The 57,671-nt window shown below is 39.6% G+C and carries 49 protein-coding genes, 1 tRNA gene and 1 pseudogene (1 of these 51 running past the window's edge); 24 read left to right on the top strand and 27 right to left on the bottom strand.

Features of this window, described 5'->3' with window-relative positions; all coding sequences use genetic code 11:
• On the bottom strand, positions 1 to 319 hold the beginning of the coding sequence (crp, locus tag FTV27_RS02385) for a cAMP-activated global transcriptional regulator CRP (protein ID WP_078191819.1). 392 nt of this gene lie to the left of the window's left edge; 319 of the gene's 711 nt are visible here — the first part of the coding sequence; the start codon lies at positions 317 to 319; its stop codon lies beyond the left edge, outside the window.
• Positions 320 to 467: 148 nt separating this feature from the next.
• On the opposite strand from crp, the gene FTV27_RS02380 reads away from it, so the two are divergent.
• The 6 genes from FTV27_RS02380 (at position 468) to FTV27_RS02355 (ending at position 6,952) form a co-directional block, all read left to right on the top strand.
• The gene (locus FTV27_RS02380) at positions 468 to 896 is read left to right on the top strand and encodes an OsmC family protein (RefSeq protein ID WP_078191820.1); all 429 of its coding nucleotides are present in this window, start codon (positions 468 to 470) and stop codon (positions 894 to 896) included.
• Positions 897 to 1,538: 642 nt separating this feature from the next.
• Positions 1,539 to 2,072, top strand: coding sequence for a fimbrial protein (locus FTV27_RS02375; protein ID WP_078189196.1), 534 nt, complete (start codon positions 1,539 to 1,541; stop codon positions 2,070 to 2,072).
• 75 nt (positions 2,073 to 2,147) lie between these two features.
• Complete coding sequence (locus tag FTV27_RS02370) at positions 2,148 to 2,879, top strand: molecular chaperone (RefSeq protein WP_078191821.1); 732 nt, start codon at positions 2,148 to 2,150, stop codon at positions 2,877 to 2,879.
• Between the two features lie 65 nt (positions 2,880 to 2,944).
• Entirely contained in the window at positions 2,945 to 5,524 is a 2,580-nt protein-coding gene (locus FTV27_RS02365) for a fimbria/pilus outer membrane usher protein (RefSeq protein ID WP_180076965.1), read from the top strand.
• Positions 5,521 to 6,543, top strand: a complete 1,023-nt coding sequence (locus FTV27_RS02360) for a fimbrial protein (RefSeq protein ID WP_180076964.1) — start codon at positions 5,521 to 5,523, stop codon at positions 6,541 to 6,543. The genes FTV27_RS02365 and FTV27_RS02360 overlap by 4 nt, the downstream gene beginning before the upstream one ends.
• 115 nt (positions 6,544 to 6,658) lie before the next feature.
• The gene (locus FTV27_RS02355; RefSeq protein WP_078191824.1) at positions 6,659 to 6,952 is read left to right on the top strand and encodes a hypothetical protein; all 294 of its coding nucleotides are present in this window, start codon (positions 6,659 to 6,661) and stop codon (positions 6,950 to 6,952) included.
• A 429-nt stretch (positions 6,953 to 7,381) separates the two neighbouring features.
• Here FTV27_RS02355 and FTV27_RS02350 read toward each other — a convergent pair whose 3' ends face one another.
• From FTV27_RS02350 to efp, 8 genes are all read right to left on the bottom strand, one after another.
• Entirely contained in the window at positions 7,382 to 8,347 is a 966-nt protein-coding gene (locus tag FTV27_RS02350) for a DUF3644 domain-containing protein (protein WP_078191825.1), read from the bottom strand.
• Between the two features lie 217 nt (positions 8,348 to 8,564).
• Positions 8,565 to 8,641, bottom strand: a tRNA-Val gene (locus tag FTV27_RS02345).
• Between the two features lie 31 nt (positions 8,642 to 8,672).
• Positions 8,673 to 10,685, bottom strand: coding sequence for a DUF3488 and transglutaminase-like domain-containing protein (locus tag FTV27_RS02340; RefSeq protein ID WP_180076963.1), 2,013 nt, complete (start codon positions 10,683 to 10,685; stop codon positions 8,673 to 8,675).
• Positions 10,686 to 10,688: 3 nt separating this feature from the next.
• Entirely contained in the window at positions 10,689 to 11,594 is a 906-nt protein-coding gene (locus FTV27_RS02335; RefSeq protein WP_180076962.1) for a DUF58 domain-containing protein, read from the bottom strand.
• Between the two features lie 12 nt (positions 11,595 to 11,606).
• Positions 11,607 to 12,563: a MoxR family ATPase gene (locus FTV27_RS02330; RefSeq protein WP_180076961.1), complete on the bottom strand. Its 957-nt coding sequence runs from the start codon at positions 12,561 to 12,563 to the stop codon at positions 11,607 to 11,609.
• Positions 12,564 to 12,791: 228 nt separating this feature from the next.
• Complete coding sequence (locus FTV27_RS02325) at positions 12,792 to 13,094, bottom strand: YbdD/YjiX family protein (RefSeq protein ID WP_078190160.1); 303 nt, start codon at positions 13,092 to 13,094, stop codon at positions 12,792 to 12,794.
• Between the two features lie 13 nt (positions 13,095 to 13,107).
• The gene (locus FTV27_RS02320) at positions 13,108 to 15,210 is read right to left on the bottom strand and encodes a carbon starvation CstA family protein (protein ID WP_180076960.1); all 2,103 of its coding nucleotides are present in this window, start codon (positions 15,208 to 15,210) and stop codon (positions 13,108 to 13,110) included.
• A 194-nt stretch (positions 15,211 to 15,404) separates the two neighbouring features.
• Complete coding sequence (gene efp, locus FTV27_RS02315; RefSeq protein WP_067762759.1) at positions 15,405 to 15,974, bottom strand: elongation factor P; 570 nt, start codon at positions 15,972 to 15,974, stop codon at positions 15,405 to 15,407.
• Positions 15,975 to 16,362: 388 nt separating this feature from the next.
• Here efp and epmB point away from each other — a divergent pair, with 388 nt between their 5' ends.
• Genes epmB through FTV27_RS02300 form a run of 3 tightly spaced genes read left to right on the top strand, consistent with a single transcriptional unit; the run spans position 16,363 to position 21,250 of the window.
• On the top strand, positions 16,363 to 17,379 hold the full coding sequence (epmB, locus tag FTV27_RS02310; protein ID WP_180076959.1) for an EF-P beta-lysylation protein EpmB: 1,017 nt from the start codon (positions 16,363 to 16,365) through the stop codon (positions 17,377 to 17,379).
• Between the two features lie 14 nt (positions 17,380 to 17,393).
• The gene (locus tag FTV27_RS02305; protein ID WP_180076958.1) at positions 17,394 to 19,139 is read left to right on the top strand and encodes a GTPase; all 1,746 of its coding nucleotides are present in this window, start codon (positions 17,394 to 17,396) and stop codon (positions 19,137 to 19,139) included.
• The gene (locus tag FTV27_RS02300; protein WP_180076957.1) at positions 19,121 to 21,250 is read left to right on the top strand and encodes an EAL domain-containing protein; all 2,130 of its coding nucleotides are present in this window, start codon (positions 19,121 to 19,123) and stop codon (positions 21,248 to 21,250) included. Before FTV27_RS02305 ends, FTV27_RS02300 begins: the two co-directional genes overlap by 19 nt.
• An 84-nt stretch (positions 21,251 to 21,334) precedes the next feature.
• On the opposite strand, the gene rpmE is transcribed toward FTV27_RS02300, so the two are convergent.
• The 5 genes from rpmE to FTV27_RS02275 form a co-directional block, all read right to left on the bottom strand.
• Entirely contained in the window at positions 21,335 to 21,559 is a 225-nt protein-coding gene (gene rpmE, locus FTV27_RS02295) for a 50S ribosomal protein L31 (RefSeq protein ID WP_078190165.1), read from the bottom strand.
• Between the two features lie 217 nt (positions 21,560 to 21,776).
• The gene (locus FTV27_RS02290; RefSeq protein WP_180076956.1) at positions 21,777 to 22,247 is read right to left on the bottom strand and encodes a hypothetical protein; all 471 of its coding nucleotides are present in this window, start codon (positions 22,245 to 22,247) and stop codon (positions 21,777 to 21,779) included.
• A 55-nt stretch (positions 22,248 to 22,302) separates the two neighbouring features.
• The gene (locus FTV27_RS02285; RefSeq protein WP_180076955.1) at positions 22,303 to 23,277 is read right to left on the bottom strand and encodes a bile acid:sodium symporter family protein; all 975 of its coding nucleotides are present in this window, start codon (positions 23,275 to 23,277) and stop codon (positions 22,303 to 22,305) included.
• A gap of 223 nt (positions 23,278 to 23,500) precedes the next feature.
• Positions 23,501 to 23,902: a lactoylglutathione lyase gene (gloA, locus tag FTV27_RS02280; protein WP_078191833.1), complete on the bottom strand. Its 402-nt coding sequence runs from the start codon at positions 23,900 to 23,902 to the stop codon at positions 23,501 to 23,503.
• Positions 23,903 to 24,099: 197 nt separating this feature from the next.
• Positions 24,100 to 26,244, bottom strand: a complete 2,145-nt coding sequence (locus FTV27_RS02275; protein ID WP_180076954.1) for an MFS transporter — start codon at positions 26,242 to 26,244, stop codon at positions 24,100 to 24,102.
• A gap of 184 nt (positions 26,245 to 26,428) precedes the next feature.
• On the opposite strand from FTV27_RS02275, the gene FTV27_RS02270 reads away from it, so the two are divergent.
• Positions 26,429 to 29,098 carry an ATP-binding protein gene (locus FTV27_RS02270; protein WP_180076953.1) on the top strand — a complete coding sequence of 890 codons (2,670 nt, stop codon included), beginning with the start codon at positions 26,429 to 26,431 and terminating at the stop codon, positions 29,096 to 29,098.
• 182 nt (positions 29,099 to 29,280) lie between these two features.
• On the opposite strand, the gene grxD is transcribed toward FTV27_RS02270, so the two are convergent.
• A complete protein-coding gene (gene grxD / locus FTV27_RS02265; RefSeq protein WP_067762767.1) occupies positions 29,281 to 29,622 on the bottom strand; it encodes a Grx4 family monothiol glutaredoxin in 342 nt (113 codons plus the stop codon).
• A gap of 198 nt (positions 29,623 to 29,820) precedes the next feature.
• Here grxD and FTV27_RS02260 point away from each other — a divergent pair, with 198 nt between their 5' ends.
• The gene (locus FTV27_RS02260) at positions 29,821 to 31,032 is read left to right on the top strand and encodes an aspartate aminotransferase family protein (RefSeq protein WP_180076952.1); all 1,212 of its coding nucleotides are present in this window, start codon (positions 29,821 to 29,823) and stop codon (positions 31,030 to 31,032) included.
• Between the two features lie 68 nt (positions 31,033 to 31,100).
• Here the strand turns inward: FTV27_RS02260 and FTV27_RS02255 are convergent, their stop codons facing one another.
• The 3 genes from FTV27_RS02255 to surE form a co-directional block, all read right to left on the bottom strand.
• Complete coding sequence (locus tag FTV27_RS02255; protein WP_180076951.1) at positions 31,101 to 32,030, bottom strand: LysR family transcriptional regulator; 930 nt, start codon at positions 32,028 to 32,030, stop codon at positions 31,101 to 31,103.
• A gap of 92 nt (positions 32,031 to 32,122) precedes the next feature.
• The gene (locus FTV27_RS02250) at positions 32,123 to 32,953 is read right to left on the bottom strand and encodes a peptidoglycan DD-metalloendopeptidase family protein (RefSeq protein ID WP_078191836.1); all 831 of its coding nucleotides are present in this window, start codon (positions 32,951 to 32,953) and stop codon (positions 32,123 to 32,125) included.
• A 114-nt stretch (positions 32,954 to 33,067) separates the two neighbouring features.
• Positions 33,068 to 33,841: a 5'/3'-nucleotidase SurE gene (gene surE / locus FTV27_RS02245; protein WP_111884223.1), complete on the bottom strand. Its 774-nt coding sequence runs from the start codon at positions 33,839 to 33,841 to the stop codon at positions 33,068 to 33,070.
• Positions 33,842 to 33,957: 116 nt separating this feature from the next.
• On the opposite strand from surE, the gene FTV27_RS02240 reads away from it, so the two are divergent.
• From FTV27_RS02240 to purB, 10 genes are all read left to right on the top strand, one after another.
• Positions 33,958 to 34,332, top strand: a complete 375-nt coding sequence (locus FTV27_RS02240) for an MCR_0457 family protein (RefSeq protein ID WP_180076950.1) — start codon at positions 33,958 to 33,960, stop codon at positions 34,330 to 34,332.
• A 228-nt stretch (positions 34,333 to 34,560) separates the two neighbouring features.
• Positions 34,561 to 34,947 carry an MCR_0457 family protein gene (locus FTV27_RS02235; RefSeq protein ID WP_180076949.1) on the top strand — a complete coding sequence of 129 codons (387 nt, stop codon included), beginning with the start codon at positions 34,561 to 34,563 and terminating at the stop codon, positions 34,945 to 34,947.
• Positions 34,948 to 35,065: 118 nt separating this feature from the next.
• Entirely contained in the window at positions 35,066 to 36,214 is a 1,149-nt protein-coding gene (gene dacC / locus FTV27_RS02230) for a D-alanyl-D-alanine carboxypeptidase PBP5/6 (RefSeq protein ID WP_078191838.1), read from the top strand.
• A 103-nt stretch (positions 36,215 to 36,317) separates the two neighbouring features.
• The gene (locus FTV27_RS02225) at positions 36,318 to 36,848 is read left to right on the top strand and encodes a gamma carbonic anhydrase family protein (RefSeq protein ID WP_180076948.1); all 531 of its coding nucleotides are present in this window, start codon (positions 36,318 to 36,320) and stop codon (positions 36,846 to 36,848) included.
• A gap of 96 nt (positions 36,849 to 36,944) precedes the next feature.
• The gene (locus FTV27_RS02220) at positions 36,945 to 37,217 is read left to right on the top strand and encodes a transposase family protein (RefSeq protein ID WP_180077057.1); all 273 of its coding nucleotides are present in this window, start codon (positions 36,945 to 36,947) and stop codon (positions 37,215 to 37,217) included.
• A 110-nt stretch (positions 37,218 to 37,327) separates the two neighbouring features.
• Positions 37,328 to 37,657: a hypothetical protein gene (locus FTV27_RS02215; RefSeq protein WP_180076947.1), complete on the top strand. Its 330-nt coding sequence runs from the start codon at positions 37,328 to 37,330 to the stop codon at positions 37,655 to 37,657.
• 438 nt (positions 37,658 to 38,095) lie between these two features.
• Positions 38,096 to 38,581, top strand: coding sequence for an NUDIX hydrolase (locus FTV27_RS02210; RefSeq protein ID WP_180076946.1), 486 nt, complete (start codon positions 38,096 to 38,098; stop codon positions 38,579 to 38,581).
• A 4-nt stretch (positions 38,582 to 38,585) separates the two neighbouring features.
• Positions 38,586 to 39,722 (top strand): tRNA 2-thiouridine(34) synthase MnmA, encoded by a 1,137-nt coding sequence (gene mnmA / locus FTV27_RS02205; protein WP_180076945.1) that lies wholly within the window; start codon positions 38,586 to 38,588, stop codon positions 39,720 to 39,722.
• A gap of 12 nt (positions 39,723 to 39,734) precedes the next feature.
• A complete protein-coding gene (gene hflD / locus FTV27_RS02200; protein ID WP_218949500.1) occupies positions 39,735 to 40,466 on the top strand; it encodes a high frequency lysogenization protein HflD in 732 nt (243 codons plus the stop codon).
• 56 nt (positions 40,467 to 40,522) lie between these two features.
• Entirely contained in the window at positions 40,523 to 41,911 is a 1,389-nt protein-coding gene (gene purB / locus FTV27_RS02195; RefSeq protein WP_180076943.1) for an adenylosuccinate lyase, read from the top strand.
• A 134-nt stretch (positions 41,912 to 42,045) separates the two neighbouring features.
• Here purB and FTV27_RS02190 read toward each other — a convergent pair whose 3' ends face one another.
• Positions 42,046 to 42,285, bottom strand: a complete 240-nt coding sequence (locus FTV27_RS02190) for a hypothetical protein (protein ID WP_180060146.1) — start codon at positions 42,283 to 42,285, stop codon at positions 42,046 to 42,048.
• 212 nt (positions 42,286 to 42,497) lie between these two features.
• On the opposite strand from FTV27_RS02190, the gene FTV27_RS02185 reads away from it, so the two are divergent.
• Positions 42,498 to 43,127 (top strand): DUF2238 domain-containing protein, encoded by a 630-nt coding sequence (locus FTV27_RS02185; RefSeq protein ID WP_180076942.1) that lies wholly within the window; start codon positions 42,498 to 42,500, stop codon positions 43,125 to 43,127.
• 55 nt (positions 43,128 to 43,182) lie between these two features.
• On the opposite strand, the gene FTV27_RS02180 is transcribed toward FTV27_RS02185, so the two are convergent.
• The 6 genes from FTV27_RS02180 to FTV27_RS02155 all read right to left on the bottom strand — a co-directional run bounded on the left by FTV27_RS02180 (position 43,183) and on the right by FTV27_RS02155 (position 51,718).
• On the bottom strand, positions 43,183 to 45,390 hold the full coding sequence (locus FTV27_RS02180; RefSeq protein WP_180076941.1) for an Ig-like domain-containing protein: 2,208 nt from the start codon (positions 45,388 to 45,390) through the stop codon (positions 43,183 to 43,185).
• Positions 45,391 to 45,730: 340 nt separating this feature from the next.
• The gene (gene sohB / locus FTV27_RS02175) at positions 45,731 to 46,693 is read right to left on the bottom strand and encodes a protease SohB (protein ID WP_078190186.1); all 963 of its coding nucleotides are present in this window, start codon (positions 46,691 to 46,693) and stop codon (positions 45,731 to 45,733) included.
• Between the two features lie 191 nt (positions 46,694 to 46,884).
• Positions 46,885 to 47,808 carry a phosphate ABC transporter ATP-binding protein PstB gene (pstB, locus tag FTV27_RS02170; RefSeq protein WP_218949498.1) on the bottom strand — a complete coding sequence of 308 codons (924 nt, stop codon included), beginning with the start codon at positions 47,806 to 47,808 and terminating at the stop codon, positions 46,885 to 46,887.
• Positions 47,809 to 47,821: 13 nt separating this feature from the next.
• Complete coding sequence (gene pstA / locus FTV27_RS02165) at positions 47,822 to 49,213, bottom strand: phosphate ABC transporter permease PstA (RefSeq protein ID WP_180076940.1); 1,392 nt, start codon at positions 49,211 to 49,213, stop codon at positions 47,822 to 47,824.
• The gene (gene pstC, locus FTV27_RS02160) at positions 49,210 to 50,589 is read right to left on the bottom strand and encodes a phosphate ABC transporter permease subunit PstC (RefSeq protein WP_180076939.1); all 1,380 of its coding nucleotides are present in this window, start codon (positions 50,587 to 50,589) and stop codon (positions 49,210 to 49,212) included. The genes pstA and pstC overlap by 4 nt, the downstream gene beginning before the upstream one ends.
• Positions 50,590 to 50,689: 100 nt before the next feature.
• Positions 50,690 to 51,718 carry a substrate-binding domain-containing protein gene (locus FTV27_RS02155; protein WP_180076938.1) on the bottom strand — a complete coding sequence of 343 codons (1,029 nt, stop codon included), beginning with the start codon at positions 51,716 to 51,718 and terminating at the stop codon, positions 50,690 to 50,692.
• A gap of 410 nt (positions 51,719 to 52,128) precedes the next feature.
• Here FTV27_RS02155 and FTV27_RS02150 point away from each other — a divergent pair.
• Positions 52,129 to 53,182 (top strand): annotated as a pseudogene (locus FTV27_RS02150) (Rieske 2Fe-2S domain-containing protein).
• 389 nt (positions 53,183 to 53,571) lie between these two features.
• Here the strand turns inward: FTV27_RS02150 and FTV27_RS02145 are convergent.
• Together FTV27_RS02145 and FTV27_RS02140 are read right to left on the bottom strand one after the other, a co-directional pair.
• Positions 53,572 to 55,104: an aspartate aminotransferase family protein gene (locus tag FTV27_RS02145; RefSeq protein ID WP_180076937.1), complete on the bottom strand. Its 1,533-nt coding sequence runs from the start codon at positions 55,102 to 55,104 to the stop codon at positions 53,572 to 53,574.
• Positions 55,105 to 55,107: 3 nt separating this feature from the next.
• Positions 55,108 to 56,481 carry a diaminobutyrate--2-oxoglutarate transaminase gene (locus FTV27_RS02140; protein ID WP_180035339.1) on the bottom strand — a complete coding sequence of 458 codons (1,374 nt, stop codon included), beginning with the start codon at positions 56,479 to 56,481 and terminating at the stop codon, positions 55,108 to 55,110.
• Between the two features lie 483 nt (positions 56,482 to 56,964).
• Between FTV27_RS02140 and FTV27_RS02135 the strand changes: the two genes are divergently transcribed.
• A complete protein-coding gene (locus tag FTV27_RS02135; protein ID WP_180076936.1) occupies positions 56,965 to 57,666 on the top strand; it encodes an SIMPL domain-containing protein in 702 nt (233 codons plus the stop codon).
• The last annotated feature ends 5 nt before the right edge of the window (positions 57,667 to 57,671 follow it).

The following is a 57,671-nucleotide window of genomic DNA, read 5'->3' as shown; positions in this document are numbered from 1 at the left end:
CAGCAATTTCACATACATCTCGCGTACGCACTTCTGCAGTACGCTGTGCATTTGCTTCGAATAGACCCATTTCCCCAAAAAAGTCACCCGCATTTAAGTACGCAACCACAATTTCACGCTCATCATCTTCGCGTAAAATGATAGATACTGAACCCTTAAGAATTAAATACAAAGATTTAGATTCTGAGCCCGCATCAATGATTGTTGTACGTTTTGGGTAACGATTAATATATGCACGTTTTAATAATGCCTTCACCGACTCAGGTAACTGCCCCGGAGATAGCGCATCTGTGCTAAGTTGTGAAAAGTTTGAAGTCATGCTAACAGTTTCCGAATATGGATAATTTATAGATCGCACAAGACCTAAAGTGAACTTGTCACACGTAAGAGTTGAAATTCCTTATCAACTCAATTTATGTTAGTGTACAGGTACTGCGTAAATTTATAGCTTTTTTTAGGGACTTGCAATGCAAACTAGTGTTCATTGGCTAGAGAATGTTGCTTTTGAAGCAAAAACTCAAAGTGGTCACACTGTTATGATGGATGGATCACAAGAATATGGCGGTGAAAACCGTGGTCCGCGCCCAATGGAACTGATTTTAACAGGACTTGGTGGTTGTGCATCTTTCGATATTGTGACGATTTTAAAGAAAGCACGCCAAGACATTACTGATGTTCGTTGTGAATTAAATGCAGAACGTGCCGACACTATTCCTGCTGTATTCACTAAAATTCATTTGCACTTTGTAGTCACTGGTCATGGCGTGAAGGAAAAGCAAGTTGCAAAAGCGGTTGAACTTTCTGCTGAAAAATACTGTTCTGCTAGTAAAATGCTGATGGATGGTGGTGTAGAAATTACTCATGACTTCGAAATTTTAGAAACTGAAGATGCATAATTTATTTGTTCAATTAAGAGCCGCATAGAATGCGGCTTTTTTGTTTCAAATAATCCGCTATAGCATACATTGTATAAAGCACTGCTATATAGTCATAAACGCAGAAATATGAGCCAAAGAAGTTTGGCTTAATCACTTAAACAATCAATATCCAAATTGATGTATTTGCACATAGATGCATTTACATCCAATTCCATCTCATGATGAATTTACGACTCTCCCCCTATGAGTCTATATTAGGCTAAATTACGATTGGAAACGATCGCGGTTAATACCTTTCATATAAGTAGATTTGATTCAACCATATTCTCGATAACACTTTAATTAATTAAAACTTTAATAAATCTGTCATCAATTTGTTGATTTGACCATTCACTCTGTAAATTTACAAAAATATTTAAATTACTTTTCACTTAATTAAACTCTTAATTTTTATTAAAAGGCTTCATAAGCATTTATTTTAAATAATAATAAATTATAAATTAACTAACTATACAACTGTAGTTTAATTCAACAATAAAAACACATAATTTAAATTTAATGTGACGTGGTTTACATTTTTAAAATCAGCGGTTAATCTTCTGTTACCAAAGCGGTACACCACCAATGACAAACAAAGCCTATTTTTTCGGGAAAAGTAAAATGAAAAAGATCGTTCTAATTGCTGCTACAACAATTCTAGGTATCAGCGCTGCAAATGCTGCTGATGGCACTATCACTATCAATGGTTTAGTTACAGATAAAACTTGTGACATCGTTACCCCTCAAGGTAAAGATTTCACTGTAACTTTACCTACTGTGTCTAAGCAAACTCTTGCTAAAGCAGGTGATGTTGCTGGCCGTACTCCGTTCACAATCAACTTAGCAAACTGTTCAGAAGGTAAAGTTGCTACTTATTTTGAACCAGGTGCAACTGTTGATTTTGCTTCAGGCCGCTTAAACAACCAAGATGCTGCTGGCGCGAAAAACGTTCAAGTACAACTTTTAGGTTCAAACAATCTATTCGTTCCAGTTCTTGCAGCTGGTGCTAATGGCGCGCAAACAAACTCACAATGGGTTGACGTTGCTGACCAAGGTTCTGCTGACTTGAACTACTATGCAGAATACTACGCAACTGACGCTTCTACTGCTGGTAAAGTAACAACTTCTGTTCAATACACCATTATTTACCAATAATCGTTATTGCAACTGAGAGCCGATGCAGTTCGCTGCATCAGCTCACTCATTAAATACCCTTTGTGAGAATAAGTTATGCGCTTTAAGCCTTCCCTTTTCAAAACTGCACTTTTAGCTGGGCTGTTCCCTTTTACTGCTGCAAATGCCGAAATTATTATTCACGGCACACGTGTCATTTACCCTTCAGATGCGCGTGAAATTACTTTGCAAGTGAGTAACAATGGCAACAAACCGTCGCTAGTACAGGCTTGGATTGATGAAGGAAATGCTTCAAGTACCCCTGACCAATCACAAGCTCCTTTTATGATTACTCCACCTATTTCACGGGTAGATAGTCAAAAAGGGCAAACTTTACGTATTTCTGCCTTACCTAAAGCAGGCAGCTTAAGTAAAACCCAAGAAACTTTATATTGGTTGAATATTTTAGATATTCCACCAAAACCGACTGCAAAAAATGTAAATGATGTACCAGAAAACTTTTTACAACTGGCAATCCGTTCACGTATCAAGTTCTTTTACCGTCCGAGTGAGCTAAAAGATGATGTAAGCACTGCGCCATCTAAGCTTCAATGGTCTGTACAAGGTAATCAGCTAAATGTGAAAAATCCGACACCATTTCATATTACGCTGACCTCAATTAATCAAGACAATGCAGGTAAACGTATTGACTTAATTAATGAAGGCTTGATGCTTAAACCTTTTTCTGAAGACCATGTAGCACTAAAAACAGCGAATACTTCAAAAATGGTTTTCACCAGTATTAATGACTACGGTGGACGTGTGGAATTACCAATTAAAGTGCAATAGCTTCAAATAAACAAAAGTAAATTCATTTAAAAGCACCTATTTCCAATGAATAGGCGGACAGTTTCATGCAAAAAAAACAACAAAGTCTAAAATGGGTTAAACGTCACATCAGCTATTATATTGCTTGCGGCGTTATTACACTCAGCATGCCTGCTCTTGTTCATGCAGCTGAAACCGAAGTAAAGCCAACTGTTGCTGAAGAAGCAGAGTTTGACTCAGCTTTTTTAATTGGCGACGCAAAAAAAATCGATGTTGAGCGTTTTAAATTTGGCAATCCAATTTTGCCTGGCGAATATAATCTTGATGTCTATGTCAATGGAAACTGGTTTGGCAAGCATCGTATCGTATTTAAAGCCTTAGATAATAAAGAAAATGCCTTTACCTGTTTCTCTGAAAATAGCCTGATTCAATATGGCGTAAAGCCTGATGCTTTAAAAAAAACAGCTGATGCACTTCCGAATGTAGCGCCATGTCAAAAAATTGAGCAATGGATTGATGATGCCTATTATGAATATGACAGTTCTCGCCTGCGTATTGATATTTCAATTCCACAAATTGCCATGCAAAAAAATGCGCAAGGTTATGTAGATCCAAGTGTATGGGATCGTGGAATCAATGCTGCTTTTCTTTCATACAATGCCAGCGCTTACAAAACATTTGACCGCATGCAAGGCCGTCAAGAACGCACAAATGCGTTTACCTCTATAAATGCAGGCGCCAATCTTGCAGGTTGGCAATTTCGACATAACGGACAATGGCAATGGCAGGATGGCGACCAAAGTAACAATGAAAATCCATCCGAAAGCCAAAGCAGTTATGATGCTGTCAGCACTTATGTACAGCGCGCATTTCCTAAATATAGAGCCGTACTGACTTTAGGTGACAGCTATACCGATGGCGAAATTTTCGATTCATTCGGTTATCGCGGTGTAGATATCTCCAGTGATGACCGTATGCTGCCAAACAGCATGATTGGCTATGCACCGCGTATTCGAGGCAATGCAAAAACCAATGCAAAAGTGGAAGTACGCCAGCAAGGTCAGCTGATTTACCAAACAACTGTAGCGCCGGGCAACTTTGAAATTAATTACCTCTACCCTACAGGTTTTGGCGGTGAACTTGAAGTTGCTATCTTGGAAGCTAGCGGTGAAATTCAGCGTTTTAACGTTCCTTATGCATCTGTTGTACAAATGCTGCGCCCGGGCATGAGCCGTTATTCGATCACTGCTGGTCAATTCCGTGATAAAGACATTGATCTTGATCCTTGGATTGTGCAGGCAAAATATCAGCGGGGTTTACACAACTACATTACGGCTTTTACTGGTGTACAAAGTGCAGAAGACTATACTGCTCTGACCTTGGGCAGTGCCTTCGCTACACCTGTTGGTGCAATATCACTGGACGTGACCCATTCTCAAGCTGATTTCAAAAAACGTGATAGCGAAAGTGGGCAAAGTTACCGTTTAAGTTACAGTAAACTTATTACGCCAACGAATACCAACTTAACTTTAGCCGCTTACCGCTACTCGACTGAAAACTTTTATAAACTGCGCGATGCTTTAATGATCCAAGATTTGGACGATAAAAGTATCAGTTCAAGTCATGTTGGTAAGCAGCGAAGTGAATTTCAAATTACTTTAAACCAAGGCTTGCCAGACAAATGGGGCAACGTTTATGCCACTGGCTCTTGGGTAGACTATTGGAACCGTCAGGAAACAACTCGCCAATACCAAATTGGCTACAGCAATACTTATAGCAGTTTAACTTATGGCTTATCTGCGATTAAACGTGTGGTCGAAGATACAGCAACTAAGCGCACCACCAATGATACAGAGTATATGTTGACGCTGTCCTTGCCTTGGACATTTAAGAAAAATTCAGTCAATTTCAACTCAATTACCACACAAGACAGCACAACTATTGGCATGAGCGGTACGGTCGGTGACAGATTCAATTACGGTACTTCTGTTTCAGATACTTATGGTAGTAATCCGAGCATGAACGTCAACGCTCAGTACCGCACTAACTTTGCTACTGTGGGTGGTTCATACAGTGTTTCTGATCAGTATCAGCAAGCAATGCTTTCTGCACGTGGTAATGTAGTTGCACATTCTAAAGGTGTACTGTTTGGCCCAGACCAAGGGCAAACCATGGTCTTGGTTTACGCACCTGAAGCAGCAGGTGCTAAAGTAAATAACGCAACAGGATTAAGTATCAATAAATCAGGCTATGCAGTTATTCCATATGTAACACCATACCGTTTAAATGACATTACGCTTGATCCACAAAATATGTCGACCAATGTAGAATTAGAAGAAACCAGCCAACGTATCGCGCCGTATGCTGGTGCAATTTCACAAGTTAGCTTTGCAACAAAATCCGGTAAAGCTATTTATATTCATGGTTTAACCTCAGAAGGTAAAACCCTACCATTTGCAGCTGAAGCATATAGCTCTCAAGGTGAAAATGTCGGCATGGTTGCACAAGGTAGCATGGTTTATTTGCGTACCAACCAAACAGCGGATACTGTCACCATCAAATGGGGCGATGAAGATACTGAGCAATGCCGCATTCAATACGATGTGACAAAACAAGCAGAAGATAAAAATCTCACCATGATCACGACTGAAGGTGTATGCCAATGAAAATGAAAATTGTTAATACCCTATTGCTGCTCGCTGGAACGGCTGGTCTGTCTGAAGCTTATGCTGCGTGTACACCACAATCTGGATTCAGATCGCAAGATGTCAGTATGTCTGTCGGCCGAGTTGTTGTTCGTCCAAGTGATGCGGTGGGTACAATATTAAGAAAAGCCACTTTTCCAATATCTTCAAATGGATCTACCATCCGATGTGATAGCGGTACTGCATCTACAATCAATGCTGTGTTAAGTCAGGGCTTTACACTCAGTCCATCTGGCAACTCTATTTACAATACTAATATTCCCGGCATTGGCATTCGGCTCTATCGTGAAGCTGAAGGTGCTTCAGGATTTTCAGGCTACTATCCGTATTCACGCGCTTTGTCTAGAAATACTACTTACAACTTAGCGAATGGCTATTTTGTGGTCGAAATTGTAAAAACTGCACCTACAACAGGTTCTGGCACATTAGTCCCTGGTCAATACAGCAGCTATTATGTAAATGGCTATGCGAACCAGCCACTACTGACCAGTACAGTTTATGGTAATGCGATTACCATTGCCTCTTCTTCATGTGAAATCCAAGGCAACATAAATAAAGTGGTCCAATTACCTACTGTTAATAAAGCAGACTTTAAAGGTGTAGGTTCTACTCAAGGTGAACAAGCATTTGATTTAAATATTCTGTGCAATGGCGGTAAAAACCCAACAGGATATGAAGAAAGCAATAAAATCAGTTTAAGCTTTGATTACAATGCTGCGGCAAATACCAATAATCAAGTCATTAATAATGATGCACCTGCAAATACCCGTGCACGCGGTGTCGGTACACAAATACTTTGGAATTATCAAAATCAAAACAAGGTCATTGCCAAAGGCAATAAACTAGCGCTTGGTACACTAAGTTCTAATCAAACGCTGCAATATAATGTGCCAATGAAGGCGCGCTATTATCAAACTGAGCCAACTGTTTCACCTGGAACAGTTCGAGGTATGGCAACCGTCACAATTGAATATGATTAATTTGATGCAAATCACTCTTTATAAGTTTTTTTTATGCATTGAATGAATTTTTCTTGTTATTAACAATATAGACGTGTATTTATTTAACTAAACATCTCAATAATGGGGAAAAGAGATGAAGTTAAATAAATATATAACTTTAATTGGTTCAATTGTATTTTGTGGCGTTGGGCCGCTTTGCCATGCTGAGCAAATCAATTTTAACGGAACAATTTCAGAATTTACCTGTGCACAGCAGTCGACAGAACAGGCTTGTTTAGATTTGAATAAAGCAATTATAAAACTGAAGATTCAACAAGATTCTAGTGCGAATTCTGCATTGAACAAACAAACATCCAAGACTGCGGATATTTCTATTGAGAACACAGAAAATCAAAACCGTAAAGTAATGGTTATTAATTATCATTGATCAGATTCAATTTAATTCGCAAAGTCTGAATAATTGATTTGGGCTTTGCAATATCTATTCCAATCTTTTGAATTAAAATAATTAACAATTTTATAATATATATAAAAATCACTTTAAATTTTATTTTTTCATTTTATAGTGCTCTGACATGTTAATTGGCTTAATTAATTTAATAAGATATATCATAAGTATTTAAGGCTATCTAACAAAAAAAATACTTAAACTCAGTATCCCCTTCTATTAGAACTAACGATAAATTTTAATATTTATTTAATGTGTAAAAAGCTTACAAACGTCTACTTTATTGTAAGAATTTGAATATACTTATAAATACGAGCAGACTCGAACTGCTGACCTCTACGATGTCAAAGTCAGATTTAACTGATTTATATCAATATTTTAATATCAATTTGACGCATACTTGTCGCATTATAGATTAGCACTTAACTCTGTTCGTACTAATTGAATCCATTTCTCATAATAATGCCAGTGCTTGTCAGCAACCATTGTACCAAAGCCATTTGCTGGGTTTTTTGCATCAAATTTTTTAACAAGCTGAGTATGGCTATGCATTGTGAAATTATCAAAACCTTCTTCTTTCATCTTACAGACCACTTGGCTGGGTAGAAACTTTGCCTTTTCTGTTTCTTTAATAACGGCATACTCTTTATTAAGACCAACTGCTAATGGAGAATCTGATTTAACGAATTCAATCACCTTATCGGCCTGACCACGACGATTCGCTGTTTTAGGAATAAAAAGTATCCTATATGCATATCTAGGATTCGCATACTCATCATCATTTAAAGATTTATCGAAATCCATAATATAAGAAGCAATATTTTTTGGTAGCCCATCTTGATCCATTAACATTTCTTTTTGCTCTGTATCAATTGATGAAAATTGCAAACTAAATGAAAGATGGTTTTCTATACCCAACTCTCTGCCAAAAAAGTCTTTAAGATATTCATTATAATTTAAACAACAAGCCTGAAATCTAGCACTAAGCAGATCATCAATTTTATTAGTCATTTGATGTTCAATTTCATGTCTCAATCCAATTAAGAACCTAAGGTTATTTGCTGTATCTTGATCGATTGGATTCTCGGTACAATTTAAGCATCTTTCCAACTCCCAGTATTTATAAGCGCCTTTATTGGTTCTATGAAATCTTTTTCTGCCCCTAGCATTATCAAAATAACGATATTCAATTTTATTGGCTCTGAAATATGCGTGTAATAAGTAAGTCCATGCAATATTCATTAACACTATGTAAGACTCTGCCTTAAAAGACATACTAGGATTATTGAATATTTGTACCGCGGCTAAAGCGGCTTCTCTTGATTTCTTAACTAATTCCCCTTTTACAGAGGCTATTTGTCTTAATCTTGTCATAACTCTCTAAATATTTAAAATTATTCAATCTTTCTAATTTAAACACTAGTTCAAAAACTAATCCAACAAATTGTTATTTTGACGTTTTTTTGACGCATTTCTTTGGGAAATTGGCGTTTTTGGAGGTTTTTCCCAATTTTAAGTTATAAGTTTAGTAAGAAACAGGCATAAAAAAAGACCTATAAGCATCTGATTTACTTATAAGTCCTTGATATCTTGGTAGGTATAAGCAGACTCGAACTGCTGACCTCTACGATGTCAACGTAGCGCTCTAACCAACTGAGCTATACACCTGAAGTCCAAGCATCATATTCATTTTTATTTTTTATGACAAGCCCTTTTCTGAGTTTTTTAAACTTTGCGTACAAGTTTTAAGCAAAGTCTTAAAACATTGAATATCTTGAGAACTTAGCGGAGTACCTACGTAAATTTCCTGCTCAAATAACTTGATGGATTGTTCAAATGAACGCCTTTCATGTTCAGGTACATTTTCAGCCAAACGTTGTAACCAATGCCTAAAACTTTCAGAAGTCAATTTTTGCTGGCTCAAGGGTAAATTCTTAGCAAACTTGGTAATTTCTCTTTCAAGAGGGCTTAAACTTTTTCTTTTTTTCCACAAAATCCATATAAAATATAATGCTACAATGCCACCAATACTCAAAATAAGAATTAAACCACCTGCATAAGCAGAATTTGTACCGAGCTTTTTAAACCATTGTTGTTGTGATTCAGCATTATAACCCACCACCTTGCTCTGCCATTGGTAACTCGCATAATCACTCCATACACGGACTTTTTTCAACATCGAAAATTGTTGATAGGCCCAAGTCGACTGCTGGCTCCCAAAAATTGTCCGATCTTGTTCCATATAATCCTGCATCCCCCCATCGATACGCTGCGGTGCGATCATGGCCGTCGGATCAATACGACGCCAATGTTGATTGACATAAACCTCTGTCCACGCATGTGCATCGAGCTGACGAACCTCCCAACTTTTTCCATCTGGTGCTAATTGACCACCTTGATATCCCACGACAATACGCGACGGTACGCCAACATAGCGCATCAACATTGCAAAACTTGAAGCAAAATGTTCGCAAAAGCCCTGTCTTGATCCAAATAAAAAATCATCTATCCGATTTTGCCCCAATACACCTGGGCTCAAGGTATATGCAAACCGATTTTGTTTATACCATTGCAAAACTTCGGTAATATACCGCTCAGGATTTTGACGACTTCTCTGCCATAAAGTTTGGGCCAATTGTTGTGATTGAACATCCAAGTTTTCAACATAGCGAGTGTTTAATTTTTCAAGTAAAGCTACATTTTTTATTTGTGGCGGCTCTGCACTTCCTAACCATTTCAGTTGAATCGGCTCTGTACGTGCTGTTAATCGGTAGGGTGTAATTCGACCATCTTGACCTAAAGCAAAACGTGCTTCATTGGGAACGGATTGCTCCAACGACATAATCCACATCACACTTGGATCGGCGGCCAAATATTGATAATTCAACGCCCGCTTGGTTTTTAACTCGGCTGGATTCAGCTGTATAACATTCTGGTTAAAAAAATGACTGGTCCATTTAGAACCATTATATTCATCTAAAGCCATCGCCCGCCAATACAGCTCTGTACGTGGTGGCAACGCTTGAATATCACCGATTATACGAAAAGCCAAACTACTCGACTGTGATAACTCAGCAATATCGCCCGGAGACATGCTGTCACTGATCCCTGTTGTGGCTTTATTTTCAGGAATAGGAATGTGCCATAGCGGTGGTAGGCGTGGAAAAAAGAGAAACAGTAAAATAAAAAATGGAACAGCTAAGGCAATAAATTTTCCCACATGCCCAATATCTTGTTTAATCGCTTGTACTTCACCGCCTGAGTTTTGGCTAAAACCAACGGTCTGTAAACGGTATAATCCAATAAAACAGCTCAACAGTGCCAATAAAATAACCAGTGCCATGGCGAAAGACTGGCTAAACAGAAAGCTACTGGCAATCACAAACATCGCAAAGTTAAATAAAATAATTACATCACGACGTGTTTTTGTTTCTAAAGATTTAGCAAATAAAAATGTACTGAGTACTACAACCCCTGCATCAACACCAATAAAGGTTTTATGGCTTAAGTAAATGCTGAATAAAGCAGTCAATGTCAGCACATAGGTTAAAATTTTAGAAAATGGTTTTTTACTGACGCGAGTATTGAGTAATAAAATAAGCCAAATGACTAAAAATACCAATGATGTCGCCACAGGGATATAAAGCATTTGTGCAATGAGCACCAAGGCTAAAGTGAGTAATATTGAGCGGCGTATTGTATTTTCAATCATCTCTTAAGCCTGCGCCAATAACCGTTTTGCTTCGGAAAAATGCAGTGTTCCAGTGCCTGATGCTAACTCAGCATTAGGTAAATACAGTGCATAGTGATCGTGATTTTGCTCAGCCTGCTCGACCAAACCCATCATAAGGCTAAGTTTTTCTTCATGACTTTGAGCTGGCATATAGTGATAATGAATCTCCAATTTCTTTAGATCTTCATATTGTTCAAAGACTTTCACATATAAGCCTTGTCCTCGTGCTGCTTGTTTCCAAGACACCGCATGAAGTGAATCCCCCGTCTGAAAACTCCGTAATTCGCGAAATTCATCAAGATCAGGTTCAAAGTTTTGCTGTTGTTGCTTATTTTCAACGGAATGCCAACTGGCTTGAGGTGCAACCCACGCTGGTTGCTGTACGTACAAATACGTCCAGGCCCGCACTAAACCAAAGGGATAGACACTATAAAGTTGTATGGGTGGAATCTGAAAAACACCGCGTTGGCTGGTTGTAAAATTTAATTGAAAGCAATGCTGTTGCGTATTGAACAATAATTTATGTAGCTGATTTTCAGTTTTAATCCACAAATATCTAGCCTGTTCAGCATCTTGTTTAAAGTAAATATCGACCGAAAGTAATTTACCTACTTGCGGGGTATCAACAACATTTATTTGAATCTGCAACGCATGAAGCTGTTTAAAAGTAATATAGAAACTAATACACAATACGGCGCTAATTAAAAAGCAAAAGCCTAAAATCAAGTTATTGGCATAATTCACGCCGGCAATAAAGGTGATGAAAATTAACACCAAATACAAGTAGCCTTGCTGATAGATAAAGATCAAGACATCTTTTTGAGTCAGCTGTTTATGCTGATCGATTTTAAATCGACGTTCAATCCATTGCTGCCACATTGAAGCCAAGGTTCAACTCCTTTATTGAATCGAAACTTGTTCTAAAAGCTTAAACGCTTCAAGATCTGACAACCCAATACGATGAGACACCACCGCAGCAAACACCGCTTGCACATCGTCAGGATTCACATAATTTCGCTGCTCAATCAGCGCATAGGCTTGCGCAGCTTTCTTTAAGGCTAAAACACCACGCGTAGAAAGACCATGTCTCCCTTTACGTGTTTCAGCAGCAAGATCCAAAATGTAATCCATCAAACGATCACTCAGATGTATCTGCTCGACAAAGCCTTGTAGTTGTAAAATTTCGGCTTCGTTAAAAATATGTGCTAATGCTGCAATCAGATCATGGCGTGAAGTTTGTTGGAGCAATAATTTCTCTGCCTGACGCGATGGATAACCTAAAGACAAACGCATTAAAAACCGGTCCAACTGGGACTCAGGTAAGGCATAAGTACCACTTTGAAATAAAGGGTTTTGTGTCGCAATCACCCAAAATGGTTGAGGCAAAGCATATCGTACACCATCGACCGTCACATAACCCTCTTCCATGGCTTCTAATAAAGCACTTTGGGTCTTAGGACTACAACGGTTGATTTCATCTGCCAATAATATTTGGGTAAAAATCGGCCCAGATTTAAATTCAAAATGATGTTCTTTTTGATTAAACATATTTACCCCAATCACATCGCTGGCCAACATGTCATTGGTAAATTGAATCCGTTGAAACTTTAATCCCGCCAAATGTGACAAGGCGCTAGATAATGTTGTTTTCCCTAAACCGGGTAAGTCTTCAAATAGCACATGCCCACCAGCCAATAGACAAGCTAAAGCCAATTTGGTTTGCTGGTTTTTATCCAAAATAATTTGGTTAATTTGTTCGAGGAAAGTATTTATTTTCGGGTAAAAAGGCGCAAGACTCTGCTCACTTAAAAGCGTTGATGTATTATTTTGTTGGCTTTTCTCTGATCCCCAAAACACCTTTTATTCCCCAATAAAAAAGTTAAATGAATGACTAAAATACAGTGTTTTATTTAAAAATACAGTGTTTATCTCCAAGCTATACCCAGTTCATTACTTTTAATAGATACGCTTGATATTTATTGAGTATACAAAAGGGTTGTTTTCGCTTCGACTGCTCACAAATCAGCAATAAAAAAGCGTCCCGAAGAACGCTTTTTTCTTAGATTTTTAGCTCGAGTCACTGCATTAACAAGGACACTTCTTCATGTCACCACCAGCTGATGGATAACGTGCATCTACACAGTGACGATAAAATGTTTTTGCATCCATCGCTTCCAAATCAGGATGATGTTTTGCCATATGTTCCAAATAATTTTGGTAATCTGGCACACCCACCATCAGGCGGAAACTTTGCTGTAAACGTTGCCACAAAGTCGCAATACGTGACCAATTTTTCGGGTTCAGAATTAAATCCTTCTGCGACATAATGGTCATTTTAATGATTTTATAAATCACCGTTTTTCCACTTTTTGCAAACTTCAGGTTCATTCATATTCCCCTATTAATGTGCTGAATTTGACGGATTAATTTCAGCTGGGTCACGGTAAATTGCTTCTGCTTCATTCACCGATGGATTTGGATTTGCCAAGGCACGACGCACCACACCAATTGCTGCAAATAACATCACAAATGCCACGATCATAAAGAATGCACAAAGACCAGCATTGATTTGATTCGACAATGCAACCGTATGCATTTCAGCCATGGTTTTTGCAGGTGCCAACAATTCATTTTTCGCAATTGCTGCATTAAAACGATCTGCCTGAGCCAAGAAACCAATCTTTGGATTTTCGTGGAAAATCTTCTGCCAACCAGCGGTCATAGAAGTGATAAACAAGAATACTGTTGGGATAATCGTCACCCAAACATACTTTTGTTTTTTCATCTTGAATAAAATCACTGTACCCAAGATCAATGCCATCGCAGCAAGAATTTGGTTACCAATACCAAACAGCGGCCATAAGCTATTAATACCGCCAAGTGGGTCAACCACACCTTGGTAAACGAAGAAGCCCCAACCTGCGACAGCCACCGCTGTACCCAACAGATTCCCGAAGAAATTATGAGAGTTTTTAACCACAGGAACCACGATACCCACTGTATCTTGCACCATGAAACGACATGCACGCGTACCCGCATCGACAGCTGTTAAAATGAAAAGTGCTTCAAATAAAATCGCGAAGTGATACCAGAACGCCATCATTGAACGGTTATTGAAAATTTCCGTAATAATGTGAGCCATACCAATTGCAAATGTTGGTGCGCCCCCTGTACGAGACAGAATCGAGTTTTCACCCACTTCTTGTGCAAGTAGGGTCAATGCTTCAGGTGTCACCACAAAACCTAATGTACGTACTGCTTCCGCAGCAGATTCAACTGTTGTACCAATCACCGCTGCTGGTGCATTAATTGCAAAATACACACCTGGATCAAGAATTGTTGCACAAACCAAAGCCATGATCGCAACAAAAGATTCCATCAACATGCCGCCATAACCGATCATGCGAATATCTTTTTCATTATTTACAAGTTTCGGTGTCGTTCCTGAAGAAACGAGTGCATGGAAACCTGAAATAGCACCACAGGCAATGGTAATAAATAAGAATGGGAACATTGAACCTGCAAATACAGGACCTGTACCATCAATAAAATGCGTTACTGCTGGCATTTTCATTTCAGGCAATGCAAACATAATCCCGATTGCTAAACCTGCAATAACACCAATTTTCAAGAAGGTAGATAGGTAATCACGTGGAGCAAGCAGCAACCAAACAGGTAATACTGATGCCACGAAACCATAACCAATCAACCACCAAGTTAGTTCAGTACCTGAAAGTGTAAAGAATGGCCCCCAGTACGGATGCTGTGCAATGTCACCACCATAGATAATCCCAGCCATCATCAGTACAAAACCAATGATCGACACTTCTGCAATTTTACCCGGACGGATAAATCGCATATATATACCCATGAAAATCGCAATCGGTACAGTGGCCGCGATACTGAAAACACCCCACGGACTGTTGGTCAACGCTTTTACAACTACCAATGCCAGCACCGCTAGAATGATGATCATCACGCCAAGTGCGCCAAGCATCACGATGATTCCGGCAAATGAGCCAAGTTCTTGTTTTGCCATTTCACCGAGTGAACGACCATCACGACGCGTCGAGATGAATAAGACTAAAAAGTCTTGAACCGCACCCGCAAGAACGACACCCACTAAGAGCCAAATTGTTCCCGGCAAATAACCCATTTGCGCAGCAAGAATCGGACCGACTAAAGGACCTGCGCCTGCAATCGCGGCAAAGTGGTGACCAAATAGAACGCTTTTATTGGTCGGCACATAATCCAAACCGTCAGCTAAGCGATGAGCAGGCGTTAAACGTCGCTCATTCAGTTCAAAGACTTTATTCGCAATAAATAAACTATAAAAACGATATGCAATGCTATACACACAGATTGCTGCAAGGATCAGCCAAACTGCATTGACATGCTCGCCTCGACTGAGTGCTAGTATGCCGAATGAAACGGCACCTAGAATGGCTACAAACAGCCAGATAATCTTTGAAGCCATTCCTGACTTCGGTTGAATGTTTTCCATCTCAATCCCTCATAAATGTTGAAATAAATCAGCTTGATTTTTCTTGTTCGAGGTACTGCTGTTTCTTCCCTTGAAACTCTACTCCTGTTATAGGTTTTTTCATCTAATACTTTGGAATAAAAATTTAAACCAATAGGTATAAAAAAAGGGATGAATCACTTCATCCCTTTCGATAATAGTCTATTTTTAAACCATTATGCACGTTCTAAATAGTCACCAGTACGAGTGTCTACACGAACGCTTTCTTCTTGCTGTACGAATAATGGAACACGTACAACTGCACCAGTTTCAAGCTTAGCCGGTTTACCGCCACCGCCTGAAGTATCACCACGTACACCTGGATCAGTTTCAACGATTTTTAATACAACGAAGTTTGGCGCGCTCACAGTTAAAGGAACACCGTTCCAAAGCATGATTGTGCAAAGTTCATTTGAGTCATCTTTCAACCATTTAGCCGCGTCGCCCATAGCAACTTTATCAGCAGCGATTTGTTCGAAAGATTCTGGGTCCATGAAGTTCCACATTTCACCGTCGTTATACAAGTAGTTCATTTCAACTTCTTGGATGTCAGCAGCTTCTAGTGAATCACCAGATTTGAAAGTTTTTTCTAAAACTTTACCAGTTTTAAGGTTACGTAATTTTACGCGGTTAAAAGCTTGGCCTTTACCTGGTTTTACGTATTCATTTTCCATGATTGAACATGGGTTACCGTCAAGCATGACCTTAAGGCCTGACTTGAAATCATTCGTAGAATAATAGGCCATGACTGGCTCACTCCAAACTTACTAACTTTAATCTATAGATGCTATGGGCTGTAACATGTCATTTAGCAAGTACTGACTGTAACATTGGCTGCCACATGCACATTAATGTGATATTGCGTATTCTAAATGACCAATGCACCATGTCGCAACGAAAAAATCCCCATTAAAGGGGTCAAGCTGCTTAACTTACACTCAGACATTAAAGAACTTTGTTTATACAATGCCCACAAACAGGTAAAATTGCTGTTTACTGAAACTTAATAAATGTTTCGTAGGCTTCATCCGTTGTGAGCTTTATCGGAATTATTTCAGCTTACACTTCAAAGTTCGACGCATTAATTTCAGCAATATTCCCTACTCACCTTTCTGCATTTTTTAAACAATCGGCATGATAAACTATTTATTTCAAGAGCAAAACTGGCAAACCCAATTGAGTGATTTGATAACAAATCCTCAAGAATTACTCGATGTATTAGAACTTTCGCATGATCAGTTATTATCGGGTGCTCAGTTCGCAGCAGATGAGTTTCGCCTACGTGTGCCGCGAGCTTTTGTTGAAAAAATGCAAAAAGGTAATCCGCTCGATCCGCTTTTACTGCAAGTCCTACCGCATCATTTGGAACTTGAAGAACACGCCGGTTTTGTCACCGACCCTTTAGGTGAAGAGCAGGCTAACCAACAGCCAGGCGTATTACATAAGTACAAGTCTCGTTTTTTACTGACTTTAACCGGTGCCTGCGCGGTCCATTGCCGTTATTGTTTCCGCCGCCATTTTCCATACCAAGAAAACCTGCCTAAAAATGACGATTGGCCAAACATTAAAGGATATATTGAACAACAACCCGATATTAATGAAGTGATTTTAAGTGGTGGAGACCCGCTCACACTATCAAATCGTAAACTTCAAGTGTGGATTGAACGTTTATCGACTTTGCCACAAATTAAATTTTTGAGAATTCATTCACGAGTTCCTATCGTAATCCCCAACCGTGTCGATGAAGAGCTGGTTTCTATTTTAAAAAACAGTAGGCTACGCATTATTCTAGTGGTACACTCAAATCATCCATCAGAGCTAGATGACTTCACGTGCAGCCAGCTTCAACAGCTTGTCAAACAAGGAATCACCGTGCTGAACCAAGCAGTCTTATTAAAAGGGGTTAATGATTCTGCAGAAGTATTGGTCGATTTGAGTTACCGCTTATTCGACGCAGGTGTAATGCCATATTATTTGCATGTTCTGGATAAAGTAAAAGGTGCTCATCATTTTGATACACCAGCTCAGGATATTGATTTAATTTATAAAAAAGTTTTAGAGAACCTACCTGGTTATTTGGTTCCTAAACTTGTACGGGAAATAGCGGGCGAAAAAAACAAGACACCGCTTTTTGGGGCTTCAACTTTTTGAGTTAAATAATAAAGATGACCACGCATACTTCAGATACGTTTTACAATCCGACTGAATTAAAGCTGGATAAACTGAGCTTTTGTCCGACCAATGCTAAAGGTCTGCAAGAGTGGTTAAACGGTATTTCAATTTTACAATTGGGTACCTCATCTAAAGCTTTATTCAATGCCTTACTTGAAATCTCCGAGCTGAAATGCCAAGAGATGTTACGTTTTGATTTGGTTCAAATTTTACATCCGACTATGGAAAGTGTGCTCACAAGCTTAGAAAAACACTTTACCAATCAAAGCCTCATTACCACGGATCGTAATGACCAAATCATTGAATTGGCGATGCTTTTACGCAGTCACTTTGCCAAAATCTATATTGATATTGCCAAACGATGTAATCAGCAGCTTAATCAACAAAAGTTTTCGATTTTTTCATTCGGCCATAAAAAAAGCTTACAAACCGCTCGAATTGCATCAATCTACTATGCGTTGCAACAACTGACACTGTTGTTGTATCAACAACATATGTTGTATGCCACACCGACTGCAGGTCAATGGATTGCGGCACATCAACTGATTGAATGTGCCATTGAACACAATTTCTATCAAAGTAATGTCAATCAGTTACTGGGTACTCAACATCAAATTGCAAATATTGCTCAAGCTTATGCACAATTAATCTTATTAGATATTTTCAATAATCATCAGATTCGCCCTGCTGAAATCCAAGGTTTGTATTTATGTAGCTTTGACTGGGCAAAATTGGTTCAAATCCTACCGAAAGAAACCACGCTTTCACGCTATGTTGTAGACACGAAAAAAGATCACCCACCGATTTATAACTCAAAACAAGATCGGTCTTATCAAGCCAATGTATACATTTCAACGCAAAACTTGCTCGATCATTTGACCGAAACGCAAACTAGAAATGCCAATTATTTATCTAAAAATGAAAAGTTATTTTTAACTCCAGCGCTATATTTCCATATTCATAATATTTTGACCAACAACACTGAACGTCGTCATGAACGTTATGAATATTCTGCGCAAATTAATATTTGCTTTAGCTTAATGGTGGCGCATTTCTATCTCTCTAAAGGTAAAAACTTCCACGAAACTTTAGATTTGGAAGGCAATTATCAATTCCACAATGAAGCCTCTTTTGTCAATTCGCATGATTCAAATATGCCAACAGGCATGACTAATGCGAAAGCGCTAGATCGTGAAGCAAAACAGATTCATACCGCTGACGTATTAGATATTAGTGTGAATGGTTATCGCATTAAATGGACTGGCCCTACCCCTGCTAATTTAAAAACCGGCGAATTTATTTTGATCCAAGAAAATGCTCAAAGCCAATGGCGTGGCGGTGTTGTTCGTTGGATCAAACAATCGACTGAAAAAAGTTTGGAATTGGGTCTCGAAGTACTGGCCCAAGATTTGTATCCATGTTCAGCCCATATCCGTACCGACCGCAATACAACAAATCATCAACCTGCTTTATTGGTACAGACCACACAACTTGATCAAGTGTCTACGACCTTAATTTTACCTGGGGCAAATCTCTTCCGAGAGAAACAAACGATCCACCTTCGCTTAGGCAAAGAAGACATCAAAGTCTATCTCACCAAAGCGCAGTTGGTGACGCAAAGCTTTATTCGCTTTGAATATGAATTATTGAATGAAGAGCAAGAAAATGTCGTTAAAGACTTTATTGCGAAACAGAGCAATGAGATCAAAAATAACGACTTATGGGAAGCATTAAAGTGAGAAATCCATTACTATCCAAAAAACTAAAACGTACGGAAACTCGATTACTCATTATTGATGATAATCAAATACGTTTTAACCAGATACGTGATTTATTGACAGACAGCGAACATCAAGTTCATGCCATATTACTTGATGATTTACAAAATTTCGAAAAACAGCTGAATCTCAATTGGGACTTGATCATTTTTGGACGTGCTTATGATTTAAAATATGAACAAGCTTTAAGTTTAGTTCAACTATCGAGCCAACCCAATTTACCGATTATTTTACTTAAACCTGAAGACTATCAAGCAGAACAATATGCAAGTTTAGTCAAAAAAGGGATTTATGACATTGTCGATATTGCTGAACCTGAGAGTTTCTATTTTGGTTTAATCCGTGCTTTATCCTTTAGTCGCCTACAACAATCGCAGCAACATTTAATGGAAGAGCTCGAAACAGCTCAAATCCAAACCCAGTCTTTAGTTGAAGATAGTCGTAAAGCGGTTGCCGTGATTCAAGAAGGCATTCATATTCAAGCCAATGCTGAATATCTCACTTTGTTTGGTCTAAAAAATGAAGATGATGTAATTGGTCTGCCTTTACTCGATCTATTACAACCTACTGACCTCAACGACTTTAAACAACGCTTTAAAAAAATTAGCCAAGGGCAGCTCGATTTAGGACGTTTTGATCTCGTTTCACAAAATATCGCAGTGGCTGGGCAAAACCCACTAAAACTCGAATTTATTGCCGCAGCTGAAGAAGATGCTTTACAGCTCGCAATTGAAATTGGCAGTCAAAGCAGCAATGCTGTAAGCAATGCTCAAGTTGAAGCTAGCCCACAAAAACCAAAAGCATTTCAACAACTCAACCGTACCATCGGCCAACAACCTGCCAATGTAAATGCATTAGTGCTATTTACGTTGGCTTCTTGCTCAGATGCGATTTTTCAAAAAGATTGGAATACCTATAAGAGCTATTTCACCAATATTAAAGACTTCTTGAAAGATCAGACTCATGCTCCATTATTTAGTTTAGATAATGGTGCAATCGTTGCCTTATTCCAAGCGGATAATCAGCTCAAACTTGATTCTAAGTTGATTGGTCTTAACACCCTGAGCAAACCTCAATTACTCAGTGTAAACAATGAAACTTATCCATTAAATTTACGCATAGGATACAGTGTTTTAGACAGCGATATTCGTGATGAAGCACATTTTGATACCTTTATTGCGAAAGCCTTTAATACTGCGCTACCAACCAACCAACAAGCACCTGAAATCGACTTAACTATTCCATTAGAAATTGATATTCCAAGTTTGGATTTTGGTACACCAGAAGCACAAATTGCGCCGATTGTCGTTAGTGATGAAGCTCCTGTTATCAAGGCCCTTCGCAACTGCTTAGAACGCGGTGAAATTCATCTTAAATATCAGCAACTGTATGATAAAGAAGATTCTCATCTTTATACTTATGAAGTAACCAGCGGCTTTATTTTTGAAAATAAATGGAAAGATATCGCCCAACTACGTGAGTTGGCTGAAGACTCTGAGCTTTCCATTAAATTGGATCGTTGGATCTTGGTTGAATCGTGTAAACAGCTACACAACTTTATTACTCAGTTCCCTGAAGCTAAATTAATCGTTAACCTGAACAAGGAAGTGCTATATAACGACCGCACCTTCCCTGAGTTTATTTCAAAACTCATTACGATTATTCGTAGTAAATTGAAGAATCCACTGATTTTACAATTTGCAGAAGAAGACATTCAGCTCAATATTGATGCCGCTCAAAAAGCATTTGTTGAACTTCGTAAAAATGGTGCCGAACTGGCTTTACGTAATTTTGGTCATTCGATGTTTAGTGAATCATTATTACGTCAAATGGATGTTCACTGCTTAACACTAGATTCAAGTTTGACCAAAATGCTTGCAAACGACAAGTCGTGCCAAGAGCTGCAAGAAAAAATTACCACTTATCATGAAATCAAAACTGTTGAAATCATGCTACGTGAATTAAATGACATGACCCTGTTTGCCAATGCTTGGAATGTTGAGGCTCGCTTTATTCAAGGCGATTATTTCCAGAAGAAACTCGACCATCTCATTGATGTTCAGGACCAATAAGGTTCTGAACATTGCCGATTTAAGGTTTATCTTTTTATCGGCACAAAAAAAACGGGCATAAAGCCCGTTTTTTCGTTTTGGATATTAACGTTTGATAGAACGTGACATACCAGCAAAACGTTGTTTGAATTTGTCGATACGACCGCCAGTGTCAACGCTTTTCTGTTTACCAGTGTAGAATGGGTGGCAAGCAGAACATACGTCTAGGTAAATAGTTTCTTTACCAAGAGCTGAACGAGTTTCAATTACGTTACCGCATGAACATGTAGCAACTAAAGTTTCATATTTTGGGTGAATATCGGCGCGCATCGTCGATTACTCCTAAGATTTAAGAAGGTTTAGCTGTCATCGCAATTGATCACTCTTGCATCACTACAAGGAAGGCTTAAAAAAGCAGACCAACACCATAACAGACCATTCTTTTGGCCCACCGAGACGGATACCGCCAGAGCTAAGCACAACAAGTTGGGGCAAATTATAGCTGATTTTTTATTGTTAATAAATAGATATTCAAGGCTGAATCACTCTACTCTTTAGGTTGAGCTTGCTCTAAATATTCCTGATATTGTAATTCGACTGTACGCTGAAATTGGGCTTGATCAAAATGTTTTAATTTTTCAATAAATGCAGGACAAAACGTCGCTGCATTTACTGGCTGTAATGATTTGCTCATGCCCTCTAACATGCCTTGAAGCTGCTGTTTAAATTGTGCATCGACTGGCAAATCAACATCTTTTGCTTTTAATGGCTCTACACCATTAAAACGGACAGCCTGAACCGCAGCAATTAATTTTAGCTTGGCAGCTTGATAAGCCTGATCTAATTCCGTATTCATCTGTGGTTGTCGATCACGACAAAAATCCAACATGGGCTGCAGGCTGATGAGCGGCATTTTTTCAATGACATCACGGTTACTATTTACGGATAAATCCTCTTGGGCATGAACGACTGTGTTCAGCCCCAAGAATAAAATGAAGAAGCTTGTTTTAATTTTCATGATTTTTTCTTTTCATCTATATAAGGTATTTTAAAAGGACCTATTCATCTCGCCCTTATTCTTGCCCACGGCTTTGTTTTGCCCAAAGGTTGGCAATCACACCACAGACCATCAACTGAATTTGGTGAAAGATCATAATCGGTAAAACTATCATCCCCATCGGCTGCCCAATAAATAAAATTTGTGCCATGGGCACGCCACTCGCCAAGGTTTTTTTAGAGCCACAAAAGAAAATCGTCTTTTGATCAGCTCGGCTAAACCCCAACCAACGTGGCACATATAACGCCAATAACATAATAATCGTTAACAGGACTGAGCACGCCACAATCAATAGGAATAAGGTCATACCACTCACTTGATGCCATAGCCCTGCCACCACTGCACTACTGAATGCACCATAAACCACCATCAAAATTGAGCCCTGATCAAATACCTTCACGATTTTTGGCATTTTCTTCATATAAGGAAACACCCAAGGACGAAGGAGCTGCCCTAAAATGAAGGGAATCAGTAATAACAGCGTAATTTGAATAATAGATGCTGTCGGATCGTAGTTATGTTGTGACTGACCGAGAATAAAATAGGCCACCATCACTGGGGTAATAAACATCCCAATAATATTTGAAAATGATGCACTACAGACTGCGCCAGCAACATTACCCTGTGCTACCGAAGTAAATGCAATAGAAGACTGTACTGTCGAGGGTAAAAAGCACATAAACAAAAAGCCCCAATACAACTCTTGCCCTAACATCGGCACGAGGATTGGTTTCGCCATTAAACCCAATAATGGAAATAATGCAAAGGTAAAAGCAAAAACTAAAGCATGTAACTTCCAATGCATTATGCCTTCAACCACAGCCTCACGAGATAACTTTGCACCATGTAGAAAAAATAAAATGGCAATTGCAGCCGTTGTAATATAGCCAAAAATTTCTGAAGCTTGACCACTGACAGGCAAAAAAGTCGCAAGTATGACCATTACAAAAAGTAGAATGGTAAAACGATCCAAAGCCAACATTTTTAGCATAACAACATCCTGTACAAATTTCCCTTTAAAGCTGATCGGCACAAAAATGCCCAATAAGCTAAATTTACCATTGAGTAAATTTCATCTTACTGGGCCATATAAATAAAGCCAGCTTTTCTCCGATATATTCATTATTTTAAACGTTGATAGTGAGCTCAACGCAAAAAAATTTGTAAATAAGAATATTCAGAATTACAGATGACTTTATATTAATGATTGCACATTAATTATTTCGTGCATTTGAGTCTTGTTGGATCAACTCAATTTTATAGCCATCGGGATCTTCAACAAAGGCAATGACGGTCACACCACCTTTCATTGGTCCTGCTTCACGTACCACGTTTCCGCCACGTGCTTTAATTTCTTCACAAGCCTTGTAGGCATCATCTACTGCAATAGCAATATGGCCATAAGCGTTACCCAATTCATAACTCTCCGTATCCCAGTTATGCGTTAACTCAAGTACAGTATGATTTTCTTCATCACCATAGCCCACAAATGCCAAAGTAAAACGACCTTCTTCATAATCACGCTTACGAAGCAAAGTCATACCGAGTACTTCAGTATAGAACGCCAATGAACGCTCTAAATTGCCTACACGTAACATGGTATGCAGCATGCGCATAATCGAGTTTCCTAAATCTATCATTATGTTTGAATACTATAGGGATTTAACATACAAAGTTCAATTTAACTCTAGAGCACATATACCCACTCATTTCAAATATCCACGCCCTAAATCATAGATTTGCTTAGGCTATTTACACGCTTAGAATAAAAAAGCCCATTCAAACTGAATAGGCTTTTTTAATTCAAATTGAATTATAAACTAGATTTCTGTTCATGCTTTTTCAATAGTTTAGCGACCCAAACTACTAAAATTAAAATCGGAATACCAATTAAAGTCGTCATCAAGAAAAATTTCGGATAACCGATATTGGTCACAATCGTACCAGAATAACCGCCTAAAATTTTAGGGGTTAAGGTCATTAATGAACTGAAGATAGCATATTGAACAGCTGTGAAAGAAACACTGGTTAAACTCGATAAAAATGCGATAAACGCCGCGCCTGCAAGTCCTGACGCCAAATTATCAACAATAATCGCGAAATATAACCACAGCGAACTATAAGGCTTAATGACCTTTCCTTTGATATCCACATTCTGTTCAGCACTTGCCAAATTAATCGGTTGAATATCAACACCAAGTACACCCGCCATATTGGCTGATGTATTCACTTGATATGTTAAATCGACACTCTTTTTCACTACATCATTTTCTAGCAGTTGAGCCGTTAATGTTTTTTGCTTTGCTGTTTCGAGCGCTTGCCCTGGAATTGCAGCACTAAAAACACCAGTTTTATCAAGCTTTGCGTCGAATGGTTTAGCATCCAAAATAATTTGAATTTTTTGATTTTCTTTTAACTCGCCTGCCAAGTATTGTCCACGGACCACGATACTATTTGCAGTCTCTTGAGCTGAAATCGTGTTATCTGAAGTCACTGGCAGCAACATCATTGCTGAGTTTGAAAAAGCATTATTCAAATACGGCAAACTCACCTGTACTGGATGTTGATTCTTAGACTGATAATCCGCACTGACTTTAATATTTTGATCTGCAGCCAAGACTGCTTTTGGAATTTGAACTGCCCAAGCACCCGTGTCATCCGGCGTCGCTGTATATTGCTGCCCTGCTACATTTACAGTGACATCGCTCAATGGCTGACCTGATTTGACCAGACCGATAAAAATCAAGTTTGTTGAACTTGCTAAAATCGCACCGACAAACATCAATTTCATAATGTTCATGCGCTGCGCTAGCAAACCACCAAGGAAGCCGCCAACCAAGCTAAAAATCACACCATAGACTTTTACAGCTTCAGCAATCTGCTCTTTGGTGAAGTTTAAATCTTGATAAAACACATTAGAAATGACGCCGGCGATAATATCGGAAATACGGTAAAAACCAATAAGTAACAACAGTACTAAAGCCAGTTTTAGACCATAACGCTTAAAGAAATCTGCAACTGGATTAACCCAAGTTTCAAATGCCATCTGCTTATTTACAGCACCTGATTTCACCAAAACTGAACCGATGCCAAAAGCAACCACCGCTGAACAAATAAAGCGCACAGCCTCTAAACAGAACAATGCAAATGAGTCCGAAATTTGCCACTGCTCTTTCAAGCTTTCAACCGCTACACCTGAATAGATATAACTCAAGACAAAGGCAACCACCGCAGCAAAGAATACCGCGACTAAACGATAATAGTCGGTCCGTTTATAATGCTTTTGTACACGGTCAACTTGCGGCTCACGTATCGATAAAGTTGTAATAATACCAATAACCATCACAGCAGCCATTGCAAGATAAGTATATTTCCAAGCTTCATAAATATAGTTACCTTTGGCCGTGCCTAAATATGCCGCCAAAAATAACGCCCCTGCACCTGCCACGATCATGCCGATACGATAACCTGCATTATAAGTCGAAGCTAAAACGGTCTGCATTTCAGTTTCTGCCAACTCAATACGATAAGCATCAATCACAATGTCTTGCGTTGCGGCAGAAAAACCTAGCAATACAGCGCCAGCGGCCATTTGGTAAATATAGCTTTGTCCTAAAGCAGGATCTGAAAATGCCATAATACAAATTGCACAGATAATGAAAACCTGAGCGATCAATAACCATGCACGGCGACGTCCAAGTTGTTTAGTTAAAAATGGCACAGGTAACTCATCAATTAATGGCGCCCAAACAAACTTAAACGAATAGCCAAGCGCTGCCCAACTAAAAAAAGTCACTGCACTTTTATCAATTCCTGCTTCACCTAACCAAAGCGATAAACTGGAAAAGATCAGTAAAATTGGGATGCCGGCCGAAAAGCCAAGAAAAAGCATAATCAGTGCACGTCGGTCTAAAAATGCAGTAAAAGCAGATTTCCATCCTGAAGCTTGTGTTGTCATGACTCAGTTATTTTTGTCAAAATCGAATGATGCTATTCAAGCGCTTAATGACAACGGTTTCAACAACATTTATGAAATCATTGTTTTATTTTATCGATATTTCGCAAGCTGTTGCTTGATCTTTGGCATTAAACCTGTATACCTTAATTACATATCTCTATTCTTTAGTTTTTTGGATTCAACAGTGACCCAGCGACTTGAACAAATTCACTCTTCTTTATCAACCACCATTAATGAAGCCAACACAAAAAACTTAGCAGAAACAGTAACGACACTAAAGAGCGCTTTTGATCAACCCGAAATACAGAATACTTTAACTAAAACCCAGTTGCAGCCACTTCAGCTGACGCATACACCTGAGCTAAAAAAAATACCAACGTCTACCAAGCGGATCAAACCACTTAATGACTTTTTAGGACAAGATCGTGCCCGAGCTTCGGTCGAGGCTGGCATTGCCTTACCTTACTCAGGCTATAACATTTTTGCTGTAGGCACCGCAGGCTTAGGTAAGCGCACCATGATTAAGCGCTTATTACAACAACACGCTAAAAATATGCCAACGCCTTCAGACTGGGTCTATGTCAATAATTTTAAATTTCCGCGTGAACCAATTGTGCTAAAACTTCCGTCTGGTCAAGCGACAAAGTTCCAAGCGTTATTACATCAAAGTTGGCAAACTATATTAAAACAGCTTGAACGTCGCTTCACCGCAGAAACCTATCACAATCGCATTGAAATGATTCGCCAACATGCTGGTGATGAACAACATCTTGCTTTAGTTGAATTAACCCGAGAAGGTGAAGAGCTCGATCTTAAACTGATTTCTCAGGATGATGATCATTGTTTCGTTCCGATGCATTTGGTCGATAACAAATACCAGGAAATGTCGAAAGAAGACATCAATGCTTTAAGCAGCAAACAACGTGCTGAAATTGCGTCAAACGTCCGTTATATGGATAAAAAACTTGAACGTCTTGGTCTACATCTTGGTGATCTTGAAGATGACGCACGCGATAAAGTTCAGGTTTTAAACCGTGAAATTGCTAAACAAGTCGTCATGCCGCGTATTGATGTAATTCAAAATAAATTCAGCATGGTTGAAGGCTTGGAAGATTATCTGAAGCAATATGCAGATGACATCATTCAAAATGTTGAGTTTGTGCTTGAGCAAGAAGAAGATGACTTTACACCTGGCCTATTTAACCGCGTGCCATCTCGCTACCAAGCTAACATTATCGCCACACACAAACCAAATGCTGGTGCGCCAGTTATTTTTGAAGATTTCCCAACCCATTACAATTTGCTAGGTCATGTCGAACAACTGACCCAAAATGGCACCATCACCACAGACTTTACGTTAATCCGTCCTGGTGCATTGCATAAGGCCAATGGTGGATTCCTCATCTTGGAAGCTGAACAACTTTTAGAGCAGCCTTATGCATGGCAAGGTCTAAAACGTGCATTAAAGTCAGGACATTTAAAGCTGTCTTCACTTGAACATATGCTTACATTGACAGGCAGTATTTCGATTGAACCTGAAGCTATTGATTTAAATATCAAAGTGATCCTACTTGCTGAACCTGATATTTATTACGATATTTTAGAACTCGAACCAGAACTGGGCAGTGTCTTTAAAATTCGTGCCGATTTTACTGATACATTACAACGTAATGACATTAATGAGCAGGCATATATGCAGCTAATTGCTGACTATGTGCAAACAGACAAACTTCTGCCGTTTGACCGTACAGCACTTGCTGCACTGTTAACTGATTCAAGTCGTCAAGCTGAAGATCAAAGCTCTTTGTCATTACATGCCCTCACCTTAGGTGATTTGATTCGTGAAGCACATCATCATGCAGCACTTGCTGGCGATAAAATGGTGACAGAAACACATATCAACACCGCTCTTGATCATCGTAAATACCGTCTAGGCTACTTACGTGAATTATATTGGCAAGATCTCACTCGCGGTACACAGTTAATCGAAACCAAAGGTCATCGATTCGGGCAGATTAACGCCCTCTCTGTGATTCAATATGCTGATGTTGAATTTGGTTTACCGTCACGTTTAACGGCTTCGGTTTATCAAGGTGGCGGCGATATTTTAGATATCGAGCGTAGTGTAGAACTCGGTGGTTCTTTACATGCCAAAGGCGTCCTGCTGATGTCGAGTTTCTTAAAGGCACACTTTGGTCGTGAACAAATTTTACATTTTTCTGCTGCCCTTGCCTTTGAGCAAAGCTATGGCCAAGTAGATGGCGACAGCGCAACTGTTGCAGAGCTTTCAGCTCTTATTTCCGCTATTAGCCAATTACCGATCGATCAATCATGGGCAATCACTGGCTCAATGAACCAATTGGGTCAAGTTCAACCGATTGGTGGTGTAAATGCCAAGATTGAAGGCTTCTATGATGCATGTAAATTACAAGGGCTAACAGGCAAGCAAGGTGTGATTATTCCACGCCAAAATATGCAGCACTTAATGTTACGTAAAGATGTGATTGAAGCTGTGCAAAAAGGTCAATTCCATATTCACGCCATAGATACCATTGACCAAGCATTAGAAATTTTGATGGCGCGTCCAGTAGGTACTCTTGATAAAAAAGGTCGTTATAGCAAAGGCTCAATCTACGCTGCTGTCATGGAGCAACTTGAGTACTGGCAAGCGATTGAAGATGGTGCTGAGTTTGAGGAAGAAGAGCCAAAGAAAAAGAAAAAAAAGAAGAAGTCAAAAAAGGACAAAGATAAAAAGGCAAAGAAGTCTGAAGCTCAAGACAGTACTGCTAAAAATGGGACTGCTGAAAACGAGCAACGTGTTGAAGAAAGTCCGACTGAAGACAATCCGTCATAAATGTTCGATTAGATTATTCATTTGTTGATTTTTCCACCATTCATTGCACTTTAAATGCCTTTGAAATGGTGGAAAAACGCATAACCCCAGACTTTTTAGATAATTAAGTCATAAAAAAAGCGCCTTAAAGGCGCTATTTTTTATCTGTATCCAATGATTAAAATCATCAAATACATATCCAATTAAGCTTCCGGAGCTGGGCTATATTGTTCAACTAAAGGTTGTAATTCACCTTTTTGGAACATATCAAGCATAATGTCGCTACCACCGATCAACTCACCATTGATCCATAATTGTGGGAAAGTCGGCCAGTTTGCAATTTGTGGAAGAGTTGCGCGAATATCTTGATTTTCAAGAATATTTACATAAGCAAACGGACGACCAATTTGACTGAGCGCTTCTACTGCACGCGCAGAGAAACCACACTGTGGAAACTGTGGAGTGCCTTTCATGTAAAGTAGAACTGCGTGTTTAGCAATTTGGTCACGAATTAACGCTTCTGTATCGCGTGCTTGTTCAGTCATTGATATATCCTCAATAAATCTGCTTCGCATTATACCCAAAACTGAGTAAAACAATATGACTAAAGCAATATTTCACGTTTTATTTACATTTCAGCTTTTCAAGTGGGTCATATTTTGCTTATATAGACCTCTTGATGCTCATATATATATGGCGTCTCCTCTATATTATTTCAATCACCTGACAAATTAGAGTTAGTCATGAATAACATTACCCTTGCCCCAGTACAAACTGATCAACCATCGCACTTGATGCCAGTATTTGGCCGCCAACCGATCAGCTTTGTCCGAGGTCAAGGTGCTCACCTGTATACCGCAGATGGCACAGAATACTTAGACGCACTGACAGGGATCGCTGTTTGTGGTTTAGGTCACTCACATCCTGCAATTACAGCTGCCATTGCTGAACAGGCAGCGACCCTCATTCATACCAGTAACTTATTTGAAGTGCCTTGGCAAACGGCTGCTGCGCAAAAATTAGCTGAAGTTGCGGGTATGGAAGAAGTTTTCTTCTCAAATAGTGGTGCAGAATCAAATGAAGGTGCAATCAAAATTGCACGTAAATTTGGTCATATGCAAGGTGTTGCAAGCCCTAAAATTATTGTTGCTGATCATTCATTCCATGGTCGTACGATGGCGACATTATCTGCAACAGGTAATAAAAAAGTTCAGGAAGGTTTTGGCCCACTAGTTGAAGGTTTCATTCGTGTGCCTTTCGGTGATATTGAAGCAATTGAAGAAGCGGCGATTCACCACCCAGACATCGTAGCGATTTTGGTTGAGCCGATCCAAGGCGAAGGTGGCGTCAACACGGCTCCTCAAGGTTTTAGCTACCTCGAAGAAATTCGTCGTATCTGTAACCAACACAACTGGTTAATGATGCTTGATGAAGTGCAAACAGGTAACGGCCGTACTGGTAAATACTTTGCATATCAACACACCAATATTATTCCTGACGTGCTAACTACAGCAAAAGGTCTAGGTAATGGCTTCCCTATCGGCGCAGTCATGACTCAAGGTCGTGGTGTTGGCGTTTTAACAGCGGGTAACCACGGTTCAACTTATAGCGGTACAGCATTAGGTTCACGTGTGGTTTATACCGTGATTGATACCATTCAAAAGGAAAACCTTGTTGAAAATGCTGCAAATATGGGTGCGTATCTTGTTGAGCAATTCACAGAGCAACTTGCAGAGCAAAACGTAACTGTTCGTGGTTTTGGTTTAATGGTCGGCATTGAATTACCTAAAGCATGTGGCGAACTTGTGAATATTGCACGTGATGAGCATCACTTGATTATTAACGTAACAGCAGGCTCTGTGATTCGTTTATTACCTACGCTGAACATCAATAAAAAACAAGCGGATATCTTAATTGAACGCATTGTTAAAATGGTGAAAAACTTTCTAGCGTAATTTGTGCCGAAAGTAAAAAAAGCCGCTGATTGCGGCTTTTTTTATATCTTTTTAAACCTTTTTTGTTTTTATGAGGCTTCTTGGTATACACGTCCGCCTGGTAATTGACTGAAATACAATTTTAATGCATCTAGGCAACGATGAATCTTGGTAGGCTGTTGATCACGTTTAGACATCACCGCATATAGAGTAAATGATGGTAAACGCCATTCTGGTAAAACTTCAACAAGAGAACCGTTTAATAAGTCTTTTTGCGTATCTAGATATAATATTCTTGCAATGCCATGTCCTTGTTGACACATTGCTTTTGCAGCAAATACATTATTTGTTGTAAATCGGGAGTGCACATCCAATGCAACCTGTTCTTTAGTCACTGCATTTTCAAATGCAAAATGCTGAAAGTTTCTAACCAAATTTATTTGAACTATATCATGATTTTGTAAATCTTCTGGTCGTGTAATTAAACTGGTTTGGTTGATATAGCTTGGTGCTGCAACGAGAACTTGTTCAACATGTGCCAATGGCACCACATGAAACTGTTGATCATCAATTTTTGAACTCATTCGTAGCGCAATATCAATGCGGCCATCAATTAAGTCGATATATTGATTATCTGCTTCTAGATGAACGGATAAACCGCGATGTGCCGACATCCAATGTGACAATGCAGGAATCACATGATTCGCACAAAGTTCTGGTGTTGATGCAATACGTAATTCACCGACTAAGTCGTCACGAAGTTCATTGATACGAATTTTGCCGCGCTCTGCGGCAGATAGCATCTCTTGGCAACTATGAAAAAAAGCTTGTCCAGCTTCTGTCAAACTTAACTTACGTGTTGAACGATGTAAAAGAATGACTTCCATATCCTGCTCTAGTGAGCGGATTTGCTGACTCACGGCACTCGTGGTAATACCTAACTCACGAGCAGCACCGCTAAACGAATTTTTTTCCACAACGCAAGCAAAGACACCCATTGCTCGAAGTTGATCTAACATAAATTTCCCTCATAAACTTATGAGAAGCTTCATCTTTCGATAAAAGCAACTCATTGTATTATACGGGGATATTTTGCTTTTGCATTATATATTTAATTATTTGGTAAAACTGAAGTTGGATTGATTGGTTTACCATCTAAACGCACTTGGAACTCAAGCATCGTGCGGTTGGTACCCGATGAACCCATCTCACCAATTTGCTGCCCTGCTTTCACAGTATCGCCACTTTTGACATTCATTTTACTGTTATGTGCATATGCAGTGATATAGCCATTAATATGCTTCACCAAAATTAAATTGCCGTACTCTTTAAGACCATCGGCGGCATAGACCACTTGACCATCAGCTGCTGCAAAAATAGGATCACCTGTATTACCTGCGTAACGTGTTCCTTTCACATTTGATGCTAAATTATAGCCTTGTAATACCGTAGGACGCGATACTGGACTCACCCAACGTAAACTTGAAGAACTGACCACCGGCGTTGGAACTGTAGTTCGCGTCACTGTCGATGGAGTGGTTGAAGCTTGAGTCACGGGCGCTGTTTGCGTTGGCATTGCAATCGTTTGGCGTTGAATTGGTGCCGCTTGAGTCATGGCTTGTGTAGACGTCGTACGACGAGAGCCACTATTTTTAAGGCGAATGGATTGTCCAACATAGATGCGATAAGGCTGGGCAATATCGTTCATTTCTGCGATGCTGACATAGCTCAAGCCATAGCGAGCTGCAATGCCACTTAAAGTATCTCCCGAACGAACTGTATAATAATCCGGAGCAGTCGCATAACGGGTCGCATTATTAATTTGTGGTTTTGACGCACAGCCAGTCATGACCAAAGTTGTAACCACAGCAGCAGATAAAACAAGGGTCTTAAATAATGCTGCAGGAGCGGTAATAACGCGATATTGTGACACCAGGGACATCATCTTCCTCACTAATAATTCAAATATAGTCATTATGAATGGGCTAAGATTAGCAAAAATCCACTCTAAAAAAGTTGCGGCATAACCATTTTCACAAAGTTATAACACTAATACTTAAATTTTAGATAACTCTGCGTGTAAGTTATTCAAAATCTCATAGTTTGTAGCATCCATTTGTATAGGCGTTACACTGACATAACCATTTGCCACGGCAAAGAAATCTGACTCGATATCGGTTAAGCCTTTCTTAGGCTCTGCCACTGCCTCGCCTGCCAATCCAATCCAATAGACTTGACGACCACGCGGGTCTACATGACTGGTAATCGGTTTGGACTGTAAACGTCTTCCTTGATAGGTCACTTTGGTGCCTTGAAGTTCAGCAACATCTGGAATATTAATATTAAAAATATGTCGTGCAGGTAGCGCGGGTAGTCCATTGGCAATAAAATCATGCACCCATTGCGCGGCGACTGCATAATCTTCTGGGTTATTATAACTACGCACATTTGGCCCAGCCAAAGACACGGCTAGCGCAGGTTGTTTCATTAAACGGCCTTCAAATGCCGCACCCACTGTCCCTGAATACAGCACATCATCACCCAGATTTGCGCCACTATTGATTCCACTCACCACCAGATCAAATTCAAAATCAAACAGACCATTCATTGATAAATACACACAGTCCGCAGGTGTACCATTTACCGCCCACATATTCGGTGCAATTTCGACAGGTCGTAATGGTCGATCTAAAGTTAAAGCACTTGAAAAACCGCTGCGTTCGCTTTCAGGCGCCACAATCACCACACGACCGAGAGGACGCAATGCATGTGCTAAAGCTTGGATACCGGGAGCAAAAACGCCATCATCATTGGCAATTAAAATATTCACAACTAAATTTCCATTACTAAAAAATTAAAAATGACTCGCAAGAACATTTTATTGAAATATATGAATAATTATATATATTTACATTTCAACATCCAGCATAAATGTGTGTGTACAAAATGAATAAAACCGTAGCACTTCGTGGTTTATTGAGCTTTGCTCTAGCAGCTTGCATGACTCAAACTGTGGTCGCAGACAATGACTTCACTCAAGAAGAAGTCAATACCATCGTAAAAGAAGATATTGCATCTGCACAAGTCATGTTAGAAGTATGCCCTGCGATTATTGGTCAAAATGCAAAATTTGATGCCAACATTCAAGCACTCACTAAAACATATCTTGCTGATTATTCTGATAAATCAATGACATTAGAAAAATTACAGTCTGATAGCGAATATAAATCAGTTCTTGAAGAAGCGCGTCAAGCTGCTAAAGAAACTGATAAAGCTGAGCAAAAATCAGTTTGTGATGACGTTTTAAGTTATGAAGGTTAATTGATCATTCAGCTTTGGACGTCCTCTAAATAGGTTAGTCCTTATTGCATCAAACCTGCCAAAAAAAGGATGACGCTTTATAGCCTCATCCTTTTTTCTTTCACAATGTATTGATTTTTAAACAGCTTCAATACAATTTTCTACTGATCTCTACCAGAAATACGATTAAGCTAAGCAAATAAATTTTAGCTATTTGATATCTTTTAGGTTATTTAACAGGTTATTTAAATGAAAAACTCCTTTGTAAAATCTCTTTGTGCCCTTAGCCTTTCTGCTTTTGCTTTCACTACCATGTCTGCACATGCCGCAGATGAAAAAATTGAAGTTACCCCTACACCTCAAGTGACCAGTCAAGAACTTGCAGCTATCTATGTACTATCTGAAATCTGCCCAAAATTGGTGAATGACAAAGATCAACCAAAGTTTGAAGCGGGTTATGCAAAATTAGCTAAAGAATATATGCCGAATGAAAAAAACCCAGTAAATGCTTTACAGCAACTCAGCAAACAAAAAAGTTTTAAAGATGCTTTAAAAGAAGCACAGTCTGATGCGAAGAAAGCTGGCGATAAGAAAAATGGTGCGATTTGCAAAGAATTGACTGCTTACAGCAAATAATACCAATTGGTTACAATACTTTTAAAATAAGCGCTTGCACCCCATAGCAGTCCGCCTAGCTTTGTCCTAAAATGCTAGGCTCTTTGTGCTTATACCTAAGTTATTGGAACCACCCAGAATGACCCGAAAAACCGCCCTTGCCGCATTACTACTTGCACCTAGTTTTTCATTCGCGGCAACTGTCCTTTCTGCACCACCTGAATTAAATAATAAATCTTATGTGCTGATGGACTATGAGACAGGGCAAATCCTTGCTTCTAAAAATGAAAACGAAAAATTAGCTCCTGCTTCAATGACAAAAATGATGACCAGTTACATCATTGAGCAAAAGTTATTAAGCGGTGAACTAACTGAAAATGAAAAAGTACGTATGAATGAGTCGGCTTGGTGTCGCGGCAGCAGCACTGAGTCATGTATGTACGTTCCGCTCAACGGTACTGCAACTGCATTAGAAATGTTACGTGGCATTATCATTCAGTCGGGTAACGATGCTTCTAAAGCTATGGCAGAACATATTGCTGGCAATGAAGGCACCTTTGCCCACATGATGAACCAAGAAGCGAAACGTATTGGCATGGTGAATACTCAATTCATCAATGCGACAGGTATGCCAGCTGAAGGTCATTTCTCGACTGCCAAAGATATGGCGACTCTTGCGCAACATATCATTCATGACAGTTCAAAATACTATCCGATCTATTCTGAAAAAGAATTTACGTTCAATGGCATTAAGCAAGGCAACCGTAATGCCCTGCTTTATACTGACCCAAGTGTAGATGGTTTAAAAACTGGCCATACTGAAGAAGCGGGCTACTGCTTAACGACTTCAGCTAAACGTGGTCCTTTACGTTTAATTTCAGTGATCTTTGGTGCGCCAAGCATGAACGAGCGTGCATCTCAAACACGTGAAATTTTAGCTTGGGGTTATGCAAACTTTGAAACTGTAAAAGTTCAACCTGCTAAACAAGTGCTTGCAAAAGCAAAAGTTTGGTACGGTAAAGACAATGAAGTTCAAGTAGGTCTAGCTGAAAACTTTAACGTGACGATGCCTAAAGGCGAAGCGAACGCCATTAAAACTCAATTGGTTGTTCAACCAAAATTAACTGCTCCTTTAAAACAAGGTCAAGTGGTCGGTAAATACGTTGCAACGCTTAATGGCAAAGTCATTGCTGAAAAACCACTTGTAGCTCTACAAAATGTTGAAGAAGCTGGTTTCTTTGCAAAAATGATTGATCACATCAAACAATTCTTTAGCAACTTATTCTAAGTTTGATGAAAACTCGATATTAAGACTAAAGTGAAAGCATCTAGATTTCGGTCTAGGTGCTTTTTTATTTTATACTGCCTAAAAACCTGTAGATGACTTTCCTATGAGCCAAAACATTCGCCCTTATTTAGACACTGCCCCACGTATTGATGACTCTTGCTATATCGATGAAATGTCCGTGGTGATTGGCGATGTTGTATTGGCTGAAAATGTCTCTGTTTGGCCATTTGCTGTGATTCGTGGTGATGTAAATCATATTCGTATTGGTAAAAACTCTAATGTGCAAGATCACTCAATGTTGCATGTGAGTCATAAAAAAGCCGATAAACCTGAAGGTTCTCCACTGATTATTGGTGAAGATGTGACGATTGGTCATCATGTGAAATTACACGGTTGTACCATTGGTAATCGTGTTTTGGTCGGTATTGGCACGATTATTTTGGATGATGTAATTGTTGAAGATGATGTGATGATTGGCGCGGGTTCACTTGTTCCACCTAATAAAGTTCTAGAAAGTGGTTATTTATATGTTGGTAGTCCCGTTAAGAAAGTTCGACCTTTAACAGATAAAGAAAAAGCGTTCTTGCCTTATTCAGCGCAGAATTATGTGAAGGTTTCGGGAAATTACAAATAAAACTCAATTTCGCATAAGAGATTTTATATAAATAGATTTGATCAGGTGTCTATCTCTATACATCATAATCTCAGCCTCCATTATAAAACTCAATAAATTCTTAGTTTATGCACGAGTCGTGGTGCCGTACATGATTTTGAACTATTCAAACGCCATTTAAATCAGATTCCTGCAGGGTGTTTTCTCCTTGTAGATAAGGGCTACCAAGTGATCTATACCGTGTATCCGAATAGTCTATTGCCATTAAAAGCAAAAAAGCACTTTAGACTAGAGCCTGAACTAAAACTTTATAACCAAGAAATCAATAAAAGAAGAATTGGAATTCAGCATGTATTCGGGACTTTGAAAACCTTCAAAATTCTTGCTTAGCGATATCGCAACCGTGGTAAAAGACTGGGATTAAGATTCAATTTAATTGCAGGAATCTATAATTGAAACTGAGTCAAAAATGACTTATGAAAGAGCTCTAATGGTGTTATATGGAATCTAATAAAGGTTATCCTCGTTTTTATATTTTTGCTTGTTTAACTCTAGTTCCTGTTGTGTATTTTGGTTATTTTGCCAAGGAGTATTTTCTTATGGAAAAAACAAGAGAATATAAAATAAAAAATAAATTAAATGTGGGATGTTTGTTTCTGGAGAAAAGATATAAAACTAAACATGGTATTGATAAATTTGAGGTAAATATTGATGGTAATAAATATTTGCTGAGCGATGTTGTTGTTAAAGGTTTTCCATTTAAAAAAAATATTATAATTTTCAAAAAGAAATTAGTAATGAAAAAGCATGTTATAGGGTTTCCTATGTAAAGGTTAAAATTCTATTTTTTAAACGGAGTTTTATTTATGATTTAGAATAGACCACTTAAATTGATTAAAATACAAACACAACTCAACTATATTTTATAAGGATTTAGTTAATAAAAAATTAGATAAAAGCCATACTTTCGCAAGAGGTCTAATAATTTGAATGTTAACTTACCCTAAATTAACATAATACACGTTACACGAAATGCTTTTAATTTCTTTTCTAAATCATAGCATTATGCTGGTATAAAAAGCTCAATCAGCACCGATTGAGCTTTTTTTGTGAAATTTTCATGTCCGACGCTCATTATTCAATCATTGTTCTACAAAAATTTCTTATCCAAACTCAAAAATCATCTCTCTCCAAAGAATTCACCTCCCATCATAGCCACCGCTCCCTAAATTTTGTAGAATAGCGTTTTTACCCCATGGTGCTTTTCTATGACCGCTTGGACTGCTCACGTCACTGTTGCGACAGTCGTTGAAAAAGACGGAAAATTCCTATTTGTTGAAGAACATACAGAAGGTGTTACCCATACTGTATTTAATCAACCTGCAGGTCATGTCGAAGCTGGCGAAACCATTATTGAAGCAGCCATTCGAGAAACCATGGAAGAAACAGGTCACAATGTAGAAATCACGAACCTTCTAGGCATGTATACTTATACTCCTCCGATGTTCCCTGATCGTACTTATTTCCGTTTCTGTTTCTTAGCTAAAGATATTCAGCACCATGCCGATGCACAATTAGACACAGGTATTGTCGGTGCAGTATGGATGACGCTTGATGAACTTATTGAGTCTGCCCGTGCGCGCAGTCCATTAGTCATCAAAGCTGTGCAAGATGCTCTTTCAGGTCAAAAATTTCCTTTATCGCTCATTTACGAGCACCAAAATTCTCCCTTAATTTCAAATTTGGATGCTTAATCCTATGCAACAACGTGTCATCGTCGGTATGTCTGGTGGTGTAGATTCTTCTGTATCTGCAGCACTTTTACTTCAACAAGGTTATCAAGTTGAAGGTCTTTTCATGAAAAACTGGGAAGAAGATGACGGCACGGAATACTGTACGGCAATGGAAGATCTTGCCGATGCTCAAGCCGTTTGTGACAAAATTGGTGTCAAACTTCATACTGCAAACTTTGCGATGGAATATTGGGACCGTGTCTTTGAGCATTTTTTAGAAGAATATGCCGCTGGTCGTACACCAAATCCAGATATTCTCTGCAATAAAGAAATTAAATTCCGTGCATTTCTTGACCATGCTGTGAACCTAGGTGCTGACTTTATTGCGACAGGCCATTATTGCCGCCGTGGTGAAACGCTAAAAAATTCACGTGGTGAAGAGTATGCACCTCTACTGCGTGGCGTAGATCAAAATAAAGACCAAACCTATTTCCTACATGCAGTGCATGGTCGTGAAATTAACAAGACTTTATTCCCTGTAGGTGAAATTGAAAAACCACAAGTGCGTAAAATCGCTGAAGAACTTGGTTTAGCCACTGCGAAGAAAAAAGACTCTACTGGCATCTGCTTTATTGGTGAACGTCGATTCAATGACTTCTTAAAGCAATATTTACCTGCTCAACCCGGAAAAATCGTCCTAGACACAGGTAAAGAGGTTGGTGAACATCACGGCTTAATGTACTATACGCTCGGCCAACGTGGTGGCATCGGTCTTGGTGGTCTAAAAGGTGCTGAAGAAGGCGCTTGGTTTGTACTGCATAAAGATATCGAAGGTAACCGCCTAGTCGTTGGTCAAGGTCATGAACATCCACTCATGCAAAGCACCATTTTATGGTCTGAAGCGATTGATTGGGTGGCTGGTGAACAAGAGATTCCTGAATCAGGTTTCCGCTGCACAGCGAAAACTCGTTATCGTCAGCCTGACCAAGACTGTACATTATTTAAAGACTCTACAGCGCCAAATGGTGTGCGTGTCGAATTCGATGAGCCACAACGTGCTGTTACACCGGGTCAAAGTGTGGTGTTCTACACCGGTGAAGTTTGTTTAGGGGGTGGTGTGATTCATCATACCAATGCGCCTAAACCGGATTTTATTGTATAAGGATTGTTTCGGATGACAGAGTTACCGTTTCAACAGCCTCAAACTCTGAATACTCGCCAAAATCGTGCATTGGCGTTAGCTGCTGTATTTCAAGCAACACAGTTGACCCACATGACTGCATTGACTGGGCAACAGAGTATCGGGGAAAGCGGTAACTTTTATTTTGAACATCTCATTAAAGCCAGTTTAAATATCCGTCCCAAGTCGAATCAGTCTAGTCAGACGCTCGATTTTTTTAGTGGTTTGGCGGATATTTCACTGGGTTTAAAGACCTTAGAAAGCAGCATTACCCAGCCATTTAACACTTCCCCAAAATCTAGATTGCCTAAACTTGCCAATACCAAGCTACCCATGACGTATGCGATGGCATTATTGCAGTTAGAAAAGAAAGTCTATAGCAATCCCAAGTTTGTTGAAATCATTGAACAATCCCAACAAAAAATTCTAAGACAGCTTTCTTTTTTCGATAATAATTATTTACATCCAAGTATCATTGCAAACCTTGCCCAAACCTATATTGAAACTGCGGGTTCGATCAATCCTCGCATTATGGTTCGAGGCAACGCTGAAGCATTTAAAGATACAGCACATACCAACCGCATTCGCGCGACATTATTCACAGGCTTACAAATGGCTCACTTGTGGCGTCAGCTCGGCGGTAGCTCGTGGGGTATGATTTTCAGCAAGCGTAAGCTGCTCCAAGATATTCAAGATCTCGCTCGTTTACAGTATCAGGTGGTTTAACTGATGCAGTACGGGCTTTTTGTTTTACGTTTAATTCCAAAATTTAAGGAATCGCTATGAACGCTTTAACCGCACTTTCTCCATTAGATGGACGTTACGCAAGCAAATGTGATGCTCTACGTCCCTTCCTCTCTGAGTTTGGTTTAATCCATGCTCGTGTGACTGTTGAAGTGCGTTGGTTACAAGCGCTTGCAAACCGTCCTGAAATCACTGAAGTTCCAGCGTTCAGTGCTGAAACTAACGCTGCGCTTGATGCAATTGTTGCGAACTTCTCTGAAGACAATGCAAACCGCATTAAAGAAATTGAACGTACAACAAACCATGACGTAAAAGCAGTTGAGTACTTCTTAAAAGAGCAAATCGCACATATTGATGAGCTTAAAAATGCTGGAGAATTCATTCACTTTGCATGTACATCAGAAGACATCAACAACTTGTCTCATGCTTTAATGCTTAAAAATGGCCGTGAAGTTTTAGTTGCAGCAATGCAGCAAATCATCGATTCAATTGTTGCTTTGGCTGAACAACACGCTGAACAACCAATGTTGTCTCGTACACATGGTCAAACTGCAAGCCCAACAACTTTGGGTAAAGAAATGGCGAACGTGGCTTACCGCCTTGCACGTCAAATCAAACAATTCAAACAAGTTGAACTTCTAGGTAAAATTAACGGTGCTGTAGGTAACTACAACGCTCATTACTCTGCTTACCCTGAAATTAACTGGCCTGCTCATTCTCAAGCTTTTGTAGAGTCTTTAGGTTTAACCTTCAATCCGTACACCACTCAAATCGAACCACATGACTACATGGCGGAACTTTTTGATGCGCTACGTCGTTTCAACACAATCTTAATCGACTTTAACCGTGACGTTTGGGGATACATCTCACTTGGTTTCTTCAAACAACGTTTGAAAGAAGGCGAAGTTGGTTCTTCAACAATGCCACATAAAGTTAATCCAATTGACTTCGAAAACTCTGAAGGTAACTTGGGTATTGCGAATGCGGTATTGGCTCACCTTGGTGAAAAACTTCCTGTATCTCGTTGGCAGCGTGACTTAACTGACTCAACTGTGCTTCGTAACATGGGTGTTGGTTTTGCACAAAGCTTGATTGCATTTGAAGCTTGCTCTAAAGGTATTGGCAAACTTGAGTTGAATGCTCAACGTATTCTAGAAGACCTCGACCATGCTCAAGAAGTTCTTGCTGAACCAATTCAAACTGTAATGCGTCGTTATGCAGTTGAAAAACCATACGAAAAACTTAAAGCGCTTACTCGTGGTCAAGCAATGACTCGCGAAATGATGGTTGATTTCGTAAATGGTAACGAGTTAGAAGCTGTTCCAGCTGCTGACCGTGCACGTCTTGCAGAAATGACACCTGCGACTTATACAGGTAATGCATCGACTCAAGCAAAACAAGTTGCTGATTTAATTTCTAAGATCTGATTTCTAAAATCTGATTTTAGATAGATCAAAAAAACGAGGCATCATGCCTCGTTTTTTGTTTCCACCTATATACTCCTACTCCCTTTGGGATGAAGAGCATGCTCCGCAAGGAGATAGAAAATTTAGACGTAATTTTATTCTGCAGGGCAATATTTCGCCCAATCATCTTTCATCCGTTGTAATTCACAGCCTGTTAAAACATCTGAGTAATAAACATAATATGTGGCATTGGGATACTGAATTTCATGGCGAAACATCATGCCGCGCAAAGATACAGAGAGCTCTTCTGGAAAATCATCTGTTAAATTAAGTTCTTCAAACTCATAATTAAAATAACAATTTTGAGTCGCAATAAATGCCTCAACAACGGCCATAGTTACTTCCAAATACATAAACTTCGATATACATCTGAGTTTAATACAATCTTTTTGAAAATACTTATCCCTAGTTGCTAGCTGATGACATTTGAAAAAATAATGCACAAATTCTAACGCCGTCGAACTAACACCTTTCATCGCATTATGGCTATACTTGCCGCGAATTATAAACATTGCACACCGATAAAAAATTTGAGCTTTGCCTTTTCATGATTGATTTCAAATTAAAACTTAAGCACATCTTAGCTTTTGCGTTATTAACTCTTGCCATTGTGATCGCCAGTATCCAACCTTTAGAAATGGAAGCATATATCCTCCATCAAATCGGCACAGCGTTTATGCTGATCGTGCTGCTCGTTTTCCTCTATAAAATAGGACTAACTTTCAGAACAGTTTGTCTGTATCTTGGCTTTTTACTGATTCATGTCATCGGTGCCCATTATTTATATTCTTATGTACCCTATTCTGAATGGACACAAGCTCTCCTCGGTTTCAACCTTGATCAAAGCATGGGATGGAGTCGGAACATGTATGATCGGCTTGTACATCTTGCCTATGGATTGCTGCTCTACCCGTTCTTTTATCGCATATTTCAAATCTGGCTACCGCAGTTAAAAGCCGGAACACTCTTTTTATTGGTCGTACAATTCGTCATGGCGACCAGTTTATTTTATGAATGGATCGAATGGCTGATTGCCATTGGCTTATCACCAGAGGACGCTGAAAATTACAATGGGCAACAAGGTGATATTTGGGATGCGCATAAAGATATGCTGCTTGCAACATTTGGTGCGATGATCACTGGCGGCCTTTTATATTTCAATCTGAAAAAATCTTAAATAAAAAAGCACTCATCCGAGTGCTTTTTTATCGCTATATTCATGAATGGATGTATTAATACAGTGGTAGCGCATTTAAGGTTTGATCTAATGGATCTAAAGCGCCCCATGCTGTTTGAAGCTCTGTATTTGAAACTGCTGTCCCACCCGATACAGGATTGATGGACGCATTTAAATAAGATGAATCATCTGATATTACATCAAGAGCATTGTTTGGTTCGTGATTGCTCAATAAGCTGTTCAAATTAATTTGATCATTAGGAATGAATGCGTTAGTTTCGTCTAAGCTAAAGCTCGACACACTGTGCTGCGCAAGTACATCAAATACATTATTATCATCTATTAACAGCGATGCTTGATCATGTAATTCATTCGAAGCCTGTTCTTCTGAGATCAAGAATAAACTCGCTTTAGCAACTGTCATCGCTTCAACTGTAAAATCAAATGCTGAGCTTTTGGCACTGGTATTTCCAGCTAGATCCGTTTGGGTAAAACTATAGCTATACTTACCTGCCGCTAAGTCAGATTCTGGTGTATACAACCATTTTCCACTGGTATCTGCTTTGACGGTTGCCACTGCGACTCCATTTTTATAAATGGTAATCGTGGCATTGGTCTCACCTTTGCCTTCAAAACTAGGTGTCGAATCTTGAGTGCTTTCACCCTGTTTAATGGTGAGCTTTGTAGTATCTCGATCATCATACACAGTCGTCAATGTCGGCGCGGATGGTGCAATAGTGTCCTTTGTCCCAATCACTTGCGTGCTCTTTGAGCTATTGCCAGCGGCATCTGTCGCAGTCACTTGGACAACATTATTATCTGTTACTGCGCTGCTTAATTTCACCGTATAGCGACCATCGTCACCTACAGTTGCGGTACCAAGCGTATTTCCTGTACTGTTTTTAATGGTAATTTTGGCACCAATTTCCGCACTTCCCGACACTTCTGTACCATCAATATTGATCGTCGCTGTTGGTGCCACTGGTGCTGTATTGTCTGTTCCAGCACTGATATTTAACGGTGTAGATTGATTCCCTACTGCATCAACCACAATAATGGTGGTCTTATTACTATCCGACAGTGCTGGGGACAATGTTAGTTTAAATTGACCATTGGCATCTACCGTAGTGGTAGCGATGACTTGTAAATTTGCATCTAATATTTGAATGGTGCTATTGGCTTCGGCAGTACCAACCAGTTCAGTTCCGGCTTTATTCACTTCAATCTTAGGTTGATCAGGTCGAAGCGTATCTTTGCCCATTTCAACCAACTGCACTTCAGATTTATTGCCAGCTTTATCTTCTACAATGACTTTAGCCGTCTCACCTGCTTGTAAAGTATTACTTAATGCAATGGAGAAATTGCCATCACTTGCCGCAGTCACAGGCCCACCTAAAAGCGTTGTGCCATCTGCAGTATAAACATAAACTTTTGCACCCGCTTCGGCAAAACCAGAGACAAACTTACCGCTTTCATCCACTTGTGCATTTGCCGCGTCCGGCGAAATTGTATCTTTATTACCCGTCAATATCGTCGATTGTGAACTATTTCCCGCCTTGTCTTTAGCGTACAAAATTACGCGATTGCCGTCTGTAATCGCGTCATCTAAAGTAATTTTATAGTTGCCATCGGCATCTACTTTAGATTGACCAATCGTATTGCCTTTCGCATCTACGATATAAACCGTTGCACCAGCTTCTGCCTTGCCGGACACGACTTTTCCATCACTATCAAAACTTCCAGTTGGCGTACTTGGCGCTGTTTTGTCATTGCTAGAAGATTTATCATCTTCTTTGTCAAAAGCCAGAAGATATACCGCTTCTGCACCTAAGATCGCCAATCCCGCCTTAAGTAGCGATGACGAACCATCATCTTCACTTGCAACTTCCGTAGCTTGAGCAGGTGTTGTCGCCTGATTTAACTGTGTCGATGCACCTAAAGGTTGCATAAATTCATTCACAGAGCGATAGCTCACCGTTTTGCCATCGACATCCATTTCAACCAATTCAAATTGCTCTGGCCCACTATGTAAAACCAAAGAATTATCAGAGCCAAAGTCATCTGTATAAAAATGATCAATCACGATTTTTTGACCATTTTTCAGGGTAATCACACATTGATTTCCGACTCGATGGATCGACTGAATATCGGCTGGCTTGAGTTCTAACTGAATAACGGACGGTTGAGATATTTGTATTTTTGTGGCCTGAGTTTCTTTTAAAATCGTTTGATCTTTCTTTGATATCACGACAATTTTTGTCATTTCGCCCTCAGTGTTATTATGTAATAAACATCTAATAAATAATTAGTTAAGTACCTTATCAAATTGGTGCTGAACAGACAAACCATTCTGGATGTAAATTCATCAGAATTATTTTTATTTAATTTTTCACCTTAAATTCTACGCCAATAACAGCGGTTTCTATGGTTCTATCCATTTTAATATTTTAAATTCAGCCAAGTTTGGATAATCAAAATTATCAAAGTATTTATAAATGATTGCTGTTTATTAGCCGCGCTTGCTGCAATTTTCAAAGTAGCGTCATTTAGAATAAAAAAAGCTCACCGAAGTGAGCTTTAAAGACATCATAACAAAAACGATTTTAGAGTTTAGGATCACGCAACTGCACGAGACTCGAATTGGCTTTGCTCAATGACTCCATCACTTTAGACATGACTGCAGGAACCAATGAATCCGCAATTTGTGCTGCTTGTAAGCCCAACTTCTCACCAAGTGTTGGCTTTTTGCGGGTTTCAATCATATATACATCATGTTGTGGCATGAGACTTAATAGATATTCATCTGACGTTTGCAATTTGTCGACTAGATTAAGATCAATGGCATCTTGCCCATACCAATGCTCACCTGTTGCAACTTTATCGACATTGAGCTGAGGACGGTATTTTTCAACAAAGTGTTTAAACAAGTTATGCGTTTGCTGTAACTCTTCTTCAAATTTAGCTTTACCTTCAGCCGTATTTTCACCAAACATCGTTACGGTACGTTTGAACTGACCCGCAGTATACAACTCAAAATCGATATGCTTTTCTTTCAATAAACGGTTAAAGTTCGGCACTTGTGCAACCACACCAATCGAACCTACTACGGCAAATGGTGCTGAAACAATTTCATTTGCAATGCAGGCCATCATATAGCCACCGCTTGCAGCAACTTTGTCCACACAAATGGTTAAGTTAAATCCAGCATCACGTAAACGTACCAATTGTGCTGCAGCCAGACCATAGCCATGCACCATCCCGCCTGGACTTTCTAAACGTAAAACTACGCGGTCGCGCCCAGCTTTTGCTGTCGCTAAGATTAGGGTAATTTCTTCACGAAGGCTTGTCACCGCCGATGCAGCGGTATCACCATTAAAATCGATCACATAAATTTTTTGGTTATTCTTTTTACGTGCGCGCGCTTCTTTTGATAATTGTTGGCTTAGTTGCAGTAGCTCAAGTTTAGATGCAGTGGTTTGCGCAATTTTTTTTCGTTGTTCATTAATACGTGCATTTAAGTGACTTACACGAATTTCCGCAGGCAACTTGGGATTATGAAATAGCATAAAATTGAAACTCATTTAATTCATATTTATGTTGTATAACATGTGGGTTGCATCACAAAAATTCAATCTATTTTTTGAAAATAATTCTCATTGAGCCAAATTGAGTATTTTATTTCTACTAAGCTTTTTCTACCTAATCATAAAGTCCATAAAAAAAAGAGCCTTTCGGCTCTATTTTTAAACCGATTAGATTAACCAAAACGCCCGGTAATATACGCTTCAGTCAACTGATGATCCGGTTGAGTAAAGACTTTTTCAGTGGAATTCACTTCAATCAAATCACCCAAATGGAAATATGCGGTACGGTCAGATACACGTGCTGCTTGTTGCATCGAGTGCGTCACAATCGCAATGGTATATTGCGCTGAAAGTTCAGTGATGAGTTCTTCTACTTTTGCAGTTGCAATCGGATCCAGTGCTGAACAGGGTTCATCCATCAAAATAACTTCAGGACTGACTGCAATGGTTCGCGCAATACAAAGACGTTGCTGCTGACCACCTGAAAGCCCCGTACCCGGTTGGCTCAAACGGTCTTTCACTTCATCCCAAAGCCCTGCTTTACATAGGCTATTTTCAACAATTTCTTCCATATCGTATTTGTCACGTGCCAAACCATGAAGTTTTGGACCATAAGCGACATTGTCAAAAATTGACTTTGGAAATGGGTTCGGCTTTTGGAAAACCATACCCACTTGGGCACGCAGTAACACCACATCAAGATTTGGATCATAGATGTCTTGATTATCCATGAGCACTTGTCCTGTCACACGACAAGAATCAATCGTGTCATTCATACGGTTGAGCGTACGCAGGAAAGTTGACTTACCACAACCAGACGGTCCAATAAAGGCGATCACTTCATTTTCATAAATGTTCAGATCAATGCCTTTGATCGCTTCAGATTCGCCATAGTACACATGCACATCATTTGTACTGATTTTCACATTGCTCGATTTCGCATCTTTTTTCGCGCTAGATTGCGTATCGAATTGTGACACAAACGCAGTATTGGTTTGTTTTTGGCTGCCCTGAGCAGAGGTAAATTGTGTTTGTTCTGGATTCACGGACTTATCCTGATATAAGGAATTCTTTTCAGTTGTAATGACGCTATTCATATAATGCCCTCAATTACCAGCGTACTTCAAATTTCTTACGTAACCAGATGGCTAAACTGTTTAAGCCGATCATGAGAGCAAGAAGTACAATGATTGCTACTGCGGTACGTCCTTCAAAGAAGTTACGTAGCTCATTACCTTGCCAAAGGAAAATTTGTACAGGTAATGCAGTGGATTGATCTAAAGGAGTGGCTGGTACACTTGCCACAAAGGCACTCATACCAATCAATAATAATGGAGCAGTTTCTCCTAGGGCTTGCGCAACACCAATAATGGCACCGGTTAAGATACCTGGTAATGCCAGTGGCAAGACGTGGTGAAATACAGTTTGTAAACGTGATGCACCCAAACCTAAAGCGGCTTGACGGATCGATGGAGGAACAGCTTTTAAAGATGCACGTGTTGTAATAATGACCGTTGGCAAAGTCATCAAACTTAAGACTAAACCACCAACCACAGGAGCCGAAAGCGGCATATGCATCCAACCAATAAAGATCGCTGCACCAAGCAAACCAAAGACAATCGAAGGAACCGCTGCTAGATTGTTAATGTTGACTTCGACAACATCGGTAATCCAGTTTTTAGGTGCAAACTCTTCTAAGTAAATTGCAGATGCTACACCAATTGGAATCGAAATAATGATCACGATCAGCATCATAAATAACGACCCCATAAACGCCCCTGCTAAACCTGAAGTTGCAGGTGAGCTACGAGAGTCTGGATTTTTAAATATTTCAGTATTAAATGAGTTAGTAATCACACCGTCAGCTTTAAGTTTATCTGCAAGTTGGCGTACTTCTGGGCTCAATTGTTGCTGTTCATCAGGCAAGCTGCGGTCAATATTACCAGCCAACCAGACATCGACATTAGCATCTGCAAGGATTTTAAAATCTTGTTTTTGACCAATCAATGACGGATCTGCCATTACCATGTCACGTAAGCGATAAGCTTCTGAACTTGTATATAAACTGTTGAGATCATCACGTTGTGAGGCAATCGCTGGATCTTTTGCTATGATGCCATTTACGATGAGCGCATCCCAATCCACCATGCCCATTTCAGTTTGCCAAGCAATAAAACGCTCTTGGAACTGTGCAGGAGATTCACCTTCTTTTTGAACCGGTTTTGCTCCTACATTGACGATACTTGGATCAAAAAACACAGGAACCGTCATCGAGCTTTGCCAGAATGCTGGTAAGCCTTTGGCTAAAATACTACCAAACAATAGCACGACGAAAAATAAACCAGTCACTACTGCACTAAAGCCCAAGACACGGAAGGTCTTTTCTTTACGATGTCTTTTCGCCAAAGAGTTTTCAATGATTTTCTTACGTTTTTCACGAAGCTCAGCGGCTGCATGTGAATCAAATTTTTGATCCATGTTTGATGTATTCGTCGTACTCATTCGTATTGCTCACGGTATTTACGCACAATGTACAGTGCAACAATATTCAGCCCTAAGGTAATCACAAACAGTGTTAAACCGAGTGCAAAAGCAACCAATGCTTGAGGACTCGCAAAGTCTGTATCACCTGTTAATTGGTTTACGATGGTAATGGTGACTGTAGACACTGCTTCGAGCGGATTAATGTGTAGTAAAGGACTGTTCCCTGCTGCAAGTACCACAATCATGGTTTCACCAATTGCACGAGATGCTGCCAATAAGAATGCACCGATAATGCCCGGCAAAGCAGCTGGAATCACTACTTGGCGAATGGTTTCTGATTTTGTAGCACCCAAACCGAGTGAACCGTCACGAAGCGCGCGAGGGACTTGGGTAATGATGTCATCAGATAATGATGAAACGAATGGGATAATCATAATCCCCATCACAAAGCCTGCTGTTAGAGCACTGGTTGCATTAATATCGAGTCCAATATATGCGCCAAGCTGTTTTGCAAAGGGTCCAATAATCATTAAGGCAAATACACCGTAAACGATGGTTGGAATACCTGCGAGAACTTCTATGGCAGGTTTTGCCCAAGCACGGAAACTTGGCTTTGCATATTCAGCCAAATAAATCGCAATCATCAGACCAACCGGAACAGCAACCAGTAGTGCAATACCACTAACCATGAGTGTGCCCCAAAGGAGTGGCAGCAAACCATAACTACCTTCGGCATTCCCTGATGTACTAAAACCTGGGTTCCATTCAGTGCCTAAGAAGAAATCGAGTGGACTGACAAAACTAAAGAAACGCATGGCTTCACTGAACATCGACATCACAATGCCAACTGTTGTCAGGATGGCGACCCCCGAACACAGTGCCAATGCGATATTAATAACTTTTTCGACTTGGTTACGTGCACGATATTTTTCTGCGATGCGGCGTTTAGCCATGACTAAACCAATCAATGCCGCACAAATCACAACGGCCAATTTTGCATATGAGCCGATGCCTTCAATTTTCTTTAACTGTTCTGCTGCTGCAAGTTCATATGCAGCTGGCGTATCACTTACTCCAAAACCAGAAGCAATCGCTTGAACGCGGTCAACCATTACGCTTGTGCTTGCAGGATCTAAACTTAAACGAATATTTTCAGGAACATTATTTAAAATAACATGTTGAAAAATACTCGGTTCAACCAAGTTCCAAACAATCAAGATTAAAAAAGCGGGAATCCCACACCATAAAGCGACCAAAACACCATAATAGCCCGGTCGAGAATGCAGCATTGCTGAGTTATTCCCTTTACCTGCAAGTTTACGACTCTTGGTTAAGCCAACTTGATAGGCAATGGCAATAATCGCCAGTAACACACCAATGAGGAGCAGATTCATGTAATCTCCACTGTTTCTTCAATGACACATTTTGAAAAAACTGTTTCTTTGCAAAAAAACCAATGGCAGGTCGACCCTGCCATTGGCTAATTCCATACTTTTATTTAACAGCCTTACCCGCTTTGAAGTTTGCAAGTACCGCAGCACGTTCTTTGTCAGACATTGAAATCAGACCTGCTTTTTCAAGCTTAGAACCTTTACCAGATACTTTTTTGCTTACAAAGAATTCTGTAAATTCTTTCAAGCCTTTGATTGATTTAAGATGCTCACCTTTCACGTAGAAGAACAATGGACGTGATACAGGGTAAGAACCATTCAGAATTGTTTTCTCAGATGGCGCAACATTGTTTACTGTCGCTACACGTAATTTGTCACGGTTTTGATCATAGAAACCTAAACCGAATACACCTACAGCGTTAGGTGAAGTTTTTAAGCGTGCCAATGTCTCTGTATAGTCACCAGCAATTTCAATTACACGGCCATCTTTACGGAATGTAGAACATGCCTTTTTCTTTGCATCTTTATCTAGCTTCGCAAATGCTTGGTAAGTTTCACAGCCAGCATCTACCATTTTCTCTTGGAATACTTCACGAGTACCGTGATTTGATGCAGGAATAACTAAAGTGATTGCTTCGTTTGGTAAAGTTGGGTCGATTTGATTCCAACGTGTGTATGGGTTTGGAACCAATTTACCTTTTGAAGGTAATTCAGCAGCAAGTGCAGCAAATACGTGCTGTGGGCGAAGTTTGAATGCGGCTTTTTTAGCGTTTGATGCAAACACGATACCGTCATAACCTACTTTAATCTCAAGAACTTGGTTTACACCTGCTTTTTTACAAGCAGCAAGCTCAGTGTCTTTAATTTTACGAGATGCATTAGCAATATCGATAGTGTTATCACCAACGCCATTACAGAATTGTTTCAAACCACCAGAAGTACCACCAGAACCTACAACAGGTGCTTTAAATTGTGGGAATGTATTACCAAACTCTTCTGCAACAATACTTGCGTAAGGCAAAACTGTAGAAGAACCAGCAATTTGGATCGTGTCACGAGCTGCATTTGCAGTTGTAGCGACTGTTGCCCCAGTAGTGAGTACCATAGCAAGTGCGATATGATTTAAGCGCATTCTCATCTCTCTTAATTGATGCATTTATTGGAGTACGCCACTTTTATTTTTAAAGTCTTGTACTTTTTCGATATCTGCATTTTGATTTTAGAGTATGACAGTTAGGTTACATCTTTATGACGCTTTTATGATAATTGATGATTGCACATTGATTTAAATATAATTCTTTATTTTTCAATACGTAATGAAATTTATCAAAGTATTGGTCTTATATATTTCTACTTTGATATTCGTAAGAATTCATATCACTGTCATATTTTGTCTTATTTTCTTTTTTCAAATTGTCCTCTTTTTCTGAATGATGCACATTTGCATGTTCGATTTTTTATTCCATGTTATTCCAATAATTAAAATTTCATTACATTTTTAGTTAGCTCAATATGCAACTTTACATAAAAACAGAGCCTAAAATGACCAGTAAAGCCATTGCGACATTTAATCCAGACTTGCCTGTGCATATGACTTTTGAAGAACATGACTGGCACTTACTTACGAAATATTGGTATCCGATTGCACTCACTCGAGACATTACAGAACAGCCTTATGGCACCATGCTTTTAGATATGCCGCTCGTCATTTATAAAATGGGAGATGAACTGATTGTAGCTAAAGATGCCTGCCCACACCGCTGCGTACCCCTAAGTTTAGGCAAGAATGATGGTCAAGGCGTGGTCTGCCGATATCATGGCTTACGCTTTGATGAACATGGTCATTGCAACCGTATTCCTGCATATCCAGAACAGAAAATTTCACCGCGCTTTAATTTACGCACCTATGCAGCGGTAGAGCGCTATGGTTTGATCTAGTGCAATCTGACGGCTCATTCTGAAGCTGAACCCAATATACCTAGCATGCCCAATTGGGAGAATACCGAATATCAACAATTGGTTTGTCCAACGGTAGATTTTCAATGTTTTGCAGGCCGGCAGCTTGAAGGTTTTATTGATGTTGCGCATTTTGCATGGGTACACCCTGATACCTTTGGCGATCCTGAAAATGTTGAAGTAGCCGACTATAAAACTATTGAGATAGTAACAGGTTATAATGCGGACTATTGGAGCAGTGTTGAACGTTACCCCCATTGGTTTAGATCAAAAAGGTCAAGAAGGTTTTCAATGGCTACGTTATTTCGAAATACATCTGCCTTTTACTGCAACACTGACTATCCATTTTCCCAACGACACCAAACAAGTGATTATGAATGCGGCATCCCCCATGACTGCTCGTTCTACCCGACTATTTGCGCCTATCTGCCGTAATTATGACAAAGACCTGCCTGTAGAAGATGCTTACGACTTTAACCTGAAAATATTTGAGGAAGACCGTCTCGTGTCGGAATCGCAAAAGCCTGAATATTTGCCTTTAGATTTAAGCATTGAAGCACATTTCCCAGCTGACCGTAGTTCGAGTATGTACCGCAAACTGCTGCGTAAGAAAGGTTTTAGTCCATTGTTTGCAGCATAACATCAATATCGTATTGCATTCACCTCACCCTAACCCTCTCCTACAAGGAGAGGGAAACTCCTTTACAAGCCTTATATTGGTTATAAATATTGTGGTATCTCATTCATCAAATGATAAATATTGTGGTATCTCATTCATCAAATGATAAACATCAATGACTATCGCGACTGGCGACAGGGATGTCGCTGTAAGGTAAAGGTCACATGGATGTACCTTTTGCCTGAGAAGGATTTTAGTTACTTTGATCCCTCAAAGTAACAATCTGCCTACGCAGTAAACTATCATCTCCCAATGAAAAATTGCGGCCATGTAAAAATTAAGCGCCTTTTCATTTAAAACAAAAAAAGGAGCTCTTACGAGCCCCTTCACCTACAGCTACAAAATGACAATTAGTCAATTGCAGGTGTATATGTACCGTCAGCGATTGGGCCTTTGATACGGTCAGCTTCTGCAAGCACCAGAGCAAGCAAATTCTTCACGTTGTCTAAAGTCGCTACTGGGCTTAAAGTCGTCATTTTCAAAGATTGAACCTGACCTACTTTAGTTACACCAATATTCGCTTCACCCCGAGCAAACAATTCGTCTGCCACGTTTTGGTTCAATGTATCTAACAATTCAGCTGGGTAACCTGCTGGTACTACACGGAACAATACCGATGCAAATTGAGGATCAACCAGCATTTCTAGACCGTCAGTGGCAGTAATATAGTCCGCAACATCACGTGTTAGACCTACACCATGATCAATCATCGAACCGTAAAGCTCTTCACCTAACGCTTCAACCGTCATCCACAATTTCAACGCGTCAAAACGGCGAGTTGTTTGTAGTGACTTAGATACTAAGTTAGGAACGCCATGCTCTTCATCATAAGCAGAGTTTAAATACTCAGCTTCATAATGCATGAAACGATAGTTCGCTTCATCTTTCAGCAAGAACGCACCACATGAAATCGTTTGGAAGTAATGCTTATGGAAATCAAGCGTTACCGAGTCAGACAGTTCAATACCGTCTAACATTGAACGATAGTCATTTGAAAGAATCAGTGCACCGCCCCAAGCCGCATCGATGTGCATCCACGCGCCATATTTATTGGTGATTGCACGTACTTCTTTCAATGGGTCAATTGCGCCTGCATCGGTTGTACCCGCAGTTGCAACTACACATGCGACGATTTTACCTTCAGCTTGAAGGTGAGCCATGGTTTTCTCAAGTGCGTCCATGTCCATGCGAGCATTCGCATCTACAGGAACAGTCACGACAGATTGGAAGCCCATGCCCATCATTGCCATGTTCTTTTGCACAGAGAAGTGCGCATTTTCAGAACAAATAACTTTGACGTTACGCATAGCATCAGATGGTACACCATCACGCTGAACAGACCACGGATTGCCGTTTTCGTCTTTCCAGTTTTTAGCAATACATGCATCACGTGCAAGCAAAACACCCATTAAGTTAGACTGCGTACCGCCAGAGGTGAATACACCTGCTTGACCTGCACCATAGCCAACTTTTTGGCGAAGCCAGTCAATTAACTGAACTTCCATCAATGAACCTGCAGGGCTTTGATCCCATGAATCCATCGATTGGTTTGTCGCGTTAATGAGCACTTCAGCGATTTGGCTTGTTACCATTGTTGGGCAATGCAAATGCGCTAAAGAATGTGGGTGATGTACTTTTAAGCTTTTGTTTAAGAACAGCTCAACCATACGGTCTAGTGATTTTTGTACACCCATACCTTCTTTAGAAGGATTGAATGCAATTGCACTACGAAGCTCTTTAATACTACCGCCGGTGTACATTTTGTCATTTTGCAACCATGCAGAAACGGCTTTTACCGCTTCGCCCATTGCTGACTGGTAGTCAGCAATAGATTGTGCATCATTGCAGAATAACGCTTTACGATGTTCTGCAAAATCTACCATGTCTTACGCGCCTCGAGTTGCAACTAGTGCTTCAGCAAGAGCTTTCTTGAAGCGAACAATCACTTCTTCACATTCAGCTTGGTTGATGATCAATGGGCAAAGTAAACGAATTACTGTACCGTTACGACCACCTTTTTCTAACAACAATTTGTTGTTGAAACATGCTGCTTGAATTGCTGCTGCCAATTGAGAATCACCTGGTAAAGAACCCATGTGATCTGCTTTTTGACGTTCATCAACGATTTCAACACCAATCATCAAACCACGGCCACGTACGTTACCGATACATGGGAATTCTACCGCTAATTTTTTAATTTCAGCTTGTAAGAAGTCGCCACGCTCTTGTGCGTTTTGAGCCAAGTTTTGTTCTTTGATGGTTTTGATAGTTGCAAGACCAGTACCCATAGCAAGTTGGTTACCACGGAATGTACCCGTGTGACCCGCTGGTTGCCATGCGTCAAACTTACGTTTAATGCCCAATACTGCAAGTGGTAAGCTACCACCTACCGCTTTAGACATTACAATGACGTCTGGCTCAATACCTGCATGTTCAAAGGCAAACATTTTACCTGAACGTGCAAAGCCCGCTTGTACTTCATCAAGAATCAACACGATGTTGTGCTTTTCAGTCACTTCGCGGATTTTCTTTAACCATTTTACAGGTGCAGTCACTACACCGCCTTCGCCTTGGATTGCTTCCAAGATTACAGCTGCAGGTTTCGTTACACCGCTTTCTACGTCTTCAATGAAGTTTTCGAAATAATACGTTAATGCGTCTACACCCGCTTCACCACCTATGCCTAATGGGCAACGGTATTCATGCGGATACGGCATAAATTGAACACCCGGCATTAAGCCGTTCACAGCATTTTTAGCAGACAAGTTACCTGTCATTGCTAAAGAACCGTGAGTCATACCATGGTAGCCACCTGAGAAGCTGATTACTGAACTACGACCTGTGTAAGTTTTTGCTAATTTAATTGCTGCTTCTGTACCATCTGCACCAGACGGGCCACAGAACTGTAGACAATACTCTTCTTTACCACCAGGTAATTGCTCAAGTAGTGCTTCAGTAAAAGCATCTTTTAAAGGCGTTGTTAAATCCAAAGTATGCAATGGGAGGCCACTTGCAAGTGTGTCTTGGATACTTTGAATTACCGCAGGATGATTATGGCCTAATGCCAATGTTCCTGCCCCAGCTAAACAATCGAGGTACTCTGTACCTTCAACATCAGTAACCCAACAACCTAAAGCTTTTGCTATCGCAAGTGGAAGTTTACGCGGATAGCTACGAACATTGGATTCCATCTGGCTTTGGCGAGTCAAATAGTATTCGTTAGTAGAATTAGTGGCAGGGTTTACAGAAGAAACGCTCATATCGAATTACCATCTCTGATATGGGTTAAAAGAAATAAGTCGGGTGACTTGCGGTCCTTTGACTCGGTGCTTTATGAGTTCCAGTTAGTTTTAAGAGCTCTCTATATAATGGCTAACTAGAGGGCGGATGATACAGACTTTTTCAAGAAAATAAATCACTTTTATGATCAAATAAAAAGATAATTTAGAGAAAAAACAGATCTATTCCATGGATATCTTGAATTATCATCTTACAGTGTGACGAAACAAAGAAAACCTTTTTATTTTATGCTTTTTTACAACTTATGAATGATTATTGTAATCTTCAATTATTGAAACAACTAAGTACTGATTATTTAAATAAATATTCATCAAGCACTACATTTATTTTTCTTGAAAGATTTACAATCCCACCACAGATTTTCCTTTAATCCATCATAATCCCCTTTTAAGATAACAGCATAAGCTAAATTAGTCATTCTGAAAGAAGAATAGGTCATAACAATGCGTAAAATTATCTTATCCACTGTTTTATTAGCATCCGGTCTAGGTTTGGCAGGAGCAACTCAAGCAGCTGACCCACTCAATTACAACATCGTGAATATTCAGGCGGATGCTACTCGCCAAGTGTCGAACGACCAAATGTATGCTGTTTTATATATTGAAAAATCAAATAAACAGCCGGCTGAACTTGCTACCCAAATCAACCAATTGATGACCCAAGCGGTGAACACAGCCCGTAAATACCCTGCGGTAAAAATCGAAACGGGATCTCAAAGCACCTACCCGATTTATGACAATGACAGTCGTAAATTGAAAGAATGGCGTGGTCGTGCCGAAGTACGTTTAGAAAGTACAGACTTTAAAGCAGCTAGCCAATTGGTGAGCGAGTTACAACAAAATTTCCAAACTCAATCCATCAGCTTTAGTGTGTCAGATGCACAGCGTAAAAAAGTTGAAAATGAACTGATGGTTGAAGCATCCAAAAACTTTCAACAACGTGCCCAAGCGCTCGCTCAGGCATGGAATAAATCAGGCTACAACTTAGTTAATATTAATTTAAATACCAGCAATTATGGTGGTCAGCCAGTACCGCGTATGGCCATGATGAAAGCTGCAAGTGCCGATGCTATTCCTGAACAAGAAATGGCAGGTGGTGAATCTAAAATCACGGTCAGTGCAAATGGCTCTATCCAGTTCAAATAATTAAA

Source organism: Acinetobacter sp. YH12251, assembly GCF_013417465.1.
Lineage (GTDB): Bacteria > Pseudomonadota > Gammaproteobacteria > Pseudomonadales > Moraxellaceae > Acinetobacter > Acinetobacter amyesii.
This window is presented reverse-complemented; position numbering and strand designations above follow the sequence as displayed.

Bases quoted from the DNA above. Each gene is read 5' to 3' on its own strand.
- pstC (WP_180076939.1), bottom strand. From the start codon at position 50,589: ATGAATCTGCTCCTCATTGGTGTGTTACTGGCGATTATTGCCATTGCC.
- FTV27_RS02180 (WP_180076941.1), bottom strand. From the start codon at position 45,390: ATGACAAAAATTGTCGTGATATCAAAGAAAGATCAAACGATTTTAAAA.
- FTV27_RS02235 (WP_180076949.1), top strand. From the start codon at position 34,561: ATGAAAAACTCCTTTGTAAAATCTCTTTGTGCCCTTAGCCTTTCTGCT.
- FTV27_RS02285 (WP_180076955.1), bottom strand. From the start codon at position 23,277: ATGCTAAAAATGTTGGCTTTGGATCGTTTTACCATTCTACTTTTTGTA.
- epmB (WP_180076959.1), top strand. From the start codon at position 16,363: ATGATAAACTATTTATTTCAAGAGCAAAACTGGCAAACCCAATTGAGT.
- pstB (WP_218949498.1), bottom strand. From the start codon at position 47,808: ATGAATAGCGTCATTACAACTGAAAAGAATTCCTTATATCAGGATAAG.
- FTV27_RS02325 (WP_078190160.1), bottom strand. From the start codon at position 13,094: ATGAACCTGAAGTTTGCAAAAAGTGGAAAAACGGTGATTTATAAAATC.
- FTV27_RS02155 (WP_180076938.1), bottom strand. From the start codon at position 51,718: ATGCGCTTAAATCATATCGCACTTGCTATGGTACTCACTACTGGGGCA.
- FTV27_RS02290 (WP_180076956.1), bottom strand. From the start codon at position 22,247: ATGAAAATTAAAACAAGCTTCTTCATTTTATTCTTGGGGCTGAACACA.
- FTV27_RS02360 (WP_180076964.1), top strand. From the start codon at position 5,521: ATGAAAATGAAAATTGTTAATACCCTATTGCTGCTCGCTGGAACGGCT.
- FTV27_RS02370 (WP_078191821.1), top strand. From the start codon at position 2,148: ATGCGCTTTAAGCCTTCCCTTTTCAAAACTGCACTTTTAGCTGGGCTG.
- FTV27_RS02135 (WP_180076936.1), top strand. From the start codon at position 56,965: ATGCGTAAAATTATCTTATCCACTGTTTTATTAGCATCCGGTCTAGGT.
- FTV27_RS02320 (WP_180076960.1), bottom strand. From the start codon at position 15,210: ATGGAAAACATTCAACCGAAGTCAGGAATGGCTTCAAAGATTATCTGG.
- FTV27_RS02255 (WP_180076951.1), bottom strand. From the start codon at position 32,030: ATGTTAGATCAACTTCGAGCAATGGGTGTCTTTGCTTGCGTTGTGGAA.
- FTV27_RS02185 (WP_180076942.1), top strand. From the start codon at position 42,498: ATGATTGATTTCAAATTAAAACTTAAGCACATCTTAGCTTTTGCGTTA.
- FTV27_RS02380 (WP_078191820.1), top strand. From the start codon at position 468: ATGCAAACTAGTGTTCATTGGCTAGAGAATGTTGCTTTTGAAGCAAAA.
- FTV27_RS02210 (WP_180076946.1), top strand. From the start codon at position 38,096: ATGACCGCTTGGACTGCTCACGTCACTGTTGCGACAGTCGTTGAAAAA.
- FTV27_RS02355 (WP_078191824.1), top strand. From the start codon at position 6,659: ATGAAGTTAAATAAATATATAACTTTAATTGGTTCAATTGTATTTTGT.
- FTV27_RS02260 (WP_180076952.1), top strand. From the start codon at position 29,821: ATGAATAACATTACCCTTGCCCCAGTACAAACTGATCAACCATCGCAC.
- FTV27_RS02300 (WP_180076957.1), top strand. From the start codon at position 19,121: ATGGGAAGCATTAAAGTGAGAAATCCATTACTATCCAAAAAACTAAAA.
- FTV27_RS02190 (WP_180060146.1), bottom strand. From the start codon at position 42,285: ATGGCCGTTGTTGAGGCATTTATTGCGACTCAAAATTGTTATTTTAAT.
- efp (WP_067762759.1), bottom strand. From the start codon at position 15,974: ATGGCCTATTATTCTACGAATGATTTCAAGTCAGGCCTTAAGGTCATG.
- FTV27_RS02140 (WP_180035339.1), bottom strand. From the start codon at position 56,481: ATGAGCGTTTCTTCTGTAAACCCTGCCACTAATTCTACTAACGAATAC.
- FTV27_RS02350 (WP_078191825.1), bottom strand. From the start codon at position 8,347: ATGACAAGATTAAGACAAATAGCCTCTGTAAAAGGGGAATTAGTTAAG.
- mnmA (WP_180076945.1), top strand. From the start codon at position 38,586: ATGCAACAACGTGTCATCGTCGGTATGTCTGGTGGTGTAGATTCTTCT.
- FTV27_RS02365 (WP_180076965.1), top strand. From the start codon at position 2,945: ATGCAAAAAAAACAACAAAGTCTAAAATGGGTTAAACGTCACATCAGC.
- FTV27_RS02275 (WP_180076954.1), bottom strand. From the start codon at position 26,244: ATGACAACACAAGCTTCAGGATGGAAATCTGCTTTTACTGCATTTTTA.
- FTV27_RS02305 (WP_180076958.1), top strand. From the start codon at position 17,394: ATGACCACGCATACTTCAGATACGTTTTACAATCCGACTGAATTAAAG.
- sohB (WP_078190186.1), bottom strand. From the start codon at position 46,693: ATGCTATTTCATAATCCCAAGTTGCCTGCGGAAATTCGTGTAAGTCAC.
- FTV27_RS02340 (WP_180076963.1), bottom strand. From the start codon at position 10,685: ATGATTGAAAATACAATACGCCGCTCAATATTACTCACTTTAGCCTTG.
- grxD (WP_067762767.1), bottom strand. From the start codon at position 29,622: ATGACTGAACAAGCACGCGATACAGAAGCGTTAATTCGTGACCAAATT.
- FTV27_RS02250 (WP_078191836.1), bottom strand. From the start codon at position 32,953: ATGTCCCTGGTGTCACAATATCGCGTTATTACCGCTCCTGCAGCATTA.
- FTV27_RS02145 (WP_180076937.1), bottom strand. From the start codon at position 55,104: ATGGTAGATTTTGCAGAACATCGTAAAGCGTTATTCTGCAATGATGCA.
- rpmE (WP_078190165.1), bottom strand. From the start codon at position 21,559: ATGCGCGCCGATATTCACCCAAAATATGAAACTTTAGTTGCTACATGT.
- FTV27_RS02215 (WP_180076947.1), top strand. From the start codon at position 37,328: ATGGAATCTAATAAAGGTTATCCTCGTTTTTATATTTTTGCTTGTTTA.
- FTV27_RS02375 (WP_078189196.1), top strand. From the start codon at position 1,539: ATGAAAAAGATCGTTCTAATTGCTGCTACAACAATTCTAGGTATCAGC.
- FTV27_RS02240 (WP_180076950.1), top strand. From the start codon at position 33,958: ATGAATAAAACCGTAGCACTTCGTGGTTTATTGAGCTTTGCTCTAGCA.
- dacC (WP_078191838.1), top strand. From the start codon at position 35,066: ATGACCCGAAAAACCGCCCTTGCCGCATTACTACTTGCACCTAGTTTT.
- gloA (WP_078191833.1), bottom strand. From the start codon at position 23,902: ATGCGCATGCTGCATACCATGTTACGTGTAGGCAATTTAGAGCGTTCA.
- FTV27_RS02225 (WP_180076948.1), top strand. From the start codon at position 36,318: ATGAGCCAAAACATTCGCCCTTATTTAGACACTGCCCCACGTATTGAT.
- purB (WP_180076943.1), top strand. From the start codon at position 40,523: ATGAACGCTTTAACCGCACTTTCTCCATTAGATGGACGTTACGCAAGC.
- hflD (WP_218949500.1), top strand. From the start codon at position 39,735: ATGACAGAGTTACCGTTTCAACAGCCTCAAACTCTGAATACTCGCCAA.
- pstA (WP_180076940.1), bottom strand. From the start codon at position 49,213: ATGAGTACGACGAATACATCAAACATGGATCAAAAATTTGATTCACAT.